Genomic DNA, 56,991 nt, shown 5'->3' with positions numbered 1-56,991 from the left:
GGCATAGGCGAAGGACACCGGGTCGCGGTCCAGGTAGTCGTCCAGGCGCTCGAACCAGGCCATGCTGGTGCGCGCACCGGACTGGATGCCGTGGAGTTCGGCGCGCCGGTGCTGGTCGTACTCGCGCAGGGCCACCTGCGGGTCGGGGAACTCCGCGAGGGCGTGGGCCAGCACCATCGCGTCGATCATCGCGAGCCGGGTGCCGGAGCCGAGCGTGAAGTGCGTGGTGTGCGCGGCGTCCCCGGCCAGGACGACGTTGCCGTCGACCCAGGTGCGGTTGCTGATGTGCTGGAACCGCTGCCACTTCGCCGGTTCGCCGCGTGAGCGGCTGATCAGGGAGTGGCCGTCGAGCGCCCGGTGGAAGATCTTCTCCAGCAGCGGGACGGCGTCGTCGGAGTCGAGCGTGTCGAGGCCGAGGCCCTGCCAGGTCTGGGGGGAGCACTCCACGATGCAGGTGCTGATCCCGTGGAACGACGGATAGGCGTGGAACCAGATCCAGCCGGCCGGGGTCTCCTCGAAGTCGAACACGAAGCTGTCGAACTGCCGGTCCGTGCCGAGCCAGATGTAGGGGTTGCGGCCGGTCTCGATCCTGGTGCCGAAGTGCTCGGCGCGGCTTTGCCGGATCCGGCTGCCCGCGCCGTCGCAGGCCACGATCAGGTCGGCGTCCGGCAGGTCGGTGGGGCCGGCGAGCGTCTCGTGCCGGACGTCGACGCCGAGGGACCGGGCGCGGCGGGTCAGGATGTCCAGCAGGGCGGCGCGGCCCAGGCTGTAGCCGTAACCGCCGAAGTAGGCGGTGCCGTCGTGCCGGCTGCCGTGCACGCGGATCTCCTGGTCCTGCCAGAGCACGGAATGGGCGCTCACCGCCCGTGCGCTCTCGGGGTCGTTGCGGTGCAGGATGTCGAGCAGGTCGTTCCAGTACACGACGCCCCAGCCGTACGTCGCCTCGGGCGGGTCGCGTTCGATCACGACGATCTCATGACCCGCGTCCCGCAGCTTCGCGGAAATCGAGAAGTACAGCCCGGCCGGGCCTCCGCCCACGCACACGATCCTCATCCGGTCACCGCCTCAGGGTGCAGTCGCAGGGATCCGGGTGCCCGTGGGGCCGGGCACCCGGATCCGCCTTTCGTTTGTCAGGTGGGGTCGATGGTCAGGTGGGGTCGATCACTGCAGGGCTGTCAGTCCCAGCCCCAGCCACCGCCCCAGCCGCCGCCCCAGCCGCCGCCCCAGCCGCCGCCGTGGCCCCAGCCCCAGCCGCCGCCGTGGCCCCAGCCCCAGCCGCCGCCGTGACCCCAGCCCCAGCCGCCGCCGCCGTCGCCCCAGCCCCAGCCCCAGCCGCCGCCACCGTTGTGGTACGACGTGACGACGTGGTCGGGGGCCGCGGTGGTCGTGGCGGCGTGGGCCGCTCCGGCTCCTGCGGCGATGGCGAGCAGCGGTGCCGAGCAGACGGCGATGGCCACTCTCTTGATTCGAGACGTGTGAGCGCGCATGACGATCCCCTCTCCGAGGGTGTGATGGATGTTCCGGGGGCCTCGAAGGGGCCTCCGCGGTGCGCTGCAGAGCCTGCGCGTCGCTCTGCGGGCCGCCCGCCGCCCGCGGTCTGCGTTTCCGGCGGCGGACTGTCACGTCCGTCTAAGTCGGACATAAGTGACTTTTCACTATCAACCTACGTTCGGATCGCACGGGAGTCAAAAGCAGGACCCGGGCCGCAGCCTAAAGAACAGGCAAAAAGGACCCCGGTCCGGACGGCCAAAGCCCTTGCCGCACAAGTGGATTCGCCCGCCGGCACCCTCGGCCGTGGACGCGGGCGGGCGACGGACCTACTCTCTGAGGGACGGTATCTCTGACTCAGTCAAACATCCGGGGGCGATCATGACCGTCCAGGACGTCCGTGCCTTCAACCGCTTCTACACGGGCGTCATCGGCGCCCTCGACTACGGCCGCCACCTGTACGCGCCGTACACCCTCACCGAAACCCGTGTGCTGTACGAACTCGCCCAGGCGCCGCACCTGGACGCGGCCGACCTGCGCACCGGGCTCGACCTGGACGCCGGGTATCTGAGCCGGATCCTGAACAAGTTCGAGGACGCCGGGCTGATCGAGCGCGGGCCCTCGCAGAGCGATCCGCGCCGGCGGCGGGTGCGGCTCACCGCGCGCGGGCGGGAGACCGCCGCGCTGCTCGACGAGCGGGCCCGGGAGACCGTCGGGGCCCTGCTCGACACCGTGGCCCCCGCCGACCGGCCGCGACTGGCGGAGGCCATGCGAACCATCCAGGACGTCCTCGGCGCGTCGGACACCGCGGGGCGGGCCCGGTCCGGCGAGGTCCTGCTGCGCGATCCGGGCCCCGGCGACCTCGGCTGGATCGTGCAGCGCAACGCCGCGCTGTACGCCGCCGAGTACGGCTGGAACGCCGGCTACGAGGCGCTGGTGGCCCGGATCGTCGCCGACTTCGCACAGGACCACGACCCGCGTCTGGAGCGGGTGTGGATCGCCGAACAGGACCAGCGGCCGGTGGGCTGCGTGATGTGCGTACGGGACGACGCGCCCGGCACCGCGCGGCTGCGGCTGCTGCTCGTCGAACCGGAGGCGCGCGGGCACGGCGTCGGCGACCGGCTGGTGCGGGCCGTGATCGACTTCGCGCGCGGGGCGGGGTACCGGGACCTGGTGCTGTGGACCAACGACGTGCTCGGCAGTGCCCGCCGCCTCTACCAGCGGCACGGCTTCGCCCTCGTGTCCGAGAAACCCCACCACTCCTTCGGCAAGGACCTGGTGGGGCAGGACTGGCGGCTGCGGTTGCCGGGGGCGGCTGAGTGAGGGGCGGGTCCAGCGGGTGGCGCGGGCGGCGGACCTGGAACGGGTCTGTGCCCGGTGGGTGAGGGACGGGTGAGCGCTTGGGTCGGGCCGTGACCGGATCTGCGCGGATCTGCCCGGATCGGGCCGGTGACGAGTAGGGTCCGGAACATGAAGCTGGCGTTCTCCACTCTCGGTGTCCCCGGCCTGCCCGTCCCTGAGGTCCTGGCGCTCGCGACCGCGCACGGCTATCACGGCGTCGAACTGCGCGCCCACCCGGAGGAGCCGGTCCACCCCGGCCTCTCCCCCGCCGAACGCGCCGAGACCGCGGCCCTGTTCAAGGAGGCCGGCGTCGAGGTCCTGGGCCTGGCCGGGTACGCGCGCGTCGCCGCGCCCGGCGACGACGCCCCCGTACTGGCGGAAGTCCGGGACCTCCTGCAGCTCGCCCATGACCTGGGCGCGCCGTACGTCAGGGTCTTCCCCGGCGCCGACCCCGACCTGCCCCATGAGGAGTCCGACGCGCTCGCCGCCCGGCGGCTCGGTACGGCCGCTGAGGACGCCGCCGCGCTGGGCGTGCGGATCCTGCTGGAGACGCACGACTCGCACCGCACCGGCGCGGACCTGATCCGGGTGCTGGGCCCGGTCGGGCACCGGCAGGTGGGCGCGCTGTGGGACGTCATGCACACCTGGCTGGGCGGTGAACAGCCGGCCGACACCTACGCCGCGCTCGCCCCGCACCTGGGGTACGTGCAGGTCAAGGACATCGCGTCGGCGCAGGACACGACCCCGCTGCCGCTGGGCTCGGGGGTGCTTCCGCTCACCGAGTGCCTGGACGTGCTGCTGCGGCGCGGCTGGGACGGGTGGCTGTGCTGGGAGTACGAGAAGCGGTGGTACGAGGCGGCCGCCCCGCTCGAGGGTCTGCTGGGGGCGGGGCGGGAGCACGTGCTGCGCTTGCTGGGCGAGGCCGCGTAGGGGCGGTCGACGTGCGGCTGAGAACTCGGGGCTGCCGGGCCGTTGCCGGGTGCGGGTGCGTCGTGGTTTCTCGCGCAGTTCCCCGCGCCCCTTACGGGGCGCTAATTCGGTGGCCGGGGTGCGGGGGGCCGGTTAGCCTCCCTCGGTGATCCAGCCGTTCATCGATGTACGACCTCTGCGCGCCTCGCCCGTCTTCCGGCGGCTGCTGATCGGGCGGACCGTGTCCGTGCTGGGCGGGTTCATGACGATGGTGACGGTCATGTACCAGGTGTGGGACATGACCCGCAGCACGGCGTGGACCGGTGCGGTGGGACTCGCGCAGGCGTTGCCGCTGGTGGGGTTCGGGCTGTTCGCGGGGGCCTGGGTGGACCGGGCGGACCGGCGGCGGATCTTCCTCACGGCGACCGTGGGCCAGGCGGCCTGCTCCGCGCTGCTGGCCGTGCAGGGGTTCACCGGGCACGTCCCGGCGGCGGCCGTGCTCGCGCTGGTCGCCGCGCAGTCGGCGTTCGGCGCGCTCGGCGCCCCGGCGGCCGGGGTCTTCGTGCCGCGTCTGCTGCCGAAGGAGCAGGTGGCCGCCGGGCTGGCGCTGAACCAGATCACCGGTCAGGCGATGATGCTGCTCGGCCCCGCGCTGGCCGGCGTGCTGCTGGCCCGGCTGGGCATCGGCGCCTGCTATCTGCTGGACGCCCTCAGCTTCGGCGTCGCCTTCTACGGCGCCTTCGGCCTGCCCGCGCTGCCCCCGCGGGGCGAGCCGTCGCGCGCGGGGGTGCACGGGGTGCTTGACGGGCTGCGGTTCCTGGCCGGGCACCGGGTGGTGCGGGGCGCGCTGATCACCGACCTGGCCGCGACCGTCCTGTCCTTCCCGGTCAGCCTGTTTCCGCTGGTGAACGCCGAGCGGTTCGGCGACGACCCGCGCACGCTCGGGCTGTTCCTGTCGGCGCTGGCGGTGGGCGGTGTCACGGCCACCGCGCTGTCGGGCGCCGTGACGCGGCTCGGCCGGCCGGGTCCGGTCATGCTGGGCGCGGCGGCCGTCTGGGGCGCCGCGCTGGTCCTGTTCGGGCTGACCACCGACCCCTGGGCGGGGCTCGCCCTGCTCGCCGTCGCGGGCGCCGGGGACGCCACCTCGGTGGTCTGCCGGTCCACGATCGTGCAGACCCGCACTCCGGACGCGCTGCTCGGCCGGGTCACCGCGGCCGAGCAGATCGTCGGTCAGGCGGGCCCCAGCCTCGGCAACGTGCGCGGCGGCCTGGTCGCCGGCTGGTCCTCCGGCGCGATCTCGCTGATCACCGGAGGACTGATGTGCCTACTGGCCGTGGGGGCGGTGACCGCGACGACACCCGGACTGCGGGAGCGGCGGGCACCGGGGACGGCCGAAGGGACCGCCGCCGGGGCGCCGGACAAAGTCATGGGGTGAGCCCGGGGCCGTCACCTCGCCCCGGCTCCCAACTCCCCTCCGCACCGGCGCCTAGAGCCGCCGGGCGCACCCCACCGGTCTGTTCCCGCCGAGCTGGACGTACAGGGCCGTCGATGCCGGGCAGTCCTCCCGGGCCGCCGTCGCCCTGGTGATCCGGTACTGCGGGCGGTGCCGGCCGGAGCCGTCGCACGGGGTCTCGCGGACCTGGCCCGTGCCGGAGGAGTACACGCAGTCGCCGGGGATGGTGCGGGGGCCGCCTCCGCGGCCGGGGTCGCCGGGGTGCGGGGGCTCGAGGTCGCGCATGCAGGCGTAGCCCTGCGGGATCGCGCCGTCGCCGTCCTCGTCGCCCGCCGTGGCCTGGGCGCTGATGTGCAGCACGAAGTCGGTGGTGGCCGGGCACAGGGGCCCGTCGGTGACGGCGCCGTCGTACCGGGCGACGACCCTGGCCGCCGCCCGCTCGCTCGCGCAGGGCACCTCGGTGAAGCTGGTCGTGCCGAAGGAGCTGCACTCGCCGACCGCGAGGAACTCGGCGCCGTAGCCGCCGGTCGTGGCCGGGGTGGGGCGGGCGTCGCCGACGGGGGCGCCCGCCGGGCCCCGGCAGCCGGTCAGCAGCACGGCCGGCAGCAGGAAGGCCAGGCATGCCAGGCACGCGGCGTTCGCGGCACCTTTCCCACGCATGGCCATCCCCCCTGACACCCCCGGGCCAGCGTGGCCCTCGGCGAGGGGGCCACGCCAGACATGAGGGAGGGTTTCCGCCCGTTGGGGGGATTGCGCCCGGTGTGTGGCGTACGGCTAGTACGTCAGCCCGTACCCGATCGGGTACAGCACCTGCGTGGGGTCGTCGGCCCGCTGCACCGGCACCGGCAGCTTGCCGCGCGGGGGCACGTCTCCGGCGATCACCCGGGCGGCGGCGCGCACCTCGACGTCGGTCCAGCCGTAGGAGGCCAGGCAGGCCTTGACGGCGGGGTACTGGGCCACGTCGTAGGGGTTGCGCACCGCGACGGCGGCCACGGGCCTGCCCGTGGCCAGCAGCTGCCGCACGAGCGTGGTCTGCGAGCTGCCCGCCGTCACGTTGTAGGTGGCCACCACCACCGCGTCCGCGTCCTGTGCGGCGGCGACCGCCTTGGCGATGGTCGCGGCGGAGGGCGCGGTCCCGGTGGACAGGGCGGTGGCGGTGAAGCCGAGTTCGGTGAGGGCGGCGGCCAGGACGGCGGTGGGCGGGCCGTCGGTGGCGGAGGGGGAGGCAGGGTCGGCGCCGACGACCAGGACGCGGGGCTGGGCGCGCGGGGAGAAGGGGAGCGTGTCGTCCTCGTTGACCAGCAGGGTCGTGGTGCGCCCGGCGATCCGGTCGGCCGCCGCCAGGTGCGCCGGGGTGCCGACCCGGTCGAGGTCGGTCCGGCCGGCGCGCGGGTCGTCGAAGAGGCCGAGCCGGGCCTTCAGGCGCAGGATGCGCAGGATCGATTCGTCGAGCCGGGACTCGGTCAGCTCGCCGCTCCGGACGGCCTTCAGCACCGCGTTCCAGGCCACGTCGAGGGAGGGCGGGTTGAGGAGCTGGTCGACGCCGGCCTTCAGGGCGAGCACCGGCACCCGGTCGTCGCCGTACTTGACGCGGACGCCCTCCATGCCGAGGGAGTCGGTGATCACGACTCCGTCGTAGCCGAGTTCGCCGCGCAGGATGCCGGTGAGGATCGGGTGGGAGAGGGTGGCCGGGTCGCCGGAGTCGTCCAGGGCCGGGAACTGGATGTGCGCGGTCATGATGGAGTCGATGCCGGCGGCGATCGCGGCCCGGAAGGGCACGGCGTCCAGCTTCTCCCACAGCTCGCGGCTGTGGGTGATGACCGGCAGGCCGGTGTGGCTGTCGGTGGCGGTGTCGCCGTGGCCCGGGAAGTGCTTGGCGGTGGCCGCGACCCGGGCCGCCTGATAGCCCGTCACCTCGGCGGCGACCAGCGCGGCGACCGCGTCCGGGTCGGCGCCGAACGACCGTACGCCGATGACCGGGTTGGCCGGGTTGACGTTGACGTCGGAGTCCGGGGAGTAGTCCTGGTTGATGCCCATCGCGCGCAGCTCGGTGCCGGAGACGCGGCCGAGGGTGTGCGCGTCGGCGCGGGAGCCTCCGGCGCCGATCGCCATGGCGCCGGGGAAGAGGGTGGCGGGCTTGCCGACCCGGCAGACCGCGCCGTGCTCCTGGTCGGTGGCGATGAGCACCGGCAGGCCGCGCGGCTGGGCGAGGGAGGCGCGCTGGATGCCGTCGGAGAGGCCGGCGATCTGGCGCGGGTCGTGGGTGTTGTGGGCCCAGGCGAAGTAGATGATGCCGCCGACGCGGTACTTGGCGATCAGCTCGGCGGCCGTGCGGACGCCGATCTCCTTGAGGTTGGCGTCGATGTCGGCCTGGTCGGGGTCGGTGGCGGAGGCGCCGTAGACCCGCATCACGAAGAGCTGGCCGACCTTCTCCTCGAGCGTCATCCGGGAGATCAGGGCGCGCAGCCGGCGGTCGTCGCCGGGCGTGGCGGCGCGGGCGGTCGTCGGTACGGCCAGCGCGGCGGTGAGGCCCGCGGTCGCGGCGAGGACGGCGCGTCTGGAGGGTCGTGCGGTGTTTCCCGTGCTGCTGTCGCTTCCCGTGCTGGCGTCGTGCACGTGCGCTCCTTCCGGAGGAGAACCGCTGAAGGAAACTTCCGAGGAGTCACCAATATCCGGGAAGTTTCTTTCCGTCAAGGGAATGCACAGTAACCACGGAAGGGGCCGTCACCGGCGCATGGGAGGGGGGCGCGCCGGTGACGGCGGGCGCCGGCCGTGCCGCGGCGAAGAGGGTGGGTCGGCATGTCGCGGCCAGTCGCGAGCGGCCGACACCACGGCACGGAAGACTCGTCCGGCAACCTGCCCCTTGGACGAACCGGGCGCGCGCCGGGTTCCCCCGACCGGCAGAGCACGGGGCAGTCGCGTCCGTCCGCGCAGCCAGGGGAAGGAAATTGACGAACGGTCAGATCTGTTCGGCCGTCAGCACAGGATCCACCCGGTACTGATGCCCGGCCGTCCCACCGAGCCCTTGATCCATACGCAGCGGTGGCCGGCGTGGACCGTGACCGGGCCCGCGTGGTGGCGGTACCAGCCCGTGTCGACGACCGGGCGGCTGCCGCGGGCCTGGACGCTGACGGACATCGGCCGGGCGGAGCCCGGGTTCCGGGCGAGGGTGACGGCGCAGACGTAGCCGTCGCGCTTGTAGACGTGGGTGACCCCGGTGCTGAACGGCAGGGCCCGCACCTCGTGTCCGGAGCAGCCGCCCGCCGGGGCCGCCTGGGCCGCGCCGGCCGTCACGAGGCCGAGCGCCCCGGTCACGGCCAGCACGGCCGCGCCGAGTGCCAGCCGCCGTCGTATCCCACCACTGTCCACTGCCGTTCTCCCCCTTGCCGTGGCCCTGCACCCCCGATATCCGTACTGCTGTACGGACGCACGACGTATGTCGGATGGTTGCACGGCCGTCAGCGACAGGGGTCAGCGGGAGGCGGTGACCGGCTCCTCCGGCTCGGGGCGGCCGACGAAGGTGCGCCACAGCTCGGCGTACCGGCCGTCGCGGGCGAGGAGTTCGGCGTGGGTGCCGTCCTCCGCGACCCGCCCGCGGTCCATCACCACCACCCGGTCCGCGCGCGCCGCCGTGGTCAGCCGGTGGGCCACGACCAGGGTGGTACGGCGGCCCGCCAGGCGGTCGGTGGCCTGGTTGACCTGGGCCTCCGTGGCCAGGTCGAGGGCGGCCGTGGCCTCGTCGAGGAGCAGGATGTCCGGGTCGACCAGCTCGGCGCGGGCGAGCGCGATCAGCTGGCGCTGGCCCGCCGAGAGGTTGCGGCCGCGCTCGGCGACCTCGTGCAGATAGCCGCCCTCCAGCGTGGCGATCATCTCGTGCGCGCCGACCGCCCGCGCCGCCGCCTCCACCTCGGCGTCGGTGGCGTCGGGACGGCCGTAGGCGATGGCGTCCCGGACGGTGCCGGGGAACAGGTACGCCTCCTGCGGGACCACGCCGAGGCGGTGCCGGTACGAGGTCAGGTCCAGGGCGCGCAGATCGACGCCGTCGACCGTGACCCGCCCGGCGGTGGGGTCGTAGAACCGCGCCACCAGCTTGACCAGGGTCGACTTGCCGGCGCCCGTCTCGCCGACGAACGCCACCGTCTGCCCGGCCGGGATCGTCAGGTCGACGCCGGTCAGGGCCTCCTCGTCGGCGCCGTAGGCGAAGTGCACGCCCTCGAAGGCGATCTCGCCGCGCAGGGAGAGGACCTCGCGGGGCTCGTCCGCCGACTTGGTGGACGTCGGCTCGCGCAGCAGCTCCTGGATGCGGCCCAGGGAGACCGTGGCCTGCTGGTAGCCGTCGAAGACCTGGGACAGCTGCTGGACCGGCGCGAAGAACAGGTCGATGTAGAGCAGGTAGGCGACCAGGGCGCCGGTCGTCAGGGTCGCCGCCTCCACCCGGCCCGCGCCCGCGATCAGCACGCAGGCGGAGGCGACGGACGACAGCAGCTGCACGAACGGGAAGTAGACGGAGATCAGCCACTGGCCCCGGATGCGGGCGCGCCGGTAGCTGTCGCTGCGCTCGGCGAACCGCCGCCCGCCGTCCCGCTCGCGCCGGAAGGCCTGCACGATCCGCAGCCCGGCCACCGACTCCTGCAGATCGGCGTTGACCACCGACACCCGCTCGCGGGCGAGTTCGTACGCCTTGACGCTGGCCCGGCGGAAGAAGAAGGTCGCGACGATCAGCGGGGGCAGCGTCGCGAAGACGACGAGGGCGAGCTGGAGGTCGATCACCAGCAGGACGCCCATGATGCCGAAGAAGGTGACGACCGAGACGAACGCCGTGACCAGGCCCGTCTGCAGGAAGGTGGACAGGGCGTCGACGTCCGTCGTCATCCGCGTCATGATCCGGCCGGTCAGCTCGCGCTCGTAGTAGTCGAGCCCGAGCCGCTGCAGCTGGGCGAAGATCTTCAGCCGCAGCGCGTACAGCACCCGCTCGCCGGTGCGGCCGGTCATCCGGGTCTCACCGATCTGCGCGGCCCACTGCGCGAGCACGGTCAGCAGGCCGAGCAGCGAGGCCGCCCAGACCGCGCCGATGGCCGCCTTCGTCACGCCCGCGTCGATGCCGTGCCGGATCAGCACCGGCAGCAGCAGGCCCGCGCCCGCGTCCACGGCGACCAGCAGCAGGCTGACCAGGAGGGGCAGGCCGAAGCCGCGCAGCAGGCGGCGCAGGCCGTAGGAGTCCTCCGGCAACACCGCGCGGGCCTCGTCGATGCCGGGGATGTCGGTGGCCGGGGGCAGCGCCTCCACCTGGGCGAGGAGTTCGGGGGTGGCGGGGGTGCCGCCGAGCGCGTGGTCCTTGGGGGTGCGGTCGCCGGTCCACAGCCTGGGGGTCACGCCCCGCTCGGCGTCGAACTCGGCGTCCAGCTCCTCGCGGACCGAGGTGTCCTCGCTCGGTACGGCGGGCTCGGCGTGGCCCGGGGAGACCCCGCCCAGCTCGTCCGGGTCGGTCAGCAGCCGGCGGTAGAGCGCGCACCGCTCCTGGAGTTCCTCGTGGGTGCCGAGGTCGGCGAGCCGGCCGCCGTCGAGGACGGCGATGCGGTCGGCGAGGTTGAGGGTGGAGCGGCGGTGCGCGATGAGCAGGGTCGTACGGCCCTCCATCACGTGCTTCAGCGCCTCGTGGATCTCGTGCTCCACGCGGGCGTCGACGGCGGAGGTGGCGTCGTCGAGGACGAGGAGCCGCGGGTCGGTCAGCAGGGCCCGGGCGAGCGCGATCCGCTGGCGCTGGCCGCCGGACAGGGTCAGGCCGTGCTCGCCGACCTTGGTGTCGTAGCCCTCGGGAAGCTCGGCGATGAAACGGTCCGCCTGGGCGGCGCGGGCGGCCCGCTCGATCTCCTCCCGGGTGGCGTCCGGGCGGCCGTACGCGATGTTGCTGCGCACGGTGTCGGAGAAGAGGAAGGAGTCCTCGGGCACGAGCCCGATCGCGGCCCGGAGGCTGTCCAGGGTCAGTTCGCGCACGTCGTGGCCGCCGACCAGGACCGCGCCGTGGGTGACGTCGTAGAAGCGCGGCAGCAGCAGGGAGAGGGTGGACTTGCCGGAGCCTGAGGAACCGACGACGGCGAGGGTCTCCCCCGGGCGGATCTCGAAGCTCAGCCCGTCCAGCACGGGCCGCTCGTGGTCGTACCCGAACGACACGTCGTCGAACTCGACACTGGCCGGCGCGTCGGCGGGCAGCTGTTTGGTGCCGTCCTTCATCGTCGGCTCGGTGTCGATCAGCTCCAGGACGCGCTCGGTGCCGGCCCGGGCCTGCTGGCCGACCGTGAGGACCACCGCCAGCATGCGGACCGGGCCGACCAGCTGGGCGAGGTAGCTGGAGAAGGCGACGAAGGTGCCGAGCGTGATGTGCCCGCGCACGGCCAGCCAGCCGCCGAGGGCCAGCATGGCGACCTGGCCGAGGGCGGGGACGGCCTGCAGGGCGGGGGTGTACGTGCTGTTCAGGCGGATCGTCCGCAGCCGCCCGGCGAACAGCTTGCGGCCGACCTCCCTGAGCTTCCCGGTCTCCTGCTCCTCCTGCCCGAAGCCCTTCACCACGCGTACGCCGCTCACCGCGCCGTCGACCACGCCGGCGACGGCTGCGGCCTGGGCCTGGGCGTACCAGGTGGCGGGGTGCAGCTTCCTGCGGCTGCGCTTGGCGATGGCGTACAGGGCCGGGGCGACGGCGAGCGCGACCAGGGTCAGCGGCAGCGACAGCCAGGCCATGATCCCCAGGGAGATCAGGAAGAGCAGGACGTTCCCGATGGTCATCGGAAGCATGAAGAGCAGGCCCTGGATCAGCTGCAGGTCGCTGGTGGCCCGGCCGACGACCTGGCCCGTGGAGAGCTCGTCCTGGCGGCGGCCGTCCAGGCGGGTGATCGTGCCGTACATCTCGGTCCGCAGGTCGTGCTGGACGTCGAGGGCGAGTCGGCCGCCGTAGTAGCGGCGGACGTAGGCGGACGCGTAGACGAGGAGGGCCGCGCCGATCAGGGCGCCGGCCCAGGGGGCCATGGAGCGGGTGTGGTTCCCGATCACGTCGTCGATGATCACCTTGGTCATCAGCGGGACGACGGCCATGACGGCCATACCGGCGAGGGAGGAACCGAGGGCCAGGATCACGTCCCTGGGGTAGCGCCAGGCGTAGCCGGCGAGCCGTCCTGCCCATCCCCGTTGCGGTGCCACGCGGGTGCCTTCCTGTCGACCTGCTCTACCGGAAGGCACCAACGCGCAGGTGAGCGGATTTCATCCCTCCGCAACAAAACCCTCCCCCGCAAAACCAGGGGGGAAGGTCAGACGCGTACCCGGAGGTAATAGAACCGGGTCGTCTGTGCCGCGTTCTGGTTGTCGTCGCTCACCAGGAGGACCTTCAGGCGGCCGGTGCGGTCACGTCCCGTGATCGTCATGCCCTCGATGTTGTCGAGCAGGGGGTTGGGCTGGGGCTGCTTCGCCGTGGCGCCGAGGCTCGGGCAGTCGGCGATGTCGGCCAGCAGGGTCTTCTTGATCAGGCGCACCGACGGCTGGCCGGTGAGGTTCTCGATGCCGCTGGTGTCCGTGGCGTGGCGGGGGTCGGCCAGGTAGAGGCGGACGGTGTTGCCGACGCCGGAGGTGAAGCCGCGTTCCAGGACGAGGAGGCGGCCGTCGGGCGTGGCCTGGACCTCGGGGACACCGAGCCCGGCGTCGGTGCGGTAGGCGTACTGGGCGGAGAGCCGGAAGTGGCCGCCCGCGGTGCGCCGCCAGGTCTGGAAGCGGACGATCCCCGTCGAGTCGCCCGCGATCGCGTCCTCCATGGAGGCCAGCAGGGTACGGCCGCCGGGCAGCAGGGTCAGGCCCTCGAAGGTCTGGTTGGCGGTGGCACGGCCGGCCGGGGCGACGAGGAGGGAGGACGGGACGGGGAGCCGGTCGAGGATCCTGCCGCCGGCGGAGTAGCGGCGGATCGACGGCTCGGTCTCGGAGGTGACGAGACGGGTGCCGTCGTGGTCGACGACCAGGCCCTCGGAGTCGAGGTCGGCGCCCTGCTCGTCGGCGAGGTGGACGGCGGACCTCGGCTGAAGGGTCTGCGGGTCCAGGCCGAAGAGGGAGGAGCGGTCCTCCAGGGCCGCGATCGACCCGTCCCGGTCGACGGCGAGCGCGGAGAAGTTGCCGACGAACGTGCCGTCGTACGTCGTCTTGTCGAGCGCGTCGGAGAAGCGGTCGATGGAGACGGACGGCGAACAGGCGTGGCCGGTCGCGGAGTCGGCGGCGCTCGCGGGCCCGGCGGCGGTCAGCGTGGTGGCCGCCGCCAGGCCGGCGGTCAGGGTGGCGAGTACGGTTCTCAGGCGCATGCCGGTCACCGTAGGCCGGACGGGTGTCCGGCGGGAGACCGCGCCGTGAACCGCCTCGCAGGGTCAGCCCTGCGGCGGCACCGCGACGAAGGCCTCGCTGGGCTTGCTGGTCGGGGTGTAGACCGCGGTCGCGGAGGTGGTCGGCACCAGGTCCTTGTGGATGACCTTGGCGACGTTCTGGATGGTGGTGACGCCGTAGTCCATGGTGCTGTTGTCCTGCGTGAGCACCGAGATCATGTAGTCGTGGCCGGCGCCGTTGAAGGTGCCGAGGCTGTGCACCCGCCAGCCGTGCGTCGAGCGCTGCAGCCAGCCGTTCTTGACGTGCACGGAGACCGTGGACGGCGCGCCGGCCGGGGTGCCCCAGCGCTGCGAGGAGATGACCTGGCCCATCAGCTTCAGGATGTAGGCGCGGGAGTTGTCGCTCAGCACGCTGTTCTTGGCGGTGACGAGCTTGAGCAGCTTCTGCTCGTCGGTGACGTTCTCCTGGGTCAGCCCCCAGTAGCCGTTCGCGCCCGGCACGGTCTTCGTCATCCCGGCGGCGGCGAGGAAGCCCTTGATCTTCGTCATGCCGAGCTGCTTCCACAGCGTGGTCGTGGCGTTGTTGTCGGACTTCGTGATCATGGCCTTGGTGAGGGAGACCTCACGGTCGGTCAGATAGCGGTTGTGCTTCTTGGCGTCCCACAGCAGCGTCGCCAGCACGGTGACCTTGACGGTGCTGGCCGAGTCGTAGGAGCTGGTGGCGCGCAGGGTGCAGGTGGTGCCGGTGCCGCGGTCGTACACGCCGAGGGCGACGGTGCTCTTGCGGTTCGCGAGGGCGGCCGTGATGTCCTTCTGCAGCTTGTCGGCGAGGCCCGCCTTGGCGGACGTACAGCTGACGGCGGCCGTGGCCGCGGCGGCGGGGGCGGCGGCGGCCACGGTGGGTATGAGCAGCGCGGCACCGAGGGCGGCGGTGAGCGCGCCGGTACGTCGTGAGGTCCGGGGATTCATACCCGGTTGACGCACGGAACCGGCCGAATGGTTGTACAGCCGATATGACGCCGGACGTTCGGCAGGTCCGGTGGATGGCAATCATTCGCTCATGCCAGAGGACAAGGAGAGCGCGCACAGCCGTTCCGGACGGCTGTTCGCGGCATTGGCCGCCCTGCACTTCCTCGCCGCACCGGGCCGCACGCTGCCCGGCCCCGACGCGTTCAAGCCGAAGGACGAACTGCCGAAACGCCTGCAGCGCCTCAAACAGGGCATGTACGACGACCTCGTCCTCGCACGCGCCCGAGGAGGCGCCCACTGGAAGGCGGCATCGGAGGTGTTCCGGTCGATACCGTCCTTCCTGGATCCGGGACCGCTGTCACCCCACACCATCAGCCTCAAGGAGTCGGCGGACCACCGGGCCGGATACGACGCCCAACTCGCCGCGCTGAAAAAGGACTTCCCCGGCCTGCTGCCCTGAGCCGTTACCTTCCTCTCACCGCCCCACAGCTTCCTCCCAGGCGCACCACAGCCCGTACCCATCGCCGGTCTGCATGGTGCACTGGTGACATCTGCCACCGATCCCCTCCCCCACACGACGACCGCGCCCCGCCACAGCCGCCGCTCGGCAGGCCCGCCGGACCGGGCGCCCCGCTGGTCGCTGCCCGTGCTGCTCGCGATCCTGCTGCTGGCCGCCGTGCTCTACACCTGGAACCTCTCCGGGTCGAGCCTCAACACCTTCTACAGCGGCGCCGTCTGGGCCGGCACGAAGAGCTGGAAGGCCTGGTTCTTCGGATCGCTGGACCCGGGCAACTTCCTCACCGTCGACAAACCGCCGCTCGCCCTCATGGTCATGGGCCTGTCGTGCCGCCTCTTCGGGTTCGGCACCTGGCAGATGATGGCGCCGATGACCGTGCTGGCGCTGGCCACGGTCTGGATCCTGCACTCCTGTGTGAAGCGGGTGTGGGGTCACGGCGCGGCAGCCGTGGCCGCCCTGGTCCTGGCCCTGACCCCGATCACGGTCGCCATCAACCGCGACAACAACCCCGACACGCTGCTGGTGTTCCTCATGGTGTCCGGCGCGGCGCTCGCCCTGCGCGCCACGCGTGACGACCGGCTGCGGCCCCTGCTCGGCTCGGCGGCCTGCTTCGGCCTCGCCTTCAACACCAAGCTGCTCGCGGGCTACATCGCGCTGCCCGCCGTCTTCGCCGTCTACCTCTACGCGTCCCGGGCCTCGTGGCCGAAGCGGGTGGCCCACCTGCTGCTCGCGGCGGTCGTGCTGGCCGTCTCCAGCTTCTGGTGGGCGCTGGCCGTCTCCCTGGTCCCGGCCGCCGACCGCCCGTACATCGGCGGTTCCACGGACGGCACCGCCTGGGACCTGATCATGGGCTACGACGGTCTCGGCCGCGTCTTCGGCGGCGAGGGCAACCGCGGTGGCGGCGGAGGCGGGGGCGGCTTCTCCGGCTCCGCGGGGCTCGGCCGGCTCTTCAACGACATCCTGGGCGGCCAGATCTCGTGGCTGCTGCCCTTCTCGGCGATCGCGCTGATCGGCGGCCTGGTGCTGTGCGGGCGCGCCCCGCGCACGGACCTCAGGCGGATGGCGCTGGTCCTGTGGGGCGGCTGGACCGTGCTCCACTACGTCATCTTCGCCACGGCCCAGGGCACCATGCACCCGTACTACACGACCGCGCTCGCCCCGGGCATCGCGGCGCTGTGCGGCGGCGGTGGCGCGATGCTGCTGCGGGCCTTCCGCACCGACAGGCGCTGGGCCTGGGTGCTGCCGCTCGCCCTCGGCGTCACCGGCGTCTGGGCGATCGTGCTGCTGCGCCGCGCCTCCGGCTGGCACACCTGGCTGTGGCCGGCGATCGGCCTGGTCACGGCGGCCGGGATCGCCGGCATGCTGCTCTTCCGCACCGGCGCCAGGGCCCGGCTGCTGGCGGCGTCCGTCGCCGCCGCGGTGGTGGCCGCGCTGGCCGGCCCGGCGGCGTACGCCTGGTCGGTGCCGTCGGGTTCCGGCGGGGGCATGGGCGGCACGAATCCCACGGCGGGACCGTCGACCGGCGGCGGCTTCGGCGGGGCCCGGGGCGGCTTCCCCGGCGGCGGCCGGCAGGGCACGGGGGGCGCTGAGGCCGACGGGGTGCCGGGCAACGGCGAACTGCCCGGCGGGGGGCAGGGGGCGCCGGGGGGCGGGAACGGCGAGCTGCCGAGCGGTGGCCCTGCCGGCTCCAGTAGCCGGTTCCCCGGAGCCGGGCAGGCGCCCGGTGGTAGGGGAGAGGCCGGCGGCAGCGGCCGTACCGGGGACGCGGGCGGCGCTCCCACGGGCCGACGCGGCGGCTTCGGCGGCGGCCTCATGGGAGGCGGGACGAGCAGCGAGCTGATCGCCTACCTCAAGAAACACCAGGACGGGGCGACTTGGCTGCTGGCCGTGTCCAACTCCCAGTCCGCAGCGCAGCTGGAGCTGACCGCCAAGGAGCCCGTCATCTCCATGTGGGGCTTCACCGGCAGCGACAACGCCATGACCGTCGCCAAGCTGAAGGAACTGGTGAAGAAGGGCGAGTTGCACTACATCCAGGTGGGCGGCGGCATGATGGGCGGCGGCAACACCGTCAGCTCGGCGGTCACGTCCTGGGTGCAGAAGCACGGGACGAAGGTGAAGGAGAGCGCGTACACCAAGAGTTCGTCCTCCAAGACCTCCGAGGCTTCCACGTCGCCCTCCTCACAGACCGCCCAGTCGACGCTCTACCGGCTGGACCCGTCGGACGCGAACTGAGAGAGCTGTTCGCCTGTTCGGCGCCGAACGGGTGCATAGGATCGTCGGCATGCCACTGCGACCTGTGATGGTGAACATCAAGGCCCTAGACGCCCCGGCGGTCGGCGGGTTCTGGGCGGAGGCGCTCGGCTGGAGCGCCTACCACCCCGGCGTGACGACGTACGTCGGGCCCGGCGGCGGCCCCGTCTGGCCCGACCCGGTCTTCGTCTGCGTCGACGTCGTCCCCGTCCCGGAGCCCAAGACGACGGCCAAGAACCGCGTGCACCTCGACCTCGCCACCACCTCCGCGTCCCACCAGGCGGAGCTGGTCGCCCGCCTTGAGTCTCTCGGCGCGACGCCCGCCGACGTGGGCCAGGGCACGGTGCCGTGGACGGTCCTGGCCGATCCCGAGGGCAACGAGTTCTGCGTGCTGGAGCCCCGGGACATCTACCGGGACACCGGCCCGATCGCCGCGGTGGTGGTCGACTGCGCGGATCCGCGGGCCATGGCCCGGTTCTGGGGCGAGGCGATCGACTGGACCCTGCACGAGGTGACGGACGACCGTGCCGTACTGCGCAACGCCAAGGGCGTCGGCCCGTACCTGGAGTTCCTCCGCACCCCCGGCACGAAGACCGCACCGGACCGCGTCCACCTCGACCTGCTCCCGTACCCCGGTGACGACAAAGCGGCGGAGGTGGCCCGGCTGCGAACCCTGGGCGCCACCGACCTCGACGTAGGCCAGGGCGACGTCCCCTGGACCTGCCTGACCGACCCGGAAGAGCACGAGTTCTGCGTCCTGGCCCCGTCCTGACACGGATCACTCGCTCACTCGGTGCGGAACAACTCCGCAGCGTCCGCGGCACGCACGGCCCGCTGGGCCCACGTCTCGAGTTGGCCGAGGTCGGTGCAGGCCATGACACGCTCGCGGACGCTGTCGGGTACCGGGATGTCACGCCATTCCAGGATGCGCAGGGTCATCTCCTGGCGGTCCTGGATCCGCCCCTCCTCTCGCACCTGCTCCGCCAGCGGGTGTCGCCAGAAGTACTGGATCGCCGTCATCAGATCCCTCCACATCTGCTTCGCCTGGGCGTCGGCCAGGCAGGAGTCGACGAACTGCACGAAGACTGCGGCACTGTCGGGGTCGATGGTCCGCAGGGCGGCGGCCAGGGATTCCAGTATGGCCGCAGCCTGTGGTCCACGCCCGTGTGTCATGGCCGACAGCACCGCAAGGGGGACGTCCTTCTCGGCCTGCCGCTCGTCCGCGATCACCGGCACGTTGTCCGGGCCGAGCACGAGCGGTCGTACCGTCAGCGACTCCCAGCCCGGGAAGCCGAGCCGGATCGGGCGCGACGCCCACCGGAGCATCGGATGAGGCGCCGATCCGTGCTGGAGCGCCAGACCCCCGTCCCGTACGAGACGATCGTCCACGAGGCGGCCCTGCGCATCCTGGTCTCCGACCGCCGGGCCGCCCGGGCTCAACTCCTTGAGATTCTGGGTGCGATCGAGCGAGGACACGCCACCGTACGCGTCATCCCCTTCGCCCGAGAGGGCTTCGCCGGGGCCGGGATCGAGATGATGTACGTGGGTGGTCCGCTCCCCCGCCTCGACACCGTGCTGCGCGACGCACCGCACGGCACCGCCTTCATCGATGCCGAATCCCAGCTGGCGCGCTTCCGAGCCCTGCTCAATAAGCTGGAGAAAGCAGCACTGCACCCCGTGGAATCACGGAACTTCATCCACCGCATGTCCAAGGAACTGTGAGGCGCCCGTATGGCCCAGGCCGTCCGCTGGCAGAAGTCGTCCTACTCCGGCGGAGGGGACGGCAATACGTGTGTCGAAGTCGCCGACCTCGACACCCACATAGCCGTCCGCGACTCCAAGGCCCCCGCCAGAGCCACCCTCACCTTCCCGGCCGACACCTTCGCCCGGTTCGTCGAGGCGCTGAAGAGGCCCGCAAACTGACCTTCGGAGGGGTCGCCGCACGCATCGCTGGGCGTGACCGTCGCCTTCGCTCGTAAAGAACTGCACAATGAGCCTTGTGCTGGAGAGTGACGAGCGTCGGCAGGCGCACGAGAACGCTCGGTGCGGCCATGGGGGCGACGACCTCGAGCACCCACGACGCGCCCCGATACTGCTGACCGCCATTTCGGTCCCGGTCGTCGGAGCGGTAGGGGCGCACCCGGGTTCGCTGCTTCGGGGGGCGGAGCGTGCCCAGGGCGCTGTCCTCATCGCCCTGCTGGTCACAGCAGTGGTCATTTTCCTTATCGCTTTGTCGCTGGGGAGCATTTGGGCCATCAACACGGTCGGCACCCTCATCCAGAGCGTCCACGGCGGGCGCAGGATGCGCCACGGCGATCATCCGTAGTCTTCGGAAAGCTCCGCCGCCCGCCGTCGCTACCGCTCCGAGCCGAAGCAGTGCCGCTCGCCGTCGCGGACCAGGCAGGCGCGCACGCCGTCCAGGTCGGACCGGGACGCGGCGACCATCGGCGTCGACAGGGAGTCCTTCGCGTCGTACCGGTCCCTGACCTCGATCCGCAGCGGGGCATGACGCGGTACGAGGATCTCCGCCCGGTCCCCCACCTCGCCGAGGTCGATCCGCGCCCACACCGCACCGCAGGCCGCGCTGTGCCGGATCTTGACCACCGTCGGCCCGGGGAAGCTCCGTCGGCCCAGGGTCACCGGCACGGGATCCGCCCCGCAGCCGTACGTCTCGGGGTCCTTGCCCGTGCAGCCGGTGCCGTGGCATCCCTTCGCCAGGGTGGTGGGGGACGGGGACGGTGTCGTACGCGGGTCCGGGGCGGACCCGGTGAACGCTCCCGTGGCCGCGAGCATGACCACCGTCGCGACGGCCGCGGCCGCGATCCCGCCTGCTATTCCGGCGAGCAGGCGCCTGGATGGGCGGCGGCCCGCTTCGCCGGGCGGCGGGGATGACCCGGCCGGGGCGTACGGACCCCCGGTCGTCTCCGGCTGACTGCTGGGCGGCGCATCCGTACGTCCAGCCCCCGCGCCCACGGCCGCCGTAGGCCCTCCCGCCGCCCGCCCGCTGGCCACCGCGTCCGCCAGCTCCCACAGGGCGAGCGCCCGGCCGGGATGTTCGCCCGCCAGCTCGCACAGTCCGGTGACGGCCTGCCGGGGCGGGACGGTCGTACCGCGCAGGTAGCGGTCCCACGACGACTTGCTGTACGGCGTCTTCGCGGCCAGCGCCGCCAGGCTCAGGCCGGTCCGGGTCCGCAGCGCGCGCAGGGTCTCCGCCAGGCGCTCGCACTCCACCGGACGGGCGCCGGACGGGCGGCCGGACGTCATTTCCGCAGCACCCCCCAGGTGTCCTCGCCGACGACCCCGTCCACGCGGATGTGGGCCCCGGCCTGCAGCCTTTCCACCGCACGCTCGGTGTGCGCGCCGAACACCCCGTCGGCGGTACCCGGTGAGAAGCCGTGGTGGCGCAGCAGGCACTGCACCTCGACGACGGCCCACTGGGCGGATCCCGAGCCGATCAGGTCGACCCGGGTGGTGCTGTATCCGGCGTAGAGCAGCCCGTCCCCGGCGCGGTGCACGTGGCACGGGTACTCCTTGCCGGGCCGGAACACGAACGCCCCCTTCGGGCCGGAGGCTCCCGGCGCCGGCTCGGTGGCGTCCGCCGAGACCGGACGGTCGGCGGTCCGGTGCCCGCCGCCCTCCCACGGCGCGGCCACGAGAAGGGCGATCACCGCCGCGAGGAGGACCACCGACGTCACCACGGCGGTGAGCAGCCGCCGCCGTCCCCGAACCCTGCCCTTCGGCTCCTCACCGGCCGGACGGGATTCCGGCTCCGTGACCCCCTCACCGGTCTCACCGGTCTCACCGGTCTCCCCGGTCTTCCCGGAATCCTCCGCCTCCCCGCCCCCGCGCCCCGCCGCCACCGCCACCTCGTGCAGGGCCAGCAGGCGGGCCGGGTCCGCGTTGCAGGCGCGTGCCAGGGCGGCGACCGCCTCCTGCGGCGGCAGCGAGCGGCCGTTGAGGTAGCGGTCCCAGGAGGCACGGCTGTAGCCGGTCCGGGCGGCCAGCGCCTGCAGGCCGAGTCCGCTGTGGTCCTTGATACGGCGCATCTGGACGGCGAGTTGCCGCACTCGCGGGTCGAGCGAGTCCGGCAACTGCTTCCAACGAGACATGTCCCACCCCATGTCTGTGGCAGTTTCCGACATGAGGATGCCTCAGCGGGGACGTCCGGTTCCCATGGACTTCTGTTCGAGCGCATGGATTCGGCCGGATTCCTCCGTGCCCGCGCGTCCCGCCGGCGCCTCATCCCGCAGGGTGTTTCCGCAGGCCGCGGGGTGGGACGTCCCGGGCCGGCGGCAACTGCGCGGCGGGCCTGGTGCCGCGTCGGGATCGGCCTGCACCGTCGGTGGTGCACGACGGGCGGTGCGGCCCACCCCGCACCGCCCCAGGCAGTCGGCGGCCCGCAGGCACGGGGGTGCGGCGGGCCGGCTCAGGCGACTGCCGCCTACAGGCAACCGACATCGAGGAGCATCCATGCGATTCCGCATCGCGACCGCGTCCGTCCTGACCGCGTGCGCCCTGGCCGGAAGCGGTCTGGCCGTCTCCGCGCAGGCCGCCTCGGCCGACCCGCACACCCCGTCGGCCGCGGCCGTCGCGTCCACCGCCGCCCGTCCGAAGTGTCCGTATCCGTACGTCTGCTTCTACAACGGCAACACGATGACCGGGAAGTTCAAGGACACCGGCTACTGGCAGAAGCTCGGCGCCAGCCGCAAGGCGAAGGGCGCGCTCAACACCCGGCACGACGACGTGGCCTACGTGCGGTTCTCCAACCACCCCACGATCTGCATGAAGCCCGGCGAGGGATGGGCCTTCAACGGGGCGCACCCGACGCAGGTGTACATCAGCACCTCCAGCAAGTGCCACTAGGGCAGGCTGCCTAGGCTCGCTGCTCCAGGTGGGTCGGCGCGAACATCCGCAGGACCGCCGGGAGCACGACCACCGACGGGCCCGGCGCCGCCAGCGCCTTCGCCAGGTCGTCCTCCAGTGTCTCCGGGGTCGTACGGACCCCGGGGACGCCGAAGGACTCGGCGAGGGCTACGTAGTCCGGGCGGGTCAGCTCGGTCGCCGTGGCCTGGCCGAAGGCGTCCGTCATGTACTCGCGGAGGATGCCGTAGCCGCCGTCGTCGACGATCAGCCAGGTGACGGGCAGGTCGTACTGGCGGGCGGTGGCCAGTTCCGCGATCGAGTACAGCGCCCCGCCGTCGCCCGACACCGCCAGCACCGGGCGGGTCGGGTCGGCGGCCGCCGCGCCCAGCGCCGCCGGGAAGCCGTAGCCGAGGCCACCGGCCCCCTGCGCCGAGTGCATGGTGTTCGCGCCCCGGGGGTCGAAGGCCGACCACGCCCAGTACGCCAGGATCGTCATGTCCCAGAAGGAGGGGGCACCGGCGGGCAGCGCGCGGCGTACGGAGGCCAGCACCTGCTGCTCCAGGCCGAGTTCCTGGGCGGCGATGCGGGCGGCCACCTTCTCCAGCAGCTTCCGCACCCGCTGCGGCGCCGAGGCGTCCGTCCGCTCCTGAACCGTCTCCAGCAGGGCCTGGAGCGCCAGGCGGGCGTCCGCGTGGATGCCCAGCGCGGGGTGGTTGGACTCCAGTTTGCCGAGGTCGGCCTCGATCTGGATGACCCGGCCGCGCGGCCTGAACGTGTGGTAGTTCGAGGAGAGTTCGCCCAGCCCCGAGCCCACGACCAGCAGGACGTCCGCGTCCTGAAGAAAGTCCGTGGTGTGCCGGTCCTCCAGCCAGGACTGCAGCGACAGCGGGTGCTCCCACGGGAACGCGCCCTTGCCGCCGAAGGTGGTCACCACCGGCGCCTGAAGCTTCTCCGCCAGTGCCTTCAGCTTCCCCGACGCGTCGGACCGTACGACCCCGCCGCCCGCGATGATCGCCGGGCGGGCGGCGTGCGACAACAAGTGGGCTGCCACCGCCGTCAGTTCGGGGCGCGGGACCAGGTCCTCCGGGGTGGCGTCCGGTGCCGTCACCACGGGCAGGGCGGTCGGGGCCAGCAGCACGTCCTGCGGGATCTCCACCCACACCGGGCCGTGCGGAGCCGTCAGCGCCGACTTCCAGGCCGCCGCGATCGCGGACGGGATCTGGGACTGCGTGCGGACGGTGTGCACCGACTTCACCACGCCCCGGAACGAGGCCGCCTGGTCGGGGAGTTCGTGGAGGTAGCCGTGGCGGCCGCCGCCCAGTCCGGCCGTCGGGATCTGGCTGCTGATCGCCAGCACGGGGGCCGACGCCGCCGCCGCCTCCTGCAACGCCGCGAGCGACGTCAGCGCGCCGGGGCCCGTCGAGAGCAGCAGCGGGGCCGCCTCGCCGGTGATCCGGCCGTACGCGTCCGCCGCGAAGCCGGCGTTGTTCTCCACCCGCAGGCCCACATACCGCAGGGCGGACCTGCGCAGGGCGTCGAACATGCCCAGCGCGTGCTGGCCGGGGAGGCCGAAGACGGTCGTCGCGCCCAGCCCGGCCAGCGTCTCCACGACCAGGTCTCCGCCGTTGCGCCCGGCGGGCGGGTTCAGCGCGGCCTCCGTCTGGGCGGCGGTCGGACGGAGCTCCAGGTCGTGGTCGTGGGTCACTTGCCCTCGTTCTCCTTGCGGGCGGCCGCGATCTGGCGGCTCATGATGGTGGTCAGTTCGTACGCCGTGTGGGAGGCCGCCACCGAGGTGATCTCGGCGTGGTCGTAGGCCGGGGCCACCTCGACGACGTCTGCGGAGACCAGGTGGCACGAGGCCAGGCCGCGCAGGATCTCCAGCAGTTCGCGGGAGGTCATGCCGCCCGCCTCCGGCGTGCCCGTGCCGGGGGCGTGGGCCGGGTCGAGGCAGTCGATGTCGATGGAGATGTACAGCGGGCGGTCGCCGATGCGCTGGCGGAGCTGGTCGGCGATCTCGTCGGCGCCGCGGCGGTAGACGTCGGCGGAGGTGACGATGCCGAAGCCCATCTTCTCGTCGTCGGTGAGGTCCTGCTTGCCGTACAGCGGGCCGCGCGTGCCGACGTGGGACAGGGCCGAGGTGTCGAGGATGCCCTCCTCCACCGCGCGGCGGAACGGGGTGCCGTGGGTGTACTCGGCGCCGAAGTAGGTGTCCCAGGTGTCGAGGTGGGCGTCGAAGTGGAGCAGGGCGACCGGGCCGTGCTTCTTCGCGACGCTCCTGAGCAGCGGCAGCGCGATGGTGTGGTCGCCGCCCAGCGTCATCAGGCGGGCGCCGGTGCCGAGCAGCTCGTCCGCCGCGGCCTCGACGGTCTCGACGGCCTCGTTGATGTTGAACGGGTTCACCGCGATGTCGCCGCCGTCCGCGACCTGGGCGAGGGCGAACGGGGAGGCGTCCTGTGCCGGGTTGTACGGGCGCAGCAGCCGGGACGCCTCGCGGATGGCGTTGCCGCCGAAGCGGGCGCCCGGCCGGTACGAGACGCCGGAGTCGAACGGCACGCCCACGACGGCGACGTCGGCGGTGCCGACCTCGTCCAGGCGGGGCAGCCGGGCGAAGGTCGCGGGGCCGGCGTACCGCGGGATGCGGGAGGAGTCGACGGGGCCGCGGGGCGTCTCGTTGCTGCTCATGGTCAATTGCCTTCTTTCTTGCGCTTCGTCGCGCTTGTACTGCTTTCCTTATGACTCTACTGGTGAGTCGGGACCGGTTCGGACGCGAGTTCGGGGTTCCTGCCGGCGAGACGTTCGCGCCAGGTGGCGAGGACCGTCTCGTCGGTGGGCCTGGTCGCCAGGGAGACGGCGACGTAGGCGGCGAGGGAGGCGAGCAGGCCGTAGTAGACGGGCTCGTTGGCGAGGATGCCGTAGCCCGCCATCAGGCCGATCACGGCGAGGCCGCCGCCGATCACGGAGGCCAGCGCGCCCTGGACGGTGCCGCGCTTCCACAGCAGGCCGCCGAGGATGGGGACGAGCAGGCCGGCGACGAGGAGGTTGTACGCCACGGTCAGCGCCTCGACCACGTTGTTCAGGGCGATTGCCGTGCCGATCACCGCCACGCCCATGATCAGGATGAAGGCGCGGTTGCCGCCGACCTCGTCGTGGTCCTCGCCGGACCGCCTGGTGAGCCCCCGCAGCCGCGACCAGATGTCGTTGTTGGCGACCGTGGCGCAGGCGATCAGGGCGCCGGAGGAGGTCGACATCACCGCGGCGAGGGCGGCGGCCAGCACCAGGCCGCGCACACCGATGGGCAGTTCGTCCTTGACGATGGTGGCGAAGGCGTCGTCGGGGCTGCCGAGCCCCGGGTACATGACCTTGGCCGCGGTGCCGATGACGGCGCCGGCGAGGGCGTAGGCCAGGCAGTAGGTGCCGGCGACGGTGCCGCCGTACCGGGCGGTCCTGTCGCTGCGGGCGGTGAACACGCGCTGCCAGATGTCCTGGCCGATCAGCATGCCGAACGTGTAGATCAGGACGTAGGTGAAGATCGTCTCGCCGCCGATGCCCAGCGGGTCGAAGTACGAGGTCGGCAGCTTGGCCTTCATCCCGGAGAAACCGCCCGCCTTGACGACCGCGATCGGCAGGAGCAGCAGCAGGACGCCGATGGTCTTCACCACGAACTGGACCATGTCGGTCAGCGTGATGGACCACATGCCGCCGAGGGTGGAGTAGGCGACGACGATCGAGCCGCCGAGGACGATCGCGACGGTCCGGTTCATGTCGAACAGGACGTCGAAGATCGTGGCGTAGGCGATGGTCGAGGTGACGGCCAGCATGAGGGTGTACGCCCACATGACCACGCCGGAGATGACGCCGGCCCGGCCGCCGTAGCGCAGGTCCAGCATCTCGGAGACGGTGTAGACCTTCAGCCGGGCGATGCGGGCGGAGAAGAACACCGACAGGGCCAGCAGGCCGAGGCCGATGGTGAAGACCATCCAGGCGCCGGACAGGCCGTACTGGTAGCCGAGGCCCACGCCGCCGATGGTGGACGCGCCGCCGAGGACGATCGCCGCCATGGTGCCGGAGTACATGGCCGGGCCCAGGCGGCGGCCCGCCACCAGGAAGTCGCTCTTGGACCGGGCGCGGCGCATGCCCCACCAGCCCATGGCCAGCATGCCGGCGAGATAGACGACGATCACTGTGTAGTCGACGGCCATGGGGCGGCCCTCCTTCGCGCACGTTCGGTGGCGTGTCGTGCAGGTACGTGGGGACGGGCCGGCAGCAGATCGCGGGGACATCCGCCCGTACCCGCGGCTGCCGGTCTGACTTGACACTAGGTGGCCGGAAAGCGACTGCGAAGTGTACGTTTCATCCATCCGTACGGGGCTGAATGGAGGGTCCGCACACCATGCCGGAAACAAGCGCCCCGATCGCCCCGGCGGTCCCGCCGACCCCACCGGTCCCGCTGTCGGCGCTGCTGGCCCGGGAGGACCTGGCCCTGCGCCAGATCGCGGGCCCGTCCGACCCCTCGGTCGTGATCCACTGGGCGCACACCTCGGAGATGGCCGACCCGTACCCGTATCTGCTGGGCGGCGAGCTGCTGCTCACGGCCGGGGTGCACATCCCGGAGGCGGCGGGGTCGGGCACGTACTTCGACGACTACGTCTCCCGGATCGTCGAGGCGGGCGGCGCGGCCCTCGGCTTCGGCGTGGCGCCGGTGCACGACACGGTCCCGCGGGCGCTGGTGGCCGCCTGCGAGCGCCATGGACTGCCCCTGCTGGAGGTACCGCCCCGGACCACCTTCTCCGGCGTGGCCCGCGCGGTGTGGCAGCTGATGGCCCAGGCCCGCCTGGCCGAACTCCGCCGCGTCACGGAGGCCCAGCAGAGCCTCGCCGCGGCCGCCGCCCGCCCGGATCCGGTGCCCTCGGTGCTGCGCCGCCTGGCCCGGCACCTCTCCGGGCACGCGGTCCTCTACGGCCCCGACGGCACGCCCCTCGCCACGGCGGGCCGGACTCCGCCCGAGGAGACCGGCAGGGCCCTGGCCGCCCTGGCGGCGGTGGTACGGCCGACGGACGGCCAGGCGGCGCAGGAACAGTCCGCAAGCGGCCCGGCGGCGCAGGCCGGCCCGACCAGCGCCCCGGGAGCACGGCCACGCCCCACCAGCGGCCCGACGGTGTCGGCACGGTCCGCCAGCGACCCCGCGGCGGCGACACGCCCCACCAGCAGCCCGGCGGCATCGGCACGCCCCTCCAGTAGCCCGGCGGCACAGGCACGCCCCGCAAGCGACCCCGCGGCGACGGCACGCCCCACCACCAGCTCGGCGGCAGTGGCAGGCCCGACCAGCGGCCCGGCAGCATCGGCACCCCCCTCCAGCAGCCCGGCGGCACAGGCACTCCCCGCAAGCGACCCCGCGGCGGCGGCACGCCCCACCACCAGCTCGGCTGCGGTGGCAGGCCCGACCAGCGGCCCGGCGGCATCGGCACCCCCCTCCAGCAGCCCGGCGGCACAGGCACGCCCCGCAAGCGACCCCGCGGCGACGGCACGCCCCACCACCAGCTCGGCGGCGGTGGCAGGCCCGACCAGCGGCCCGGCGGCATCGGCACGCCCCTCCAGTAGCCCGGCGGCACAGGCACACCCCACCAGCAGCCCGGCGGCACAGGCGCACCCCACCAGCGGCCCGGCGGCACAGGCGCACCCCACCAGCAGCCCGGCAGTGCAGGCACCCCCCGCCAGCGGCCCGGCGCCCGTGGGGGACCGGGCGTCTGGCGACGGCACCTCGGCCGGCGCGGTCAGGGGAGCCCGTCCCGCCGCAACCGGTTCCGCCGGACCCCGTCCCGCCGCCGCCCGGACCGGCGCAACCGGTCCCGCCGCCGCCCGGACCGGTGCCGGCCGTCCCTCCCCCGCCTCCGCCACCGACACGCTCGGGGACACCCATCTCTCCGTGTACGCGCTCGGGTCCGGTGACGGATTCGTCCTCGGGGTGGCCACCGCGCGCCGTGAGCCCGGTGACCACACCATCGCCTCGGTCGCCTCCGTCCTGCTGTCGCTGCTGACCGGCGAGCACCACAGCGGCGCGGGCGCGGCCCGCTCCTCCGCCCTGGTACGGCTGTTGCTGGGGTCCCCGCCCGAGGAGGTCGCCCCGCTGCTGGGCGCCGGGCAGTGGTTCGTCGTGCACGCCCGGCCGGAGGCCCAGCCGCCCGACGCGGTCGCCGCCTCCGCGCTCGGGGCCGCGCTGGGCTCGCCGCTGGTCGACGTCGGCCGGGACGGCGTACGGGTGCTGGTGCCGGGCGGGCGGCCGCCGCAGCCGCAGGCCGGGTGGACGCTCGGGGTGAGCGCGGCCGTGGAGCCGCGGGAGTGGCCGGCCGCCGACGCGCAGGCGGCCCGCGCCCTGGCCCGGGCCCGCGCCACCCGCGCCCCGCTGGTCCGGCACGGGACCCGGCCGGGCCTGGAGGACCTGGTGCCGCAGGCGGACGCCCAGGCGCACGCCCGCGCGCTGCTCGCCCCGCTCGCCGGCCGCCCCGAGCTGGCCGAGACCCTGCGCAACTGGCTGGCGCTGCACGGCAGTTGGGACCGTACGGCGGTGGCCTTGGAGGTGCACCGCAACACCGTGCGGCAGCGCATCGCCCGCTGCGCCGCCCTGCTGGACGCCGACCTGGACGACCCGGACGTGCGCATGGAGCTGTGGTTCGCGCTGCGGCACGGCTGACCAGGGGCGTGAGTCACGTCCCAGCGGGCGATATGCCGAGGACGGCCGTGCCGCGCTGCCTCACAATGGAGGCATGCCGATACCCGGGACACCCAGCCGCGCCCAGCTCGTCGACCACCTGGTGAGGACCCGTATCGCGGGGGACGTCGCCACGCCCCGTGAGAACAACCTCTCCCACTACCGTCAGCTCGCCAACGGTGTCCGGAACTTCTGGCTCGGCCTGGAGCTGGGCGACCGCTGGACGGACGAGCAGGACGTGCTCGCGGTGATGGCCGAGCGGGTCGGCGTCAACGACGATCCCGAGTACCGGTACGGGCAGGACACCATCGACCCCGAACTGACCGTGGACGCCCTGGAGCGGATGGCGGCGCGGCTGCGCAAGGCGGCCGAGGACCGGCAGCGGGTGCTGTTCGCGACCGGTCACCCGGGCGGGCTGCTGGACGTGCACCGGGCCACGGCCGCCGCGCTGCGCACCGCCGGCTGCGAGATCGTGGTCATCCCGGACGGGCTGCAGACGGACGAGGGGTACGTCATGCAGTTCGCGGACGTGGCGGTGCTGGAGCACGGGGCGACGCTGTGGCACACCCACTCCGGAGAGCCGATGCGGGCCGTGCTGCAGGGACTTGAGCGCGAGGGGCGCCCGCTGCCGGACCTGGTCGTCGCGGACCACGGCTGGGCCGGGTACGCCGGACAGCACGGCCTGGACGCGGTCGGCTACGCCGACTGCAACGACCCGGCGCTGTTCCTCGCCGAGTCCGAGGGCACCCTCCAGGTCGTGGTGCCGCTCGACGACCATGTCGTCAGCCCCCGGCACTACGACCCGATGACCGCGTATCTGCTGGCGGAGGCGGGCCTTTCCTGACCCGCCTGCCGCGCCGCTCCCGGCGCGGCACTGTGCGGCCCCGCGTACAGGGCCGCACGGTGTGGCGCGATCGGCACCGGTTCAGCTGCTGCTACTGCTTCTGCTGGAGTTGTTCGAGCTGCCGCTCTGGTTGTTGCCGGAGCTGCTGTTCTTGTTGCCGCTGCTGGAGTTGTTGTTGTTGTTCGAATTGCCGTTGCCCCAGCTGCCGTTGCTCCAGTTGCCGTTGCCCCAGCTGCCGTTGCTCCAGTTGCCGTTGTTCCGGTAGCCGTTGCCGCCGCGGCCGTGATGGCGCCCGTGGTGGCGGTGGTGGTGGCCGCCGCCGCAACCGCAGCCCCAGCCCCAGCCTCCGCCGCCGTGCCGGCCGTGGTAGCTGACGGTGTGCGTGGGGGCCGCCGAGGCGGTGCCGGCCGAACCGATCGCGGCTCCGCCGGCCAGCAGGAGGCCCGCGGCGGACATCACGACATAACGCTTGACGCGCAGTGCTCGCATGGGAAAGTACCCTTCTGTCTCCATCATCTCCCGCTGCTCCACGAGGAGTTCGCGGGCGGATGGCCGGCGCCGTGCTCACTGAGGGGACACGCACGGCGCGCTCTTGAGGTGTGACCGCAGAAGACTCACTGGACGGATGTCGCCGCCGACGTCTGCCGTTCCCGCGATCCGGGAACCGTCGGACGGTCACACCGTGTGCTGCGGCCGTCACTCATAGAGATTAGTGCCCCACCCGTCACTCGGCATCTCGAAGCGGTGTCAGCCGCGCGGCACGCGGACGACGCCCTCCTGGATGACGGTGATGGCGAGCCGCCCGTCCTGCGTGTAGATGCGGGCCTGCCCCAGGCCGCGGCCGCCGTGCGCGGACGGCGACTCCTGGTCGTACAGCAGCCATTCGTCGGCGCGGAAGGGCCGGTGGAACCACATCGCGTGGTCCAGGGAGGCGCCCACGACGTCGCCGACCGCCCAGCCGCCGCGCCCGTGCGCGAGCAGCACGGAGTCGAGCAGGGTCATGTCGGAGACGTAGGTGGCGAGGACGACGTGCAGCAGCGGGTCGTCGTCCAGCTTGCCGGCGGTGCGGAACCACACCTGTGAGTGCGGCTCGCGCGGCGCGCCGAACTGACCGTACGGCGGCTCGTCCACGTACCTGAGGTCGATCGCCTCGCGCGCCTGAAGGAACCGCTCGACGACCTCGGGGGCGAGGTGGTCGTACCCGCGCAGCCGCTCCTGCGAGGTGGGCAGGGTCGCCGGGTCGGGGGACGGCGGCATGGGCGCCTGGTGGTCGAGGCCTTCCTCGTACCGCTGGAAGGACGCCGAGAGATGGAAGATCGGCTTTCCGTGCTGGACGGCGACCACGCGGCGGGTGGTGAAGGACCGGCCGTCGCGGATGCGGTCGACGGAGTAGACGATCGGCGCGCCGGGGTCGCCGGGGCGCAGGAAGTAGGCGTGCAGCGAGTGCGCGGGCCGGTCGGCGGGGACCGTGCGCCCGGCGGCGACCAGCGCCTGTGCCGCGACCTGTCCGCCGAAGACGCGGGGTACGACGGCGGAGCGGGACCGGCCGCGGAAGATGTTCTCCTCGATCTGCTCGAGGTCGAGCAGATCGAGGAGATCCTGGAGTGCCTGGCTCATGGCATCTAGTTGTACAGGCCAGTGATGACGGCGATGACAGGGCCGTCTTACAGGCCCATGTCCTTGGCGATGATCGTCTTCATGATCTCGCTGGTGCCGCCGTAGATGCGGTTGACGCGGTTGTCCGCGTACAGGCGCGCGATCGGGTACTCGTTCATGTAGCCGTAGCCGCCGTGCAGCTGGAGGCAGCGGTCGATCACGCGGTGGGCGACCTCGGTGCAGAACAGCTTGGCGGAGGCGGCCTCGGCGGGGGTCAGCTCGCCGGCGTCCAGGGCCTCGGTGGCGCGGTCGGCGACGGCCTCGGCGGCGTCCACCTCGGCCTGGCAGGCGGCCAGCTCGAACTTGGTGTTCTGGAAGTGCGCGACCGGCTTGCCGAAGACGGTGCGCTCTTGGACGTACTGCTTGGCGAACCGGACGGCGGCCTTGGCCTGCGCGTAGGCGCCGAAGGCGATGCCCCAGCGCTCGGAGGCGAGGTTGTGGCCGAGGTAGGAGAAGCCCTTGTTCTCCTCGCCGAGCAGGTCCTCGACCGGCACCTTGACGTCGACGAACGCCAGCTCGGCGGTGTCGGAGGTGCGCAGGCCCAGCTTGTCCAGCTTGCGGCCGACGGAGTAGCCCTCGGACTTGGTGTCCACGGCGAACAGGGAGATGCCGTGCCGGCGGTCCTCGGCGGTGGGCGCGGCCGTGCGGGCGCAGACGATCACCTTGTCGGCGTGCACGCCGCCGGTGATGAAGGTCTTGGCGCCGTTGAGGACGTAGTGCGTGCCGTCCTCGCTCAGCTTGGCGGTGGTCTTCATGCCCGCGAGGTCGGAGCCGGTGCCCGGCTCCGTCATCGCGATGGCCCACATCTCCTCGCCGGTGACGAACTTCGGCAGGTAGCGCTTCTTCTGCTCGTCGGTGGCGAGCATCTTGATGTACGGCAGGGCGAGCAGGACGTGCACGCCGGAGCCGCCGAAGCTGACGCCCGCGCGGGCGGTCTCCTCGTAGATGACGGCCTCGAACTTGTGGGTCTCCAGGCCCGCGCCGCCGAACTCCTCCGGCACGCTGATGCCGAAGATGCCCAGCTCACCGAGCTTGTAGTAGAAGTCGCGCGGCGCCTGGCCGGCGGCGAACCACTCGTCGTACACGGGTACGACCTCGGCCTCGATGAAGGCGCGAAGGGTCTCCCGGAACGCCTCGTGATCCTCGTTGAACACCGTACGGCGCACGCCGCCCACCTCCAGCTACCTGTCTAAGCGCTTGCTCAGATTCGAAGATACCGGCGAGTACGGTGATGCGTCCAGAGACGAAGGTCACTCTGACGGAGGGGCGACGCGCGTCACAGGGAAGGGGCGGCGGTCACTGCTCCCCCGCCGCCCGGAACGCCCCCCGCGCCATCCGGTGCAGGAGTGCCGCCGTGGCGCCGCGGCCCGGGAGGGTGCCCGCGCGGCCCAGGTGGGGGGTGGAGTTCAGCAGGCCGAAGACCGAGTGGACGGCCGAGCGGGCCGACTGCTCGGTGAGCGCCGGGTAGACCTCGCGGACCACCTCCACCCACAGCTCGACGTACTGCCGCTGCAGCTGGCGGACCAGCTTGCGGTCGCTGTCGCGCAGGCGGTCCAGCTCGCGGTCGTGCAGGGTGATGAGGGGACGGTCGTCCAGGGCGAAGTCGATGTGGCCCTCGATCAGGGAGTCCAGGACCGCGGAGGCGCCGGCCTGGCCGTCCGCCTCCGCCAGACGGCGCTTCGCGCCCGTCAGCAGCTGACCGCTGATGCCCACCAGCAGCTCGGCGAGCATCGCGTCCTTGCCCGGAAAGTGCCGGTACAGACCGGGGCCGCTGATGCCCACCGCCGCTCCTATCTCGTCCACGCCGACGCCGTGGAAGCCGCGCTCGGCGAAGAGCCGGGCGGCCTCCTTGAGGATCTGCTGGCGACGGGTGGGGGCGTCGGTTCTGGTGACCATGCGGCCAATTCTAGACAGCGAGGTTAGCGGTCGTTAACCTGAAGGAGGTGGTTAACGCTCATTAACAGCGGACCACGGGTTCGATCACCAGGTGAGGGGACCGCAGGATGCACGAGGCACCGGAGCTTCAGAGCGCGGCAGATCCCGCGTCGGAGGCCTGGCGGGCCAATGAACAGGCGCATCTCGCGCTCGTGGAGGAGCTGCGCGGCAAGCTGGCCGCGGCGGCCCTCGGCGGCGGCGAGAAGGCGCGGGCCCGGCACACCGCGCGCGGCAAGCTGCTGCCGCGGGACAGGGTGGACACACTGCTCGACCCCGGCTCGCCGTTCCTGGAGCTGGCCCCGCTGGCGGCCGACGGGATGTACGACGGGCAGGCCCCGGCCGCCGGTGTGATCGCCGGGATCGGCCGGGTCAGCGGACGCGAGTGCGTGATCGTGGCGAACGACGCGACGGTCAAGGGCGGCACGTACTACCCGATGACGGTGAAGAAGCACCTGCGCGCGCAGGAGGTCGCCCTCGACAACCGCCTGCCCTGCGTCTATCTCGTGGACTCCGGCGGCGCCTTCCTGCCGATGCAGGACGAGGTCTTCCCGGACCGTGAGCACTTCGGGCGGATCTTCTACAACCAGGCCCGGATGTCCGGCGCCGGCATCCCCCAGATCGCCGCGGTCCTCGGGTCGTGCACGGCGGGCGGCGCGTATGTGCCCGCCATGAGCGACGAGGCCGTGATCGTGCGCAACCAGGGCACGATCTTCCTCGGCGGCCCGCCGCTGGTGAAGGCCGCCACCGGCGAGGTCGTGACGGCGGAGGAGCTGGGCGGCGGCGAGGTGCACGCGCGTGTGTCCGGTGTCACCGACCACCTCGCGGAGGACGACGCGCACGCCCTGAGGATCGTCCGGAACATCGTCGCCACCCTCCCGGCCCGGCAGTCCCCGCTCTGGGAGGTCCAGCCGTCGGTCGAGCCCAAGGTCGACCCCTACGGGCTGTACGGCGCGGTCCCGGTGGACTCCCGCACCCCCTACGACGTCCGGGAGGTCATCGCCCGCATCACCGACGGCTCCCGCTTCGCCGAGTTCAAGAGCGAGTTCGGGCAGACCCTGGTCACCGGCTTCGCGCGCATCCACGGCCACCCGGTGGGGATCGTCGCCAACAACGGCATCCTCTTCTCCGAGTCCGCCCAGAAGGGCGCCCACTTCATCGAGCTGTGCGACCAGCGCGGGATCCCGCTGGTGTTCCTGCAGAACATCTCCGGGTTCATGGTCGGCAAGGACTACGAGGCGGGCGGCATCGCCAAGCACGGCGCCAAGATGGTGACGGCCGTGGCGTGCACGCGCGTGCCGAAGCTGACGGTGGTGGTCGGCGGATCGTACGGCGCGGGCAACTACTCGATGTGCGGCCGGGCCTACTCCCCCCGCTTCCTGTGGATGTGGCCCAACGCGAAGATCTCGGTCATGGGCGGCGAGCAGGCCGCGTCCGTGCTGGCGACCGTCAAGCGGGACCAGATGGAGGCGCGCGGCGAGCAGTGGCCCGCCGAGGACGAGGAGGCCTTCAAGGCGCCCGTCCGCGCCCAGTACGAGCGCCAGGGCAACGCCTACTACGCCACCGCCCGGCTCTGGGACGACGGCGTGATCGACCCGCTCGAGACCCGTCAGGTGCTCGGGCTCGCCCTGACGGCCTGTGCCAACGCGCCTCTGGGAGATCCCCAGTTCGGCGTCTTCCGGATGTGAGGAGGGGAACCGTGTTCGACACAGTGCTGGTCGCCAACCGGGGCGAGATCGCCGTCCGCGTCATCCGTACGCTCCGCTCGCTGGGCGTGCGCTCGGTGGCGGTCTTCTCCGACGCCGACGCCGACGCGCGGCACGTCCGGGAGGCCGACACGGCGGTGCGGATCGGCCCGGCGCCGGCCGCCGAGAGCTATCTGTCGGTGGAGCGGCTGCTGGACGCCGCCGCCCGCACCGGCGCGCAGGCCGTCCACCCGGGCTATGGCTTCCTCGCCGAGAACGCCGGCTTCGCGCGGGCCTGCGAGGAGGCGGGGCTGGTGTTCATCGGCCCGCCGGCGGACGCGATCGCGCTCATGGGTGACAAGATCCGCGCCAAGGAGACCGTGAAGGCGGCCGGGGTGCCGGTCGTGCCCGGCGGGCGGGACCCGGAACTGGCCGAGGCGGCCCGCGAGCTGGGGGCGCCGGTGCTGCTGAAGCCGTCGGCCGGCGGCGGCGGCAAGGGCATGCGGCTGGTGCGGGACCTGAGCGTGCTGGAGGAGGAGATCGCCGCCGCCCGCCGCGAGGCCCGCGCCTCCTTCGGCGACGACACGCTGCTGGTGGAGCGGTGGGTCGACCGGCCCCGGCACATCGAGATCCAGGTGCTGGCCGACGGCCACGGAGGCGTCGTCCACCTCGGCGAGCGCGAGTGCTCCCTCCAGCGGCGGCACCAGAAGATCATCGAGGAGGCGCCCAGCGTCCTGCTGGACGAGGCCACGCGCGCGTCGATGGGCGAGGCGGCGGTGCAGGCGGCCCGCAGCTGCGGGTACCGGGGCGCGGGCACGGTGGAGTTCATCGTGCCGGGCGGCGACCCGTCGTCGTACTACTTCATGGAGATGAACACCCGTCTCCAGGTGGAGCACCCGGTCACGGAACTCGTCACCGGCCTCGACCTGGTGGAGTGGCAGCTGCGGGTGGCCGCCGGGGAGAAGCTCGCCTTCACGCAGGAGGACGTGACCCTCACCGGCCACGCGGTCGAGGCCCGTGTCTGCGCCGAGACCGTGTCCGTCAAAGAGGGCGCGCGCGGCTTCCTGCCCTCCGGCGGCACGGTCCTGCTGCTGGCGGAGCCCGAGGGCGACGGCGTGCGCACCGACTCCGGGCTCAGCGAGGGCACCGAGGTGGGCAGCCTGTACGACCCGATGCTGTCCAAGGTGATCGCCTACGGCCCCGACCGGGAGACGGCACTCAGGAAGCTCCGGGCGGCCCTCGCGGAGACGGTGACGCTGGGCGTGCAGACCAACGCGGGCTTCCTGCGCCGGCTGCTCGCGCATCCGGCCGTCGTCCAGGGGGACCTGGACACCGGTCTGGTGGAGCGCGAGGTCGACGGGCTCGTGCCGGACGGGGTGCCGGCGGAGGTGTACGCGGCGGCGGCGCTGCTGCGGCAGGCCCGGCTCACGCCCTCCGGCGGCTCCGGCTGGGCGAACCCGTTCGCCGCCGCCGACGGCTGGCGGCTGGGCGGGACGCGCGCCTGGACGCCGCACCCTCTGCAGGTGCCGGGGCACGAGCCGGTGACCGTGCGCGTGCGCAGCACCCCGGACGGCGCCACCGAACTGCTGCTGCCCGGTGCGGACACACCGCTGCGGGGCTCCGCGGGCGTGCTCCCCGGTGCCGGGCACCGGTTCACCTTCCTGCTGGACGGCGTCACCCACACCTTCGCGGCCACGCCGGACGGCACATGGCTCGGCCGCGACGGCGACGCCTGGCAGGTGCGGGACCACGACCCGGTGGCCGCTTCCCTGAGCCGGTCCGCGCACGCGGGCGCCGACTCCCTCACCGCGCCCATGCCCGGCACGGTGACCGTGGTCAAGGTGGCCGTGGGCGACGAGGTGACGGCCGGCCAGAGCCTGCTGGTGGTGGAGGCGATGAAGATGGAGCACGTCATCTCCGCCCCGCACGCCGGCACGGTCGCCGAGCTGGACGTCGCCCCGGGCACGACGGTCGCCATGGACCAGGTGCTGGCCGTGATCACACCCTTCGAGGAGGTGACCCGGTGACCGCCGAGGCACTGCCCATGGTCGTCCCGGCCTCCGGTCTGCCCGCGCGGGTGCGGATCCACGAGGTCGGCGCGCGCGACGGGCTGCAGAACGAGCAGCGGACCGTCCCCACCGAGATCAAGGCCGAGTTCATCCGCCGGCTCGCCGGAGCGGGCCTGACCACCATCGAGGCGACGAGCTTCGTGCACCCCAAGTGGGTGCCCCAACTGGCCGACGCCGAGCAGCTGTTCCCGCAGGTCCGCGACCTCGAAGGGGTGGCGCTGCCGGTGCTGGTGCCCAACCGGCGCGGCCTGGACCGGGCGCTGGCGCTCGGCGCCGACCGGATCGCCGTGTTCGCCAGCGCCACCGAGTCCTTCGCCAAGGCCAACCTCAACCGCACGCTGGACGAGTCGCTGGCCGTGTTCGAGCCGGTGGTGCGGCAGGCGAAGGACCAGGGCGTGCAGGTGCGCGGCTATGTGTCGATGTGCTTCGGCGACCCCTGGGAGGGCCCGGTCCCGCTGCACCAGGTGGCCCGGGTCTGCACGGCTCTGCGGGACATGGGCTGCGACGAGCTGAGCCTCGGCGACACCATCGGCGTGGCCACCCCCGGCCATGTGCTCGCACTGCTGAATCTCCTGGGCGAGAAGGGCGTGCCGGCGAACGTGATCGGCGTGCACTTCCACGACACCTACGGCCAGGCGCTCGCCAACACCCTGGCCGCCCTCCAGCACGGCGTCACCACCGTGGACGCCTCCGCCGGAGGACTCGGCGGCTGCCCGTACGCGAAGTCCGCCACCGGCAACCTCGCCACCGAGGACCTCGTCTGGATGCTGCACGGCCTGGGCATCGAGACCGGGGTCGACCTCGGCCGTCTGACCGCCACCAGCGTGTGGATGGCCGCCCATCTGGACCGGCCCAGCCCGTCCCGTACCGTCCGCGCCCTCGGTAAAACGACACAGCCCCACAAGGACCAGTGATCAGCATGGACCACCGTCTCAGCCCCGAGCTGGAGGAACTCCGCCGTACGGTGGAGGAGTTCGCGCACGATGTCGTGGCGCCGAAGATCGGCGACTTCTACGAGCGGCACGAGTTTCCGTACGAGATCGTCCGCGAGATGGGCCGGATGGGCCTGTTCGGGCTGCCGTTCCCGGAGGAGTACGGCGGCATGGGCGGCGACTATCTGGCGCTCGGCATCGCCCTGGAGGAACTGGCGCGGGTCGACTCGTCGGTGGCGATCACCCTGGAGGCGGGCGTCTCGCTCGGCGCCATGCCGATCCACCTCTTCGGCACCGAGGAGCAGAAGCGCCGGTGGCTGCCCAAGCTGTGCGCCGGCGAGATCCTGGGCGCGTTCGGCCTGACGGAGCCGGACGGCGGCAGCGACGCGGGCGCCACGCGTACGACGGCCCGGCTGGACCCGGACACGGACGAGTGGGTGATCAACGGCACGAAGTGCTTCATCACCAACTCCGGCACGGACATCACCGGACTGGTGACGGTCACGGCGGTCACCGGCCGCAAGCCGGACGGCAGGCCGCTGATCTCGGCGATCATCGTCCCGTCCGGCACCCCGGGCTTCACGGTCGCCGCGCCGTATTCGAAGGTCGGCTGGAACGCCTCCGACACCCGGGAGCTGTCCTTCCAGGACGTCCGGGTCCCGGCGGCCAACCTGCTCGGCGAGGAGGGCCGCGGCTACGCCCAGTTCCTGCGCATCCTCGACGAGGGCCGGATCGCCATCGCGGCCCTCGCCACCGGTCTCGCGCAGGGCTGTGTGGACGAGTCGGTGAAGTACGCCAAGGAGCGGCACGCCTTCGGCCGCCCCATCGGCGCCAACCAGGCCATCCAGTTCAAGATCGCCGACATGGAGATGAAGGCCCACACCGCCCGCCTGGCCTGGCGGGACGCGGCCAGCCGCCTGGTCGCCGGCGAGCCGTTCAAGAAGGAGGCGGCGCTGGCCAAGCTGTACTCCTCCACTGTCGCCGTGGACAACGCCCGCGACGCCACCCAGATCCACGGCGGCTACGGCTTCATGAACGAGTACCCGGTGGCCCGCATGTGGCGCGACTCCAAGATCCTGGAGATCGGCGAGGGCACCAGCGAGGTCCAGCGGATGCTCATCGCAAGGGAACTGGGGCTGGTGAGCTAGCCGACCCCACCGCGGTCAGCCCTGCCCAGAGGGACTCGGTGATCAGGGCGTGTGGTGGTAGGGCCGCTGGGCCGCGGCTTTCAGCAGGACGCGGACGGCGACGGCGGCCCGGCGCACGGCGGCGAGCGCGTCGCCGTGGACGTCCCCGGGCGCCGGGCCGTCGAACCCCCGGTAGTCGCGGTGGGCCCAGTAGACCATCGAGGGCCGCAGCGGGCGGCCGCCGCCGGGGGCACCGGGAGTGGGGCGCAGCGCCTCCTGGCCCGCCTTGGAGCCGACGGCGTCGGCGACCGGTGTGTGCAGGGCCCGCCGGAGCGCGGCGCCGTACACGGATCCCTGCGCGTCCGACGGCTCCCGTTAGCGCCATGTGATCGGAACGGCCATGCGGCCGAGGGACGTTCGGGCCGGGCGACAGAAGATGACCCGGAATCGTCCGCCTGGAGGAAACGGACGAACCACGCAGCCCGCACCCACCCCCCTGGACATCGACTGAGGTTAGGCTAACCTACCTTCGAACCTGTCCGGCGGGCGCTCCGCCCCGTTCGAAAGCAGTCGTATCCATGCCCCATGCCCGTGCCACCCGCCTCACCCGCCGCGGCCTCCTCGCCGCCGGCGGCGCCCTCGGACTCGGCGCCGCGCTCGCCGCCTGCGGAGACGACAAGGGCAAAGGCAGTGGCTCCGGAAACGGGACGAACGGCTCCACGTCCGGCCCCTGGTCCTTCAAGGACGACCGGGGTACGACCGTGAAGCTCGACAAGGTCCCGGCGAACATCGTCGCCTTCACCGGCGTCGGCGCCGCCCTCTACGACTACGGCATCCAGGTCAAGGGCGTCTTCGGGCCGACGCGGACGAAGGACGGCAAGGCCGACGTCCAGGCCGGCGACATGGACATCAGCAAGGTGACGGTCCTCGGCAACGCCTGGGGCCAGTTCAACATCGAGAAGTACGCCTCGCTCGCGCCCGACGTGCTCATCACGACGATGTTCGACGGCGCCGGCACCCTCTGGTACGTCCCCGAGGAGTCCAAGAAGAAGATCGCCCCACTGGCCCCCAGCATCGGCATCTCCGTCTACGACCGGCAGCTCACCCAGCCGTTGCAGCGCATGTGGGAGCTGGCCGCGTCGCTCGGCGCGGACATGAAGGCCGCGAAGGTCACCGACGCGAAGAAGCGGTTCGAGGCCGCCGCCGCCCGGCTGCGGGCCGCCGCCAAGGCCAGGCCCGGCATCAAGGTGATGGCCGGATCCGCCGGCGACCAGCTCTTCTACGTCTCCGGCACGAACCTCTCCATCGACCTGGAGTACTTCAAGGCCCTCGGCGTGAACTTCGTCGAGCCGCCGGAGAGCGCGAAGAAGCAGGGCGGCGGCTGGTACGAGTCGCTGAGCTGGGAGAACGTCGACAAGTACCAGGCCGACATCATCATGATGGACGACCGGTCCTCGGCGATCCAGCCGGCCGACATCACCAAGCCGACGTGGAAGAAGCTGCCTGCCGTGAAGGCGGGGCAGGTCATCGCCCGGTCTCCGGAGCCGATTCTGTCGTACGACAAGTGCGTGCCGCTGCTGACGAGTCTGGCCGAGGCCCTGGAGAAGGCGAAGAAGGTCAGTTAGGCGCACCGCAGTCCCCCACCTGTTCCAGGAGCCCATATGACGACGGCCGTAGCCGCTCCGTTCCGTTTCTTCTCTCTGCGCGTTGTACGGACCCGGCGGCTGGGGCCGTCGCTCGTCCGGGTCACCTTCGGCGGAGACGATCTGCACGCCTTCGACTCCCTCGGGCGCGACCAGTCCCTCTCCCTGTTCCTGCCGCATCCGGGCCAGCCGGAGCCTGTCGTACCCCTGGATCTGGGGGACGGCTGGTGGCAGGCGTGGCGTGAACTGCCCGACGGCGTACGGGCCGTGATGCGTTCGTACACGCTGCGGTCCTTCCGGCGCGACCCCGACGAGCTGGACATCGACTTCGTCCTGCACACCCCCGCGGGACCCGCCTCCCGCTGGGCCTCCCGTGCCACTGCCGGTGACCGGGTCCTGCTGCTCGGGCCGGTGATCGCCGACAACCGCGCCGTGCGGTTCCGTCCGCCCGAGGACGCCGACCTCGTCGTGCTGTGGGGCGACGAGAGCGCCGTACCGGCCGCGACCGCGATCCTGGAGTCCCTTCCGGCCGGCGCCCGCGTCCGGGCCTGGCTGGAAGTGCCGCACGCCGGTGACATCCAGGACGTGCGCACGGAGGCGGACGCGCAGATCACGTGGCTCGTACGGCACGAGGGCTCCCCCATGGCCGTCGACGCCGTACGGGCCGCGCAACTCCCCGCCGCCGAGCGGCCGTACGTGTGGATCGCCGGCGAGTCGGGGCAGGTGAAGGCGCTGCGGCGGCACTTCGTGCAGGAGCGCGGGGTGGACCGGCGGCGGATCACCTTCGTCGGGTACTGGCGCCGGGGGATGACCGAGGAGCAGCTGCGCGCGGCGGAGTGACTCCGCCCGCCGGGCAACTCCCCTGTGCGTGACGCCGGTCACGGCAGAGGCATGTCTTGATCCAGAAAAGTTAGGTTAGGCTAACCTAAGTTGAAGCGGTTCATTTCCCCGCACGGACCGTCCCCTCGGAGGACCCCCACATGCGCTCGCACCTGCTCAATGGCCTCACCACGGAGCACTACCGCAGCTCCGTGACCGAAGGAGTCGAGCGGGTGGCGGCCCAACTCGCCGCCGCCGACCGTCCGTTCACCGGCGTCACCGTCGACGCCCTCTCCCCCCGGCTCGACGCCGTCGACCTCGACCGCCCGCTCGGCGACACCACCGCAGCCCTGGACGAACTGCAGGACGTCTACCTCCGCGACGCCGTCTACTTCCACCACCCCCGCTACCTGGCCCACCTCAACTGCCCCGTCGTCATCCCGGCGGTGCTCGGCGAGGCCGTGCTCTCCGCCGTCAACTCCTCCCTCGACACCTGGGACCAGTCGGCCGGCGGCACCCTCATCGAGCGCAAGCTCATCGACTGGACGGCCGCCCGGATCGGCCTCGGGCCCGCCGCCGACGGCGTGTTCACCTCCGGCGGCAGCCAGTCCAACCTCCAGGCGCTGCTGCTGGCGCGCGAGGAGTCCAAGACCGACTCCCTCGCGAAACTGCGCCTCTTCGCCTCCGAAGCCAGCCACTTCAGCGTCAGGAAGTCCGCGAAACTGCTCGGCCTGAGCGCCGAGTCCGTGGTCTCCGTCCCCGTCGACCACGACAAGCGCATGCACACCGTCGCCCTCGCCCGCGAGCTGGAACGCTGCCGGCGCGACGGGCTGGTCCCCATGGCGGTCGTCGCCACCGCCGGCACCACCGACTTCGGCTCCATCGACCCGCTCCCGGAGATCGCCGCACTGTGCGCCCAGTACGGCGTGTGGCTGCACGTCGACGCCGCCTACGGCTGCGGGCTGCTCGCCTCCCCCACCCGGCGGCACCTCCTCGCCGGCATCGAGCGCGCCGACTCGGTCACCGTCGACTACCACAAGTCCTTCTTCCAGCCGGTGAGTTCCTCGGCCGTGCTGGTGCGCGACGCGGCCACCCTGCGGCACGCCACCTACCACGCGGAGTACCTCAACCCGCGCCGCATGGTGCGCGAACGCATCCCCAACCAGGTCGACAAGTCCCTGCAGACCACCCGCCGCTTCGACGCCCTCAAACTGTGGCTCACCCTGCGGGTCATGGGCGCCGACGGCGTCGGGCGGCTCTTCGACGAGGTCTGCGAGCTGGCGCAGCAGGGCTGGCGGATGCTCGCCGCCGACCCCCGGTACGACGTCGTCGTGGCGCCCGCCCTGTCCACCCTGGTCTTCCGCTACATCCCGGCGGCCGTCACCGACCCGGCCGAGATCGACCGCGCCAACCTCCACGCCCGCAAGGCCCTGTTCGCCTCCGGCGCCGCCGTGGTCGCGGGCACCGAGGTCGGCGGCCGCCAGTACCTGAAGTTCACCCTGCTCAACCCCGAGACGACACCGGCCGACATCGCCGCCGTCCTCGATCTGATCGCCGGCCACGCCGAGCAGTACCTGGGAGACTCCCTTGACCGCGCGTCCTGAAGCCCCCGACCGCACCTACGACTTCGTGGGGATCGGGCTCGGCCCCTTCAACCTCGGCCTCGCCTGCCTCACCGAACCGATCGCCGGGCTGAACGGCGTCTTCCTGGAGTCCAAGCCGGACTTCGAGTGGCACGCCGGGATGTTCCTCGACGGCGCCCACCTGCAGACGCCGTTCATGTCCGACCTGGTCACCCTCGCCGACCCGACCTCGCCGTACTCCTTCCTCAACTACCTGAAGGACAAGGGCAGACTGTACTCGTTCTACATCCGCGAGAACTTCTACCCGCTGCGGGTCGAGTACGACGACTACTGCCGCTGGGCCGCGGGCAAGCTCGGCAGTGTCCGCTTCGGCACGACGGTCACCGAGGTGACGTACGAGGACGAGCTGTACGCCGTGCGCACGCAGGCCGGTGAGACGTTCCGCGCCCGCCACCTGGTCCTGGGCACGGGCACGACCCCCCACCTCCCGCGGGCCTGCCAAGGTCTGGGCGGCGACTTCCTGCACACCTCGCAGTACATGCACCGCAAGGCGGAGCTGCAGGCGAAGAAGTCCATCACGATCGTCGGCAGCGGGCAGAGCGCGGCCGAGATCTACCACGAGCTGCTGTCCGAGATCGACGCCCACGGCTACCGGCTCGACTGGGTCACCCGCTCCCCGCGCTTCTTCCCGCTCGAATACACCAAGCTCACCCTGGAGATGACCTCCCCGGACTACATCGACTACTTCCACGCCCTGCCCGAGGAGACCCGCTACCGGCTGGAGAAGGAGCAGAAGGGCCTGTTCAAGGGCATCAACTCCGAGCTGATCGACGCGATCTTCGACCTGCTCTACCAGAAGAACCTCACCGGCCCCCTGCGCACCCGCCTGCTCACCAACTCCACGCTGCGGACGGCGACTTACGCGGACGGCAGCTACACCCTCGGCTTCCACCAGGACGAGCAGGACAAGGACTTCGAGATCCGTACCGAGGGCCTGCTGCTGGCCACCGGCTACCGCTACGAGCCCCCCGCCTTCCTCGCCCCGATCCGCGACCGCCTGCGCTTCGACGGCCACGGCCGCTTCGACGTCGCCCGCAACTACGCCATCGACGTCACCGGCCGCGGCGTCTTCCTCCAGAACGCCGGCGTCCACACCCACAGCGTCACCAGCCCCGACCTGGGCATGGGCGCCTACCGCAACGCGTACATCATCCGCGAACTGCTCGGCACCGAGTACTACCCGGTCGAGAAGACGATCGCCTTCCAGGACTTCGCCGTATGACCAGCACACACATGCCCTTCACCTTCCGCCCCGTCGACCCGTCGGAGGACGCCGGGCTCCTGCACTCCTGGGTCACCCATCCCAAGGCCGTCTTCTGGATGATGCGGGACGCCACGCCGGAGGACGTCGAGCGGGCCTACCGGGAGATCGCGGCGGACGAGCACCATCACGCGCTGCTGGGGCTGCGCGACGGGGAGCCGGTGTTCCTGATGGAGAGGTACGACCCGGCGCACCGGGAACTGGCCGGGCTGTACGAGGCCCGGCCGGGCGATGTCGGGATGCACTTCCTCACCCCGGCGACCGACAGCCCCGTCCACGGCTTCACCAGGTCCGTGATCACCGCGGTGCTGGCCCACCTCTTCGAGGACCCGGCCGTCCGGCGGGTCGTGGTGGAGCCGGATGTGCGCAACACGGCCGTGCACGCGCTGAACGAGGCCGTCGGGTTCGTGCCCGAGCGGGAGATCGTCAAGCCGGAGAAGCGGGCGCTGCTGAGCTTCTGCACGCGGGAGCGGTTCCTCGCCGCTACGGGGGTGGCGGTATGAGCCTCGCCGACGCCGTGGCGCATCTGTCCCCCGAGCGCTGGGCGACCGCCAACCGGCTGCTGATACGCAAGGCGCTCGCGGAGTTCGCGCACGAGCGCCTGATCACACCCGAGAAGACGGGCGAGGGGTACGTCGTCCGCAGCGACGACGGGCTGACGTCCTACCGCTTCTCGGCCGTCCGCCGCGCCCTCGACCACTGGCAGGTCGACGCCGAGTCGATCACCCGGCACCGCGACGGCGCCGGCCTCCCCCTGTCGGCCCTGGACTTCTTCGTCGAGCTGAAGGAGTCGCTGGGCCTGAGCGACGAGATCCTGCCGGTCTACCTGGAGGAGATCTCCTCCACCCTCTCCGGCACCTGCTACAAGCTCACCAAGCCCCGCGTCACCTCCGCGGAGCTGGCGGACAGCGGCTTCCAGGCCGTCGAGACCGGGATGACCGAGGGCCACCCCTGTTTCGTCGCGAACAACGGGCGGCTCGGGTTCGGCGTCCACGAGTACCTGTCGTACGCCCCGGAGACGGCGAGCCCCGTCCGGCTGGTGTGGCTGGCCGCACACCGCTCGCGGGCCGTGTTCACGGCGGGGGAAGGGATCGAGTACGCGTCCTTCCTGCGCGGGGAGCTGGGCGAGGAGACGCTGGCCCGCTTCCGGGCGGCCCTCACCGGCCAGGGCCTGGACCCCGCCGACTACCTCCTCGTCCCGGTCCACCCCTGGCAGTGGTGGAACAAGCTCTCCGTCACCTTCGCCGCCGAGGTGGCCCGGCGGAACCTGGTCTGCCTCGGCGAGGGCGAGGACGCGTACCTGGCCCAGCAGTCCATCCGGACCTTCTTCAACGCCTCCCGCCCCGAGAAGCACTATGTGAAGACGGCCCTGTCCGTGCTCAACATGGGGTTCATGCGGGGCCTGTCCGCCGCGTACATGGAGGCCACCCCGGCCATCAACGACTGGCTGGCCCGGCTGATCGACAACGACCCGGTGCTGAGGGCGACGGGCCTGACGATCATCCGTGAGCGGGCGGCCGTCGGCTACCGGCATCTGGAGTACGAGCGGGCCACCGACCGGTACTCGCCGTACCGCAAGATGCTGGCCGCGCTGTGGCGGGAGAGCCCGGTGCCGGGCCTTCAGGAGGGCGAGTCCCTCGCCACCATGGCCTCGCTGCTGCACGTGGACCACACGGGCGCCTCCTTCGCGGGCGCGCTGATCGAGCGGTCCGGGCTTTCCCCGGCGGCCTGGCTGCGGCGGTACCTGGGGGCGTACTACACGCCCCTCCTGCACAGCTTCTACGCCTACGACCTGGTGTTCATGCCGCACGGCGAGAACGTGATCCTGGTGCTGAAGGACGGCGCCGTGCAGCGCGCGATCTACAAGGACATCGCCGAGGAGATCGCGGTGATGGACCCGGACGCGGCGCTCCCGCCCGAGGTGCGGCGGATCCGGGCCGACGTCCCGGAGGACAAGAAGCTCCTGTCGATCTTCACGGACGTCTTCGACTGCTTCTTCCGCTTCCTCGCCGCGCTGCTCGCCGCCGAGGGGATCATGGAAGAGGAGGCCTTCTGGCGCACGGTCGCGCAGGTCACCCGCGAGTACCAGGACGCGAACCCCGCACTGGCCGACCGGTTCCGCCAGTACGACCTCTTCGTCCCGGAGTTCGCCCTGTCCTGCCTGAACCGCCTCCAGCTGCGCGACAACCGGCAGATGGTGGACCTCGCCGATCCCTCGGGCGCGCTCCAGCTCGTCGGCACCCTGAAGAACCCGATCGCCGGTCTCTGACGGGCTCAGGAACGGCCGGGCACCCCGGAAACGACCGGGATGCCCGGCCTATAAATCCTCAATGCCCGATTTGGCATACTCTGCCGCAAAGTCGCGTTATTTCCTCATTAAAGGCATTGAGTAGTTTAACCTGCGACACGTGACTCAATTCACTTACGAGGCTTCCTAGGACTATGAGCGGTCCTTGAATTTCCAGGTGTAAGGCGAGATCAATCATCCCCGCACCGGACGGCAACTAGCCCGGTTAGTAAAAGAGGCAATTGCCGAAACTTATTCCCGGCATATAAGAATGTCCCCGCCGCAGCGCACCGCTAAACGAAATGCAGTGTGGTTTGCCGAAGGGAACCGGCAACTGCGGGTGATCCAATTCTCGAAAAGGACCGCTCCATGCCCCGTCATGCCCGCAAGCGCTCATTCCGTACTCGCCGGCTCCTCGCCGGCGGCGCCACCACCGTCGGCACGTTCGTCCTGGGCTGCACGGCCACCCTGGGCACCGCCCACGCCGCCACCGCCGACTCCTCCGCGACCAGCTACACCGTCCGGGCCGGCGACCACCTCGCGTCCATCGCCCGCACCCTGCACGTGCCGGGCGGCTGGCCCGCCATCGCCTCGGCCAACCACCTCGCCAGCCCCTACACCCTCCAGCCGGGCCAGGTCCTCACCCTGCCCGCCGGGTCGGCCACGGCCCCGGCGGCCCCGGCGGCCCCGGCCAAGCCCGCCCCGGCCAAGCCCGCGCCGTCCTCCACCGGCAAGACCTACGCCAACAACCTGGACGGCTGGATCAAGCAGTCCCTGGCGGTCATGGCGCAGCACCACATCCCGGGGACCTACAACGGCATCTACCGCAACATCATCCGCGAGTCCTCCGGCAACCCGAAGGCCATCAACCTCTGGGACTCCAACGCCGCCAAGGGCATCCCGTCCAAGGGCCTGCTCCAGGTGATCCAGCCGACGTTCGACACGTACCACGTGCCGGGCACGTCGACGGACATCTACGACCCGGTCGCCAACATCACGGCCGCGTGCAACTACGCGTATCACCGCTACGGTTCGATCGACAACGTCAACAGCGCCTACTGACAGCGCCTTTCCCGACGGTCCGACAGGTAATTCGACCGGCAGCGCACCTGTCCCCGAATTGCACGGGCAAAAATGATCTGGGTTCATGCCCCGGCTGTTCACGCACCGGCGCCCGGACCGCTCCAACGAGCGGTCCGGGCGCCGGTGCTCTGTCGCTCAGCTCTTCGGCCAGGGGACCTGGGGTGAGCGGTAGTAGCCGATGCCGAGGGCGTCCCAGCGCGGGGCCTGGGCGGCCAGACGGACCTTGTAGGCGTTCCAGTCGTGGGTGGACGCCGGGGACCAGGCCAGTTCGGCCGCCCCCGGGAGCCGGGGGAACGCCATGTACTCGATGTCGGCCGAGGTCTTCAGGGTCTCCGACCACAGGGGGGCCTCGACGCCCCGGACGGACGACGCCGGGGCGCCCGGCAGATAGGCGCCGGGGTTCCAGTCGTAAGAGCGCTGAACCTCGACGTAACCGGCCCATTTGGTGCCGAGTTTGGTGCTGCTCGTGTACTTCATGTCCAGGTAGAGGCGGTCGGCCGGGGACAGGATCAGCCCGGTGCCGTTCTGCGCCGCCTGGGCGACCTGGGCCTTCTCGGCGGCGCTGGTGCCGTCCACGCCCCAGTACTGGGCGAGGGCGCCCTTGGCCGGGTGGGCGCCGGTGATCTGGTGCCAGCCGATGACCGTCTTGCCGTACTCCGCGACGATCGGCTGCACCCGGTCCATGAACTTCACGTAGTCGGCGTGGCTGGTGGAGTGCGCCTCGTCGCCCCCGATGTGCAGATAGCGGCCGGGGGTGATCGCGGCCAGCTCCCGGATCACGTCGTCCACGAAGTCGTAGGTGACCTGCTTCGGCACGCACAGCGAGCTGAAGCCGACCTGTGTGCCGGTGTACAGCGGAGGCGCCACGCCGTCGCAGTTCAGCTCGGCGTAGGAGGCGAGGGCCGCGTTGGTGTGGCCGGGCATGTCGATCTCGGGGACGACCTCCAGGTAGCGGGAGGCGGCGTAGTCGACGATCTCCCGGTACTGGGCCTTGGTGAAGTAACCGCCCTTGCCGCCGCCGACCTCCGTGGAGCCGCCGTACGTGGCCAGGCGGGGCCAGGAGTCGATGGCGATGCGCCAGCCCTGGTCGTCGCTGAGGTGAAGGTGCAGCTCGTTGATCTTGTACAGGGCCAGCTGGTCGATGTAGCGCTTGACCTGGGCGACGGTGAAGAAGTGCCGGGAGACGTCCAGCATGGCGCCCCGGTAGGAGTAGCGGGGGCGGTCCTCGATGGTGCCGCCGGCGATCAGCCAGGGTCCGGGCTGCACGGTCTTCTTCTCGACGGCGGCCGGGAGCAGCTGACGGAGGGTCTGCACCCCGTGGAAGAGGCCGGCCGGGGCGGACGCGGTGATGGTGACACCGGCCGGCCCGCTGTGCAGCCGGTAGCCCTCGGCGCCGAAGTCGCCCTGCGCGAGGTGGAGCTGGATGCCCCGGGCGCCGCCGCCGGTGGCGACCGGCAGCCGGTAGCCGGTGGAGGGCCGCAGGATGCCGGCGAGATAGGTGCCGATCCGGCGGACCTCGGCGGAGTCGTCGACGCGGACGCCGGTCGCCCAGGTGATGCGGTACGGCGCACCGCCGGACTGGACCGAGGCGGGCGCCGGGATCACCCGGTTGAGCGGGGTGGGGGCGGCGGCCTCGGCGGCGGGTGCGGAGCCGAGGGTGAAGACCCCGGCCGCCGCCACGAGCAGCAGCGCTCCGAGGATGCGGGGGGTTCGGGGAGTCGTGCTGTGGTCGCGTCTCACATGCGCTCCCTTCGGGATGTGGTCGAGACCACTCTCCCGCAGATCCGGTGAAACAATCACCCCGTGGCGGAAATCATCCAGAAGGACGGCACTTGGGCCTTCGACGGCGATGCCCTGCGGCTCACCCCCGGCCGGGACAAGAGCGTGAGCCTGTTCCGCCGGGAGCTGGGCGAACTCGTCGTTCCGCTGGGCGCGTTGGCCGGTGTCTCCTTCGAGCAGGGGCGCAGGTCCGGGCGGCTGAGGCTGCGGCTGCGCGACGGGGCGGATCCCCTGACGCAGGCGACCGGCGGCCGGCTCGCCGAGCCGAACGACCCGTACCAGCTCGCCGTGGAGTCCGACCGGCACGGCGTGGCCGAGTACTTCGCGGAGGAGGTGCGCAACGCGCTGCTGCTGGACGGGGTTTCGCCGGATCCGGTCGCGGAGTACCTGCTGCCGTCCCCGCCGCTGCCGGTGTCCGCCTCCGCCGGGGACGGCACGGCGAGCTTCGACGGGGAGCGGGTGCGGCTGGAGTGGAACTGGAAGACGGAGGACGCCAAGGCCGCCTCCGGTCCCCGCACCCTCCCGCTCGCGGACGTCACCGGCGTGCAGTGGCAGCCGGCGGCCGGGCTGGAGAACGGCCATCTGCGCTTCCTGGTGCGCGGCGCACCGGTGTCGGCGCCGGCCAAGTACGACCCGAACGCGGTCGAGCTGTGGGGGTTCAAGAAGGATCCGCTGATGGCGTTGGTGGCCGCCGCCGTCCAGGCGCGGCTGCCGCATCCGGCGGCACAGGCGGCCGTACGGGAGGAGCCGCCGCGGCCCGCCACGGTGCCGGAGCCCGCCGGGGACGGCCACGACGTCCTGCTGCGCCGCCTGCGCGAACTGGGCGATCTGCACCGCGACGGGGTGCTGACCGACGAGGAGTTCGCGCTGGCCAAGCGGGCGGTCCTCAAACGCCTGTGACAGCGCGTGTGAGGACCGCCCGCGGCCGGCCAGGGTGTCACTTCGCGGTGCGGGACACCGTGAAGTGGTCGATGCGGTCGCCGGTCTCGGCGATGCCCGACACCGTCAGCGTGGTCTGGCGGCCCTTCGGCGCGGGGGTGACGTCCACGCGCAGGAAGGAGTAGTTCAGGTAGCGCACGCGGGACCAGGCGACGGTCTCGTCGACCTTGCCGTCCTTGGTGTTGACGAAGGACGCGACCGAGTCGACCTCGTGCTCGTGGCCCTCGTAGGAGTCCGGGGCGCTGAACGCGTACAGGCTGCGGCCCGCCGCGCCCGCGGTGACGTACACCACGCCCTCGGTCTCGGGGTACGCCGTGCCGCCGATCGGGAGCTTCTTGGTGACCTGGCCGCCCTTGATGACGTCCGTGCGCTCGTACTGGTGGTTGTGGCCGTTGATGACCAGGTCCACCTGGTACTTCTCGAACAGCGGCACCCACTCCTGGCGGACGCCCCCCTCCGAGGCGTGCGCCGTGGAGGTGCAGTACGCGCAGTGGTGGAAGAAGACGACGACGAAGTCGATGTCGTCGCGGGCCCGGAACCGCTTCAGCTGGGTCTCGAACCACGTGGTCTGGGTTCCGCCGGAGATGCCCAGGTTCGCCGGGATCTCGAAGGAGACGTCGTTCGGGTCCAGCGAGATGACCGCCGTGTTGCCGTGGACGAAGGAGTAGACGCCGGGCAGGTTCCTCGCGTCCGGGCCGTTGTCCGGGAGGGACCAGCGGGCCTCCTCGCCGCCGTAGCCGTTGGGCGAGTACCAGGCCTCCATGTCGTGGTTGCCGTAACTGACCATCCACGGGATCTGCTTGGCGACCGACTCGGTCTGGGCGAGGAACTGGTCCCAGGTGCGCGAGTCGAAACCGGTGTCGGCGGCCTTGCCCTGGCCGGCCGGGTCGCCGTAGGCGATGTCGCCGGCGTGCAGGTGGAAGGCCGGGTTCTGGCCGAGGATCAGGGAGTCGTTGGCCAGCGCGTGGTAGCTGACGCCCTGGTCGCCGAAGGCGGTGAAGGTGAACGGCGCCTTGTGGGCGGGGGCGGTGGTGAAGGTGCCCAGGGTGCCGGCGAGGTGCGGCCGGCCCGGGTCGAAGCCGTCGTGGCCGACGCCGTAGTAGTAGGTCCGGCCGGGGCGCAGGTGGGTGAGCTTGGCGTGCAGGTAGTACTGCGTGCGGTCGCCGCTCGCGCCGACGCCGGCCGGGGTGTACAGGCTGCGGACCTCGGCCTCGATCCTGCGGGAGAGGTCCCAGGGGTGGGCGCCGATGCGGATGAACGGCTTCTTCACGGCGACCGGGACCTGCCAGGAGACGGTCATCTCGGTGCGCGGGTCGTTGCCGTAGGCGAGGTGACGGCCGAAGGGGGCGACGAGGGCGCCGTCGACGGTCTCGGTGGCGGGCGCCGTGCGCTGCGTGGGCACGGCCGCCTGTGCGGTGGCGCCCGGCACGAACGCGCCACCCGCGACGGCGCCCAGCGTGACGGCGCCGCCTCTGATCAGGTTGCGCCGCGAGAACCTGGCGCGCAGGTACTCGTGCTGCTCGGCCATGCTCATGCGCGCGGCCAGCTTCTCGGGTACTCCCATGCGAGGAATGTCCATGGCGTCTGAAAATGGTCCATGACTTCAACGAGACGCAGGCCACAAGATGGACGCCCGACGAACAAATGATCCCCACAGCCGCCGCTCAGATCTGCCCGAAATCGGGCAGCATTCTTGCGAAACCGCCGCCGGTACCCCAGGATCTACCGCGTGCACGACGAACTTGTTGATCATCTGACGCGGTCCACGCCCCTCGGCCGGGGCGAGGCGCTGCGGGTGATCCAGGACGTGCTCGCCTACTTCGACGAGTCGACGGAGGACTACGTCCGTCGCCGCCACCGCGAACTCCAGGCCCAGGGCCTGGTCAACGCGGAGATCTTCGAACGGATCGCGGCGGACCTCAAGTACCGAGCGGTGGCGCCGCCCGAGCTGACCCTCAGGCAGCTGCGCCGCATCGTCTACGGCTGAGACGCCAGGCTGAGAGATACCTATACATGTGCGGAATTGTCGGATACATCGGGAAGCGTGACGTGGCCCCCCTCCTGCTGGAGGGCCTGCAACGGCTGGAGTACCGCGGCTACGACTCCGCGGGGCTGGTCGTCACCTCCCCGAAGGCGCCCGGCCTGAAGATGGTCAAGGCCAAGGGCCGGGTGCGCGACCTGGAGGCCAGGGTCCCGGCGCGCTTCAAGGGCACCACCGGCATCGCCCACACCCGCTGGGCCACCCACGGCGCCCCCTCCGACGTCAACGCCCACCCGCACATGTCGGCCGACGACAAGGTCGCCGTCGTCCACAACGGCATCATCGACAACGCCGCCGACCTGCGCCGCAAGCTGGAGGCGGACGGCGTCGAGTTCCTCTCCGAGACCGACACCGAGGTCCTCACCCACCTCATCGCCCGCTCGCAGGCCGACAACCTGGAGGACAAGGTCCGCCAGGCGGTCCGGCTGATCGAGGGCACCTACGGCATCGCCGTGCTGCACGCCGACTTCCCGGACCGCATCGTGGTGGCCCGCAACGGCTCCCCGGTGGTCCTCGGCATCGGCGAGAAGGAGATGTTCGTCGCCTCCGACATCGCCGCCCTGGTCACCCACACCCGCCAGATAGTCACCCTCGACGACGGCGAGATGGCCACCCTCAAGGCCGACGACTTCCGCACCTACACCACCGAGGGCACGCGCACCACCGCCGAGCCCACCACGGTGGAGTGGGAGGCCGAGTCGTACGACATGGGCGGCCACGACACCTACATGCACAAGGAGATCTTCGAGCAGGCCGAGGCCGTGGACCGCGTGCTGCGCGGCCGCATCGACGACCGCTTCTCCACCGTGCACCTCGGCGGCCTCAACCTGGACGCCCGCGAAGCCCGGCAGATCCGCCGCGTGAAGATCCTCGGCTGCGGCACCTCGTACCACGCGGGCCTGATCGGCGCCCAGATGATCGAGGAGCTGGCCCGCATCCCCGCAGACGCCGAGCCGGCCTCCGAGTTCCGCTACCGCAACGCGGTCGTCGACCCCGACACCCTGTACGTGGCCGTCTCCCAGTCCGGTGAGACGTACGACGTCCTCGCCGCCGTCCAGGAACTCAAGCGCAAGGGCGCGCGGGTCTTCGGCGTCGTCAACGTGGTCGGCTCGGCGATCGCCCGCGAGGCGGACGCCGGGATCTACGTCCACGCGGGCCCGGAGGTCTGCGTGGTGTCCACCAAGTGCTTCACGAACACCACGGTCGCCTTCGCCCTGCTCGCCCTGCACCTGGGCCGCACCCGCGACCTCTCGGTCCGCGACGGCAAGCGGATCATCGAGGGCCTGCGCAGGCTGCCCGAGCAGATCACCGAGATCCTCAAGCAGGAGGAGCAGATCAAGGAGCTGGCCGAGCTGTACGCCGAGGCCCGCTCGATGCTCTTCATCGGCCGCGTCCGGGGCTACCCGGTGGCCCGCGAGGCCTCCCTGAAGCTCAAGGAGGTCTCCTACATCCACGCCGAGGCCTACCCCGCCTCCGAGCTGAAGCACGGCCCGCTGGCCCTGATCGAGCCGGCCCTGCCGACGGTCGCGATCGTCCCCGACGACGACCTGCTGGAGAAGAACCGCGCGGCCCTGGAGGAGATCAAGGCCCGCAGCGGCAAGATCCTCGCCGTGGCCCACCAGCCCCAGGAGAAGGCCGACCAGACGATCGTCGTCCCCAAGAACGAGGACGAACTCGACCCCATCCTCATGGGCATCCCCCTCCAACTCCTCGCGTACCACACGGCGCAGGCCCTCGGGCGGGACATCGACAAGCCGAGGAACCTCGCGAAGTCGGTGACGGTGGAGTAGGAATTCCCGCGACCACCGAAGCGATCATTGAGCAACCCCCGCGGCGAGCAACCACGTCCGCGAGAGCGGCGCCGGTTTAGGCGCAAAAAGGGGACCCCCACGTGGCCACCAAACACGCGGGGGTCCCCTCCGTGCCGCTCACGTTCAGCCGGCGGCCGTCACCCCCCGGCCCGCGGCACGCCGAGGAAGCGCCGTCGGCCAGTGCGCCAGCGCCGCCGTCGCCGCGTACCAGGCCACCGCACCGGACACCGCGGCGACCCAGCCGCCGACCTTCGCCAGAGAGGAACTGTCGGCGAAGGCCGCGACGCCCAGCACCAGCATCGCCAGGAACAGCAGCCCGTACATGAGCTGTCCGAGGCTGTCGCCGCCCGCGAGGGTCAGGGTGAGCGCCACGAGGGCGAACAGCAGCAGGAAGAGCCCGGCCGCGTTGGCGGCGGAGTGGCCCGCGACGGCCCAGGTGAACCACAGTGCGCCGAGGGCCACGAAGCCCGTGCCGGAGGCGCTGTCGCCGCCCCGGAAGGCGAGCAGACCGATGAGGAACAGGGCAACTCCGCCCACGTAGTGGGCCAGTGACACGGCGTCGGACGCCGCCACCGAGTGGATCACTCCGGTCGTGCCGAGTCCGAACGCCAACAGGGTGATTCCCAGGGCGAGTCGGCCGGCCACGACAGTGCTTCCGATTCCCGCAGAGACTCCGTTGTCCACGGCGGGCTCCCTTCATGCTGTGCAGTTGTGCGGTGAGCGGTATATGCCCTTCACAAGGGCACAAACCACCTCTACGCGCGAGTAGTTTCGCGTTGCACAAAGGGAGTTGGGGATCGGGGAGCGACCGTCACGGAATGACGATCACGGGCCGCTGCGCCCGCTTGGCGAGCCGCCCCGCGACGGAGCCGAAGATCCGGCCGACGAGGCCGTGCGTGGAGCCGACGACGATCGCGTCCGCCTCGTACTCCCGCCCGACCTCTTCGAGTTCGTGGCAGATGTCCCCGCCCCGCTCGACCAGGATCCACGGCACCTCGGCCAGATAGTCGGCGCACGCCAGCTCCAGACCGAGCACCTCGGTGCGATGGTCCGGCACGTCGACGAAGACCGGCGGCTCGCAGCCGGCCCACACGGTGGTGGGCAGCCGGTTGGCGACATGGACGATGATCAGGCCCGAGTGCGAGCGGTTGGCCATGCCGATGGCGTAGGCGAGGGCACGCTCACTGGAGGTGGAGCCGTCGAAGCCGACGACGACTCCGTGCCGGAAGGCAGGGTCGCAGGAGGGGCGTGACTCTTCCGCCGCCAGGGGATCGGCCGCCGTGGGGTCGGCGACCGGCCGCTTGCGGTCCGCGGGTTCGAAGAATTCGTGACCGGCCATGGCTGTCTCGGCGTTGTCATCCTTTTATGGGCGGGGGACGAAGCGTGCGGCGGAATCCGTACCCGGGAAGTCCGGGAAAGGTCTTCCCAACCCCATACCCCCAAGGGTACGGCGGCACGCCTCCCGAGCCCAGATGCCGCGCACGCTCCGTAAGCGGTCCCCCGGTGTCCGCAGGGGTTCACCGGAGCATGCACGAGCGACGCCCGTAACGCAATGGTTGCTGCCCCGTACAGGCGGTTTGCACAGGATCACCGGACGTGGCGCCGGTGACCGACCGGCCGTACAGGCGTTGAGCATCGGTGAGCCACCGCCACAGGGAGTACGAGTGATGTCCGGTCCCCGACCCGACCCCGAGCCGCGCCCCGCGCCGGACACCGTGAGCGACGTGATCCGCTGGGCCGCCTTCAGCTGCGCGCTCGTCCCCGTGGTCCTGCTCTGGTACGGCACCTCCCCGGCCGGTGCGGCGGGGGCCGCGCTGGGCCTGGCCGCCGTCACCGCCGCGTGCCGGCTCCTGCTGCGCCGGTCGGAGCGGTGCGCCCGGCGGCACGGGTGTGACGGCGAGGTTTCCGCTGAGGATTCCGGTGCGCAAAGAGGCGGACGTCACACCCGTCGGCCGACACCGGTCGACTGACCTGTTTCCGCACCCCGGAACGCTTCTTTTCAGCCAACTTCCGAATGTCGCCCCAGAGGGCCCCCGACCACCCTCCACCCCCCGTTCGACCTGCACGGAAAGGGTCTGCGGGCGCCCGCGCACCCTACGCGGTTTGGCCACCGCCACAAGGCGCACTTCCCTGCGCGCTCCCCGAGTGCAACGCTTCGTGATCGAATGCTTCACGCCAAGTTGTCATGTCGACAATCTCGGGCGTGTGGAACTGGTCACCGCCCGACCGCGGGAACCAGTAGATTCGATCTTGACTGTCTTACGGCGGGGGACTCGTGCAGGACCGAGGGGAAACGTGCAGGAGCGACACAACCGAGGAGCCGCGACCACCGAGGGGGGCTTAGCAGTATGAGCCACGACTCCACTGCCGCGCCGGAAGCCGCGGCCCGGAAACTCTCCGGGCGACGCCGCAAGGAGATCGTCGCGGTGCTGCTGTTCAGCGGCGGCCCCATCTTCGAGAGTTCCATTCCGTTGTCGGTGTTCGGGATCGACCGCCAGGACGCCGGAGGAGGCGCTCGACGCGCTGCGCCGGGCACACGAGGAGGGCGCCCGCATAGTCGGCCTGTGCACCGGCGCCTTCGTGCTGGCCGCGGCGG

At 71.8% G+C, this 56,991-nt stretch carries 48 protein-coding genes and 2 pseudogenes (1 of these 50 running past the window's edge); 27 read left to right on the top strand and 23 right to left on the bottom strand.

Translation table 11 applies throughout. The features are described 5' to 3' along the window. On the bottom strand, nucleotides 1–1,038 hold the 5' portion of the coding sequence (locus AB0950_RS24940; RefSeq protein ID WP_360144998.1) for an FAD-dependent monooxygenase. 180 nt of this gene lie to the left of the window's left edge; 1,038 of the gene's 1,218 nt are visible here — the first part of the coding sequence; it begins with the start codon at nucleotides 1,036–1,038; its stop codon lies off the left edge, out of view. Nucleotides 1,039–1,175: 137 nt separating this feature from the next. Then, nucleotides 1,176–1,457 carry a hypothetical protein gene (locus AB0950_RS24935; protein ID WP_360145001.1) on the bottom strand — a complete coding sequence of 94 codons (282 nt, stop codon included), beginning with the start codon at nucleotides 1,455–1,457 and terminating at the stop codon, nucleotides 1,176–1,178. 412 nt (nucleotides 1,458–1,869) lie between these two features. Here AB0950_RS24935 and AB0950_RS24930 point away from each other — a divergent pair, with 412 nt between their 5' ends. The 3 genes from AB0950_RS24930 (at nucleotide 1,870) to AB0950_RS24920 (ending at nucleotide 5,173) form a co-directional block, all read left to right on the top strand. Continuing rightward, a complete protein-coding gene (locus AB0950_RS24930) occupies nucleotides 1,870–2,811 on the top strand; it encodes a bifunctional helix-turn-helix transcriptional regulator/GNAT family N-acetyltransferase (RefSeq protein WP_366779434.1) in 942 nt (313 codons plus the stop codon). Nucleotides 2,812–2,958: 147 nt separating this feature from the next. Then, nucleotides 2,959–3,759, top strand: a complete 801-nt coding sequence (locus AB0950_RS24925; RefSeq protein WP_360145007.1) for a sugar phosphate isomerase/epimerase family protein — start codon at nucleotides 2,959–2,961, stop codon at nucleotides 3,757–3,759. 145 nt (nucleotides 3,760–3,904) lie between these two features. Then, the gene (locus AB0950_RS24920) at nucleotides 3,905–5,173 is read left to right on the top strand and encodes an MFS transporter (RefSeq protein ID WP_366779433.1); all 1,269 of its coding nucleotides are present in this window, start codon (nucleotides 3,905–3,907) and stop codon (nucleotides 5,171–5,173) included. 51 nt (nucleotides 5,174–5,224) lie between these two features. Here AB0950_RS24920 and AB0950_RS24915 read toward each other — a convergent pair whose 3' ends face one another. The 6 genes from AB0950_RS24915 to AB0950_RS24890 all read right to left on the bottom strand — a co-directional run bounded on the left by AB0950_RS24915 (nucleotide 5,225) and on the right by AB0950_RS24890 (nucleotide 14,508). After that, nucleotides 5,225–5,851, bottom strand: coding sequence for a hypothetical protein (locus AB0950_RS24915; protein ID WP_360145013.1), 627 nt, complete (start codon nucleotides 5,849–5,851; stop codon nucleotides 5,225–5,227). Between the two features lie 114 nt (nucleotides 5,852–5,965). Continuing rightward, on the bottom strand, nucleotides 5,966–7,807 hold the full coding sequence (locus tag AB0950_RS24910; protein WP_360145016.1) for a glycoside hydrolase family 3 protein: 1,842 nt from the start codon (nucleotides 7,805–7,807) through the stop codon (nucleotides 5,966–5,968). A gap of 360 nt (nucleotides 7,808–8,167) precedes the next feature. Then, nucleotides 8,168–8,560 (bottom strand): hypothetical protein, encoded by a 393-nt coding sequence (locus tag AB0950_RS24905; RefSeq protein ID WP_360145019.1) that lies wholly within the window; start codon nucleotides 8,558–8,560, stop codon nucleotides 8,168–8,170. Between the two features lie 102 nt (nucleotides 8,561–8,662). After that, entirely contained in the window at nucleotides 8,663–12,382 is a 3,720-nt protein-coding gene (locus AB0950_RS24900) for an ABC transporter ATP-binding protein (RefSeq protein ID WP_366779431.1), read from the bottom strand. Between the two features lie 107 nt (nucleotides 12,383–12,489). Then, the gene (locus AB0950_RS24895) at nucleotides 12,490–13,521 is read right to left on the bottom strand and encodes an esterase-like activity of phytase family protein (RefSeq protein ID WP_366779430.1); all 1,032 of its coding nucleotides are present in this window, start codon (nucleotides 13,519–13,521) and stop codon (nucleotides 12,490–12,492) included. 63 nt (nucleotides 13,522–13,584) lie between these two features. Then, nucleotides 13,585–14,508 (bottom strand): serine hydrolase, encoded by a 924-nt coding sequence (locus AB0950_RS24890; protein ID WP_366779429.1) that lies wholly within the window; start codon nucleotides 14,506–14,508, stop codon nucleotides 13,585–13,587. Nucleotides 14,509–14,599: 91 nt separating this feature from the next. Between AB0950_RS24890 and AB0950_RS24885 the strand changes: the two genes are divergently transcribed. The 3 genes from AB0950_RS24885 (at nucleotide 14,600) to AB0950_RS24875 (ending at nucleotide 18,047) form a co-directional block, all read left to right on the top strand. Beyond that, nucleotides 14,600–14,968 carry a hypothetical protein gene (locus AB0950_RS24885; protein WP_366779428.1) on the top strand — a complete coding sequence of 123 codons (369 nt, stop codon included), beginning with the start codon at nucleotides 14,600–14,602 and terminating at the stop codon, nucleotides 14,966–14,968. 84 nt (nucleotides 14,969–15,052) lie between these two features. Then, the gene (locus AB0950_RS24880) at nucleotides 15,053–17,257 is read left to right on the top strand and encodes a glycosyltransferase family 39 protein (RefSeq protein WP_366779427.1); all 2,205 of its coding nucleotides are present in this window, start codon (nucleotides 15,053–15,055) and stop codon (nucleotides 17,255–17,257) included. Nucleotides 17,258–17,306: 49 nt separating this feature from the next. Then, complete coding sequence (locus tag AB0950_RS24875) at nucleotides 17,307–18,047, top strand: VOC family protein (protein WP_366779426.1); 741 nt, start codon at nucleotides 17,307–17,309, stop codon at nucleotides 18,045–18,047. A 14-nt stretch (nucleotides 18,048–18,061) separates the two neighbouring features. On the opposite strand, the pseudogene AB0950_RS24870 reads toward AB0950_RS24875, so the two are convergent. After that, nucleotides 18,062–18,595, bottom strand: a pseudogene (locus AB0950_RS24870) (hypothetical protein); the annotation flags it as partial. 9 nt (nucleotides 18,596–18,604) lie between these two features. On the opposite strand from AB0950_RS24870, the gene AB0950_RS24865 reads away from it, so the two are divergent. Both AB0950_RS24865 and AB0950_RS24860 read left to right on the top strand, forming a co-directional pair. Beyond that, nucleotides 18,605–18,997, top strand: a complete 393-nt coding sequence (locus AB0950_RS24865; protein WP_360145039.1) for a Scr1 family TA system antitoxin-like transcriptional regulator — start codon at nucleotides 18,605–18,607, stop codon at nucleotides 18,995–18,997. A gap of 9 nt (nucleotides 18,998–19,006) precedes the next feature. Next, nucleotides 19,007–19,198, top strand: coding sequence for a DUF397 domain-containing protein (locus AB0950_RS24860; protein WP_366779425.1), 192 nt, complete (start codon nucleotides 19,007–19,009; stop codon nucleotides 19,196–19,198). A 432-nt stretch (nucleotides 19,199–19,630) separates the two neighbouring features. Here the strand turns inward: AB0950_RS24860 and AB0950_RS24855 are convergent, their stop codons facing one another. Together AB0950_RS24855 and AB0950_RS24850 are read right to left on the bottom strand one after the other, a co-directional pair. Beyond that, nucleotides 19,631–20,539, bottom strand: a complete 909-nt coding sequence (locus tag AB0950_RS24855; protein ID WP_366779424.1) for a DUF2690 domain-containing protein — start codon at nucleotides 20,537–20,539, stop codon at nucleotides 19,631–19,633. After that, entirely contained in the window at nucleotides 20,536–21,384 is an 849-nt protein-coding gene (locus tag AB0950_RS24850; protein ID WP_366779423.1) for a helix-turn-helix domain-containing protein, read from the bottom strand. Before AB0950_RS24850 ends, AB0950_RS24855 begins: the two co-directional genes overlap by 4 nt. A gap of 361 nt (nucleotides 21,385–21,745) precedes the next feature. Between AB0950_RS24850 and AB0950_RS24845 the strand changes: the two genes are divergently transcribed. Continuing rightward, entirely contained in the window at nucleotides 21,746–22,138 is a 393-nt protein-coding gene (locus tag AB0950_RS24845; RefSeq protein WP_360145054.1) for a hypothetical protein, read from the top strand. Between the two features lie 10 nt (nucleotides 22,139–22,148). On the opposite strand, the gene AB0950_RS24840 is transcribed toward AB0950_RS24845, so the two are convergent. The 3 genes from AB0950_RS24840 to AB0950_RS24830 are packed head-to-tail and all read right to left on the bottom strand — an operon-like array spanning nucleotide 22,149 to nucleotide 26,337. Next, entirely contained in the window at nucleotides 22,149–23,843 is a 1,695-nt protein-coding gene (locus AB0950_RS24840) for a thiamine pyrophosphate-binding protein (RefSeq protein WP_360572343.1), read from the bottom strand. Continuing rightward, entirely contained in the window at nucleotides 23,840–24,820 is a 981-nt protein-coding gene (gene speB, locus AB0950_RS24835) for an agmatinase (protein ID WP_360145060.1), read from the bottom strand. The genes AB0950_RS24840 and speB overlap by 4 nt, the downstream gene beginning before the upstream one ends. 56 nt (nucleotides 24,821–24,876) lie before the next feature. Continuing rightward, a complete protein-coding gene (locus AB0950_RS24830) occupies nucleotides 24,877–26,337 on the bottom strand; it encodes a sodium:solute symporter (RefSeq protein WP_366779422.1) in 1,461 nt (486 codons plus the stop codon). 191 nt (nucleotides 26,338–26,528) lie between these two features. On the opposite strand from AB0950_RS24830, the gene AB0950_RS24825 reads away from it, so the two are divergent. After that, complete coding sequence (locus tag AB0950_RS24825) at nucleotides 26,529–28,826, top strand: PucR family transcriptional regulator ligand-binding domain-containing protein (RefSeq protein ID WP_366779421.1); 2,298 nt, start codon at nucleotides 26,529–26,531, stop codon at nucleotides 28,824–28,826. 73 nt (nucleotides 28,827–28,899) lie between these two features. Continuing rightward, complete coding sequence (locus AB0950_RS24820; protein ID WP_360145069.1) at nucleotides 28,900–29,688, top strand: phosphatase; 789 nt, start codon at nucleotides 28,900–28,902, stop codon at nucleotides 29,686–29,688. 81 nt (nucleotides 29,689–29,769) lie between these two features. On the opposite strand, the gene AB0950_RS24815 is transcribed toward AB0950_RS24820, so the two are convergent. From AB0950_RS24815 to AB0950_RS24800, 4 genes are all read right to left on the bottom strand, one after another. Further along, entirely contained in the window at nucleotides 29,770–30,177 is a 408-nt protein-coding gene (locus AB0950_RS24815; RefSeq protein WP_366779420.1) for a hypothetical protein, read from the bottom strand. Between the two features lie 258 nt (nucleotides 30,178–30,435). Then, nucleotides 30,436–31,305 (bottom strand): acyl-CoA thioesterase II, encoded by an 870-nt coding sequence (locus AB0950_RS24810; protein ID WP_360145075.1) that lies wholly within the window; start codon nucleotides 31,303–31,305, stop codon nucleotides 30,436–30,438. 47 nt (nucleotides 31,306–31,352) lie between these two features. Next, nucleotides 31,353–32,510, bottom strand: coding sequence for an acyl-CoA dehydrogenase family protein (locus AB0950_RS24805; RefSeq protein WP_360145078.1), 1,158 nt, complete (start codon nucleotides 32,508–32,510; stop codon nucleotides 31,353–31,355). Nucleotides 32,511–32,640: 130 nt separating this feature from the next. After that, the gene (locus tag AB0950_RS24800; protein ID WP_360145081.1) at nucleotides 32,641–33,240 is read right to left on the bottom strand and encodes a TetR/AcrR family transcriptional regulator; all 600 of its coding nucleotides are present in this window, start codon (nucleotides 33,238–33,240) and stop codon (nucleotides 32,641–32,643) included. Nucleotides 33,241–33,347: 107 nt separating this feature from the next. On the opposite strand from AB0950_RS24800, the gene AB0950_RS24795 reads away from it, so the two are divergent. The 4 genes from AB0950_RS24795 to AB0950_RS24780 are packed head-to-tail and all read left to right on the top strand — an operon-like array spanning nucleotide 33,348 to nucleotide 39,110. After that, nucleotides 33,348–34,964, top strand: a complete 1,617-nt coding sequence (locus AB0950_RS24795; protein ID WP_366779419.1) for a carboxyl transferase domain-containing protein — start codon at nucleotides 33,348–33,350, stop codon at nucleotides 34,962–34,964. 11 nt (nucleotides 34,965–34,975) lie between these two features. Further along, a complete protein-coding gene (locus tag AB0950_RS24790) occupies nucleotides 34,976–36,988 on the top strand; it encodes a biotin carboxylase N-terminal domain-containing protein (protein WP_366779418.1) in 2,013 nt (670 codons plus the stop codon). Between the two features lie 17 nt (nucleotides 36,989–37,005). Continuing rightward, entirely contained in the window at nucleotides 37,006–37,944 is a 939-nt protein-coding gene (locus AB0950_RS24785) for a hydroxymethylglutaryl-CoA lyase (protein ID WP_360145510.1), read from the top strand. Between the two features lie 5 nt (nucleotides 37,945–37,949). Continuing rightward, the gene (locus AB0950_RS24780; RefSeq protein WP_360572350.1) at nucleotides 37,950–39,110 is read left to right on the top strand and encodes an acyl-CoA dehydrogenase family protein; all 1,161 of its coding nucleotides are present in this window, start codon (nucleotides 37,950–37,952) and stop codon (nucleotides 39,108–39,110) included. Nucleotides 39,111–39,152: 42 nt separating this feature from the next. Here the strand turns inward: AB0950_RS24780 and AB0950_RS24775 are convergent, their stop codons facing one another. After that, nucleotides 39,153–39,437 carry a hypothetical protein gene (locus AB0950_RS24775; RefSeq protein ID WP_366779417.1) on the bottom strand — a complete coding sequence of 95 codons (285 nt, stop codon included), beginning with the start codon at nucleotides 39,435–39,437 and terminating at the stop codon, nucleotides 39,153–39,155. A gap of 230 nt (nucleotides 39,438–39,667) precedes the next feature. Between AB0950_RS24775 and AB0950_RS24770 the strand changes: the two genes are divergently transcribed. The 7 genes from AB0950_RS24770 (at nucleotide 39,668) to AB0950_RS24740 (ending at nucleotide 47,804) form a co-directional block, all read left to right on the top strand. Then, entirely contained in the window at nucleotides 39,668–40,714 is a 1,047-nt protein-coding gene (locus tag AB0950_RS24770; protein WP_360145096.1) for an ABC transporter substrate-binding protein, read from the top strand. 36 nt (nucleotides 40,715–40,750) lie between these two features. Continuing rightward, nucleotides 40,751–41,572, top strand: coding sequence for a siderophore-interacting protein (locus tag AB0950_RS24765; protein WP_360145099.1), 822 nt, complete (start codon nucleotides 40,751–40,753; stop codon nucleotides 41,570–41,572). 140 nt (nucleotides 41,573–41,712) lie between these two features. Continuing rightward, nucleotides 41,713–43,155, top strand: coding sequence for a lysine decarboxylase DesA (gene desA / locus AB0950_RS24760; RefSeq protein WP_366779416.1), 1,443 nt, complete (start codon nucleotides 41,713–41,715; stop codon nucleotides 43,153–43,155). Then, on the top strand, nucleotides 43,139–44,416 hold the full coding sequence (locus AB0950_RS24755) for a lysine N(6)-hydroxylase/L-ornithine N(5)-oxygenase family protein (protein WP_366779415.1): 1,278 nt from the start codon (nucleotides 43,139–43,141) through the stop codon (nucleotides 44,414–44,416). The genes desA and AB0950_RS24755 overlap by 17 nt, the downstream gene beginning before the upstream one ends. After that, the gene (locus AB0950_RS24750; RefSeq protein ID WP_360145108.1) at nucleotides 44,413–44,958 is read left to right on the top strand and encodes a GNAT family N-acetyltransferase; all 546 of its coding nucleotides are present in this window, start codon (nucleotides 44,413–44,415) and stop codon (nucleotides 44,956–44,958) included. The genes AB0950_RS24755 and AB0950_RS24750 overlap by 4 nt, the downstream gene beginning before the upstream one ends. After that, the gene (locus AB0950_RS24745; protein ID WP_366779414.1) at nucleotides 44,955–46,724 is read left to right on the top strand and encodes an IucA/IucC family siderophore biosynthesis protein; all 1,770 of its coding nucleotides are present in this window, start codon (nucleotides 44,955–44,957) and stop codon (nucleotides 46,722–46,724) included. The genes AB0950_RS24750 and AB0950_RS24745 overlap by 4 nt, the downstream gene beginning before the upstream one ends. A 387-nt stretch (nucleotides 46,725–47,111) precedes the next feature. Beyond that, nucleotides 47,112–47,804, top strand: a complete 693-nt coding sequence (locus AB0950_RS24740; RefSeq protein ID WP_360145114.1) for a LysM peptidoglycan-binding domain-containing protein — start codon at nucleotides 47,112–47,114, stop codon at nucleotides 47,802–47,804. Between the two features lie 156 nt (nucleotides 47,805–47,960). Here AB0950_RS24740 and AB0950_RS24735 read toward each other — a convergent pair whose 3' ends face one another. Continuing rightward, entirely contained in the window at nucleotides 47,961–49,565 is a 1,605-nt protein-coding gene (locus AB0950_RS24735; RefSeq protein ID WP_366779413.1) for a beta-N-acetylhexosaminidase, read from the bottom strand. Nucleotides 49,566–49,628: 63 nt separating this feature from the next. Here AB0950_RS24735 and AB0950_RS24730 point away from each other — a divergent pair, with 63 nt between their 5' ends. Continuing rightward, nucleotides 49,629–50,504, top strand: a complete 876-nt coding sequence (locus tag AB0950_RS24730; protein WP_366779412.1) for a DUF4429 domain-containing protein — start codon at nucleotides 49,629–49,631, stop codon at nucleotides 50,502–50,504. 37 nt (nucleotides 50,505–50,541) lie between these two features. Here the strand turns inward: AB0950_RS24730 and AB0950_RS24725 are convergent, their stop codons facing one another. Beyond that, nucleotides 50,542–52,107, bottom strand: a complete 1,566-nt coding sequence (locus AB0950_RS24725; protein WP_360572368.1) for a metallophosphoesterase family protein — start codon at nucleotides 52,105–52,107, stop codon at nucleotides 50,542–50,544. Between the two features lie 165 nt (nucleotides 52,108–52,272). Here AB0950_RS24725 and AB0950_RS24720 point away from each other — a divergent pair, with 165 nt between their 5' ends. Together AB0950_RS24720 and glmS are read left to right on the top strand one after the other, a co-directional pair. Further along, nucleotides 52,273–52,530, top strand: coding sequence for a hypothetical protein (locus AB0950_RS24720; RefSeq protein WP_330342918.1), 258 nt, complete (start codon nucleotides 52,273–52,275; stop codon nucleotides 52,528–52,530). 26 nt (nucleotides 52,531–52,556) lie between these two features. Continuing rightward, nucleotides 52,557–54,374: a glutamine--fructose-6-phosphate transaminase (isomerizing) gene (glmS, locus tag AB0950_RS24715; protein WP_360145127.1), complete on the top strand. Its 1,818-nt coding sequence runs from the start codon at nucleotides 52,557–52,559 to the stop codon at nucleotides 54,372–54,374. A gap of 144 nt (nucleotides 54,375–54,518) precedes the next feature. Here the strand turns inward: glmS and AB0950_RS24710 are convergent, their stop codons facing one another. After that, nucleotides 54,519–55,079, bottom strand: a complete 561-nt coding sequence (locus AB0950_RS24710) for a GPR1/FUN34/YaaH family transporter (protein ID WP_360145130.1) — start codon at nucleotides 55,077–55,079, stop codon at nucleotides 54,519–54,521. Nucleotides 55,080–55,206: 127 nt separating this feature from the next. Then, a complete protein-coding gene (locus tag AB0950_RS24705; RefSeq protein WP_360145133.1) occupies nucleotides 55,207–55,734 on the bottom strand; it encodes a universal stress protein in 528 nt (175 codons plus the stop codon). Between the two features lie 328 nt (nucleotides 55,735–56,062). On the opposite strand from AB0950_RS24705, the gene AB0950_RS24700 reads away from it, so the two are divergent. Both AB0950_RS24700 and AB0950_RS24695 read left to right on the top strand, forming a co-directional pair. Beyond that, entirely contained in the window at nucleotides 56,063–56,365 is a 303-nt protein-coding gene (locus AB0950_RS24700) for a hypothetical protein (RefSeq protein WP_360145136.1), read from the top strand. A 378-nt stretch (nucleotides 56,366–56,743) separates the two neighbouring features. Continuing rightward, a pseudogene (locus AB0950_RS24695) lies at nucleotides 56,744–56,991 on the top strand (AraC family transcriptional regulator); the annotation flags it as partial.

The organism is Streptomyces sp. NPDC007189 (assembly GCF_040703635.1).
Taxonomy (GTDB): Bacteria; Actinomycetota; Actinomycetes; order Streptomycetales; family Streptomycetaceae; genus Streptomyces.
Note: the sequence above shows the minus strand (reverse complement) of the source record. Positions and strands in the feature narration are given on the sequence as shown.

Excerpts from the sequence above, each read along its gene's own strand:
- AB0950_RS24930 (WP_366779434.1), top strand. The coding sequence starts at position 1,870 with ATGACCGTCCAGGACGTCCGTGCCTTCAACCGCTTCTACACGGGCGTC.
- AB0950_RS24925 (WP_360145007.1), top strand. The coding sequence starts at position 2,959 with ATGAAGCTGGCGTTCTCCACTCTCGGTGTCCCCGGCCTGCCCGTCCCT.
- AB0950_RS24915 (WP_360145013.1), bottom strand. The coding sequence starts at position 5,851 with ATGCGTGGGAAAGGTGCCGCGAACGCCGCGTGCCTGGCATGCCTGGCC.
- AB0950_RS24895 (WP_366779430.1), bottom strand. The coding sequence starts at position 13,521 with ATGCGCCTGAGAACCGTACTCGCCACCCTGACCGCCGGCCTGGCGGCG.
- AB0950_RS24890 (WP_366779429.1), bottom strand. The coding sequence starts at position 14,508 with ATGAATCCCCGGACCTCACGACGTACCGGCGCGCTCACCGCCGCCCTC.
- AB0950_RS24885 (WP_366779428.1), top strand. The coding sequence starts at position 14,600 with ATGCCAGAGGACAAGGAGAGCGCGCACAGCCGTTCCGGACGGCTGTTC.
- AB0950_RS24875 (WP_366779426.1), top strand. The coding sequence starts at position 17,307 with ATGCCACTGCGACCTGTGATGGTGAACATCAAGGCCCTAGACGCCCCG.
- AB0950_RS24865 (WP_360145039.1), top strand. The coding sequence starts at position 18,605 with ATGAGGCGCCGATCCGTGCTGGAGCGCCAGACCCCCGTCCCGTACGAG.
- AB0950_RS24860 (WP_366779425.1), top strand. The coding sequence starts at position 19,007 with ATGGCCCAGGCCGTCCGCTGGCAGAAGTCGTCCTACTCCGGCGGAGGG.
- AB0950_RS24855 (WP_366779424.1), bottom strand. The coding sequence starts at position 20,539 with ATGACGTCCGGCCGCCCGTCCGGCGCCCGTCCGGTGGAGTGCGAGCGC.
- AB0950_RS24850 (WP_366779423.1), bottom strand. The coding sequence starts at position 21,384 with ATGTCTCGTTGGAAGCAGTTGCCGGACTCGCTCGACCCGCGAGTGCGG.
- AB0950_RS24845 (WP_360145054.1), top strand. The coding sequence starts at position 21,746 with ATGCGATTCCGCATCGCGACCGCGTCCGTCCTGACCGCGTGCGCCCTG.
- speB (WP_360145060.1), bottom strand. The coding sequence starts at position 24,820 with ATGAGCAGCAACGAGACGCCCCGCGGCCCCGTCGACTCCTCCCGCATC.
- AB0950_RS24830 (WP_366779422.1), bottom strand. The coding sequence starts at position 26,337 with ATGGCCGTCGACTACACAGTGATCGTCGTCTATCTCGCCGGCATGCTG.
- AB0950_RS24825 (WP_366779421.1), top strand. The coding sequence starts at position 26,529 with ATGCCGGAAACAAGCGCCCCGATCGCCCCGGCGGTCCCGCCGACCCCA.
- AB0950_RS24820 (WP_360145069.1), top strand. The coding sequence starts at position 28,900 with ATGCCGATACCCGGGACACCCAGCCGCGCCCAGCTCGTCGACCACCTG.
- AB0950_RS24815 (WP_366779420.1), bottom strand. The coding sequence starts at position 30,177 with ATGCGAGCACTGCGCGTCAAGCGTTATGTCGTGATGTCCGCCGCGGGC.
- AB0950_RS24810 (WP_360145075.1), bottom strand. The coding sequence starts at position 31,305 with ATGAGCCAGGCACTCCAGGATCTCCTCGATCTGCTCGACCTCGAGCAG.
- AB0950_RS24800 (WP_360145081.1), bottom strand. The coding sequence starts at position 33,240 with ATGGTCACCAGAACCGACGCCCCCACCCGTCGCCAGCAGATCCTCAAG.
- AB0950_RS24795 (WP_366779419.1), top strand. The coding sequence starts at position 33,348 with ATGCACGAGGCACCGGAGCTTCAGAGCGCGGCAGATCCCGCGTCGGAG.
- AB0950_RS24785 (WP_360145510.1), top strand. The coding sequence starts at position 37,006 with ATGGTCGTCCCGGCCTCCGGTCTGCCCGCGCGGGTGCGGATCCACGAG.
- AB0950_RS24780 (WP_360572350.1), top strand. The coding sequence starts at position 37,950 with ATGGACCACCGTCTCAGCCCCGAGCTGGAGGAACTCCGCCGTACGGTG.
- AB0950_RS24770 (WP_360145096.1), top strand. The coding sequence starts at position 39,668 with ATGCCCCATGCCCGTGCCACCCGCCTCACCCGCCGCGGCCTCCTCGCC.
- AB0950_RS24765 (WP_360145099.1), top strand. The coding sequence starts at position 40,751 with ATGACGACGGCCGTAGCCGCTCCGTTCCGTTTCTTCTCTCTGCGCGTT.
- desA (WP_366779416.1), top strand. The coding sequence starts at position 41,713 with ATGCGCTCGCACCTGCTCAATGGCCTCACCACGGAGCACTACCGCAGC.
- AB0950_RS24750 (WP_360145108.1), top strand. The coding sequence starts at position 44,413 with ATGACCAGCACACACATGCCCTTCACCTTCCGCCCCGTCGACCCGTCG.
- AB0950_RS24745 (WP_366779414.1), top strand. The coding sequence starts at position 44,955 with ATGAGCCTCGCCGACGCCGTGGCGCATCTGTCCCCCGAGCGCTGGGCG.
- AB0950_RS24740 (WP_360145114.1), top strand. The coding sequence starts at position 47,112 with ATGCCCCGTCATGCCCGCAAGCGCTCATTCCGTACTCGCCGGCTCCTC.
- AB0950_RS24725 (WP_360572368.1), bottom strand. The coding sequence starts at position 52,107 with ATGGGAGTACCCGAGAAGCTGGCCGCGCGCATGAGCATGGCCGAGCAG.
- glmS (WP_360145127.1), top strand. The coding sequence starts at position 52,557 with ATGTGCGGAATTGTCGGATACATCGGGAAGCGTGACGTGGCCCCCCTC.
- AB0950_RS24705 (WP_360145133.1), bottom strand. The coding sequence starts at position 55,734 with ATGGCCGGTCACGAATTCTTCGAACCCGCGGACCGCAAGCGGCCGGTC.
- AB0950_RS24700 (WP_360145136.1), top strand. The coding sequence starts at position 56,063 with ATGTCCGGTCCCCGACCCGACCCCGAGCCGCGCCCCGCGCCGGACACC.